This window comes from Pseudomonas pharyngis (assembly GCF_021602345.1).
GTDB classification, from domain to species: Bacteria; Pseudomonadota; Gammaproteobacteria; order Pseudomonadales; family Pseudomonadaceae; genus Aquipseudomonas; species Aquipseudomonas pharyngis.
Genome location: NZ_BQID01000001.1, coordinates 1 through 57,671 on the forward strand (window position 1 = coordinate 1; position 57,671 = coordinate 57,671).

The 57,671-nt window shown below is 60.3% G+C and carries 52 protein-coding genes (1 of these 52 running past the window's edge); 27 read left to right on the forward strand and 25 right to left on the reverse strand.

The genetic code is table 11. The annotated features are described in order from the left end of the window. Positions 1-12: 12 nt before the first annotated feature. Complete coding sequence (gene tyrS / locus L6D74_RS00005; RefSeq protein WP_064599794.1) at positions 13-1,212, reverse strand: tyrosine--tRNA ligase; 1,200 nt, start codon at positions 1,210-1,212, stop codon at positions 13-15. Positions 1,213-1,422: 210 nt separating this feature from the next. Between tyrS and L6D74_RS00010 the strand changes: the two genes are divergently transcribed. Together L6D74_RS00010 and L6D74_RS00015 are read left to right on the forward strand one after the other, a co-directional pair. Beyond that, complete coding sequence (locus L6D74_RS00010) at positions 1,423-2,847, forward strand: peptidoglycan DD-metalloendopeptidase family protein (protein ID WP_236187418.1); 1,425 nt, start codon at positions 1,423-1,425, stop codon at positions 2,845-2,847. Between the two features lie 3 nt (positions 2,848-2,850). Continuing rightward, on the forward strand, positions 2,851-3,942 hold the full coding sequence (locus L6D74_RS00015; RefSeq protein WP_236187419.1) for an anhydro-N-acetylmuramic acid kinase: 1,092 nt from the start codon (positions 2,851-2,853) through the stop codon (positions 3,940-3,942). A 72-nt stretch (positions 3,943-4,014) separates the two neighbouring features. On the opposite strand, the gene erpA is transcribed toward L6D74_RS00015, so the two are convergent. Beyond that, positions 4,015-4,365: an iron-sulfur cluster insertion protein ErpA gene (gene erpA, locus L6D74_RS00020; protein ID WP_003228776.1), complete on the reverse strand. Its 351-nt coding sequence runs from the start codon at positions 4,363-4,365 to the stop codon at positions 4,015-4,017. Between the two features lie 168 nt (positions 4,366-4,533). Next, positions 4,534-5,568: an N-acetyl-gamma-glutamyl-phosphate reductase gene (gene argC / locus L6D74_RS00025; RefSeq protein ID WP_236187420.1), complete on the reverse strand. Its 1,035-nt coding sequence runs from the start codon at positions 5,566-5,568 to the stop codon at positions 4,534-4,536. Between the two features lie 135 nt (positions 5,569-5,703). Between argC and hemJ the strand changes: the two genes are divergently transcribed. The 6 genes from hemJ (at position 5,704) to coq7 (ending at position 10,180) form a co-directional block, all read left to right on the forward strand. After that, positions 5,704-6,132, forward strand: coding sequence for a protoporphyrinogen oxidase HemJ (gene hemJ / locus L6D74_RS00030; protein ID WP_011336184.1), 429 nt, complete (start codon positions 5,704-5,706; stop codon positions 6,130-6,132). Between the two features lie 33 nt (positions 6,133-6,165). Then, entirely contained in the window at positions 6,166-7,134 is a 969-nt protein-coding gene (locus tag L6D74_RS00035; protein WP_236187421.1) for an NAD(P)H-dependent flavin oxidoreductase, read from the forward strand. 70 nt (positions 7,135-7,204) lie between these two features. Next, positions 7,205-8,155: a DUF805 domain-containing protein gene (locus tag L6D74_RS00040; protein WP_236187422.1), complete on the forward strand. Its 951-nt coding sequence runs from the start codon at positions 7,205-7,207 to the stop codon at positions 8,153-8,155. A gap of 61 nt (positions 8,156-8,216) precedes the next feature. After that, positions 8,217-9,005 (forward strand): SDR family NAD(P)-dependent oxidoreductase, encoded by a 789-nt coding sequence (locus tag L6D74_RS00045; RefSeq protein ID WP_064599806.1) that lies wholly within the window; start codon positions 8,217-8,219, stop codon positions 9,003-9,005. Positions 9,006-9,086: 81 nt separating this feature from the next. Next, positions 9,087-9,425 carry a histidine triad nucleotide-binding protein gene (locus L6D74_RS00050; protein ID WP_007956318.1) on the forward strand — a complete coding sequence of 113 codons (339 nt, stop codon included), beginning with the start codon at positions 9,087-9,089 and terminating at the stop codon, positions 9,423-9,425. A 107-nt stretch (positions 9,426-9,532) separates the two neighbouring features. After that, complete coding sequence (gene coq7, locus L6D74_RS00055) at positions 9,533-10,180, forward strand: 2-polyprenyl-3-methyl-6-methoxy-1,4-benzoquinone monooxygenase (protein ID WP_007956317.1); 648 nt, start codon at positions 9,533-9,535, stop codon at positions 10,178-10,180. A 61-nt stretch (positions 10,181-10,241) separates the two neighbouring features. On the opposite strand, the gene speD is transcribed toward coq7, so the two are convergent. Both speD and L6D74_RS00065 read right to left on the reverse strand, forming a co-directional pair. Next, a complete protein-coding gene (gene speD / locus L6D74_RS00060) occupies positions 10,242-11,036 on the reverse strand; it encodes an adenosylmethionine decarboxylase (protein WP_085609101.1) in 795 nt (264 codons plus the stop codon). Between the two features lie 237 nt (positions 11,037-11,273). After that, positions 11,274-11,696, reverse strand: a complete 423-nt coding sequence (locus L6D74_RS00065; protein WP_016772921.1) for an OsmC family protein — start codon at positions 11,694-11,696, stop codon at positions 11,274-11,276. A gap of 236 nt (positions 11,697-11,932) precedes the next feature. Here L6D74_RS00065 and crp point away from each other — a divergent pair, with 236 nt between their 5' ends. Then, positions 11,933-12,577, forward strand: a complete 645-nt coding sequence (gene crp, locus L6D74_RS00070) for a cAMP-activated global transcriptional regulator CRP (RefSeq protein ID WP_011336190.1) — start codon at positions 11,933-11,935, stop codon at positions 12,575-12,577. Between the two features lie 10 nt (positions 12,578-12,587). On the opposite strand, the gene L6D74_RS00075 is transcribed toward crp, so the two are convergent. From L6D74_RS00075 to L6D74_RS00090, 4 genes are all read right to left on the reverse strand, one after another. After that, positions 12,588-13,286, reverse strand: coding sequence for a lipoate--protein ligase family protein (locus L6D74_RS00075; protein WP_236187423.1), 699 nt, complete (start codon positions 13,284-13,286; stop codon positions 12,588-12,590). A 135-nt stretch (positions 13,287-13,421) separates the two neighbouring features. Continuing rightward, positions 13,422-14,258, reverse strand: coding sequence for an indole-3-glycerol phosphate synthase TrpC (gene trpC, locus L6D74_RS00080; protein ID WP_221398202.1), 837 nt, complete (start codon positions 14,256-14,258; stop codon positions 13,422-13,424). Then, entirely contained in the window at positions 14,255-15,304 is a 1,050-nt protein-coding gene (gene trpD, locus L6D74_RS00085; protein WP_236187424.1) for an anthranilate phosphoribosyltransferase, read from the reverse strand. The genes trpC and trpD overlap by 4 nt, the downstream gene beginning before the upstream one ends. 9 nt (positions 15,305-15,313) lie before the next feature. Then, positions 15,314-15,907 carry an aminodeoxychorismate/anthranilate synthase component II gene (locus L6D74_RS00090; RefSeq protein WP_064380372.1) on the reverse strand — a complete coding sequence of 198 codons (594 nt, stop codon included), beginning with the start codon at positions 15,905-15,907 and terminating at the stop codon, positions 15,314-15,316. A gap of 403 nt (positions 15,908-16,310) precedes the next feature. On the opposite strand from L6D74_RS00090, the gene estP reads away from it, so the two are divergent. Then, positions 16,311-18,221 carry an esterase EstP gene (estP, locus tag L6D74_RS00095; RefSeq protein WP_236187425.1) on the forward strand — a complete coding sequence of 637 codons (1,911 nt, stop codon included), beginning with the start codon at positions 16,311-16,313 and terminating at the stop codon, positions 18,219-18,221. Between the two features lie 69 nt (positions 18,222-18,290). Here the strand turns inward: estP and trpE are convergent, their stop codons facing one another. From trpE to L6D74_RS00145, 10 genes are all read right to left on the reverse strand, one after another. Further along, entirely contained in the window at positions 18,291-19,769 is a 1,479-nt protein-coding gene (gene trpE, locus L6D74_RS00100; RefSeq protein WP_007956307.1) for an anthranilate synthase component I, read from the reverse strand. Positions 19,770-19,840: 71 nt separating this feature from the next. Further along, positions 19,841-20,659: a phosphoglycolate phosphatase gene (locus L6D74_RS00105; RefSeq protein WP_236187426.1), complete on the reverse strand. Its 819-nt coding sequence runs from the start codon at positions 20,657-20,659 to the stop codon at positions 19,841-19,843. Next, entirely contained in the window at positions 20,656-21,330 is a 675-nt protein-coding gene (rpe, locus tag L6D74_RS00110) for a ribulose-phosphate 3-epimerase (protein WP_007918813.1), read from the reverse strand. The genes L6D74_RS00105 and rpe overlap by 4 nt, the downstream gene beginning before the upstream one ends. A gap of 114 nt (positions 21,331-21,444) precedes the next feature. Then, positions 21,445-22,593: an iron-containing alcohol dehydrogenase gene (locus L6D74_RS00115; RefSeq protein WP_085646877.1), complete on the reverse strand. Its 1,149-nt coding sequence runs from the start codon at positions 22,591-22,593 to the stop codon at positions 21,445-21,447. A 346-nt stretch (positions 22,594-22,939) separates the two neighbouring features. Further along, complete coding sequence (locus L6D74_RS00120) at positions 22,940-23,764, reverse strand: ABC transporter permease (protein ID WP_011336198.1); 825 nt, start codon at positions 23,762-23,764, stop codon at positions 22,940-22,942. 12 nt (positions 23,765-23,776) lie between these two features. Continuing rightward, entirely contained in the window at positions 23,777-25,024 is a 1,248-nt protein-coding gene (locus L6D74_RS00125) for an ABC transporter permease (protein WP_007959935.1), read from the reverse strand. Between the two features lie 165 nt (positions 25,025-25,189). After that, positions 25,190-26,233, reverse strand: coding sequence for an ABC transporter substrate-binding protein (locus L6D74_RS00130; protein WP_236187427.1), 1,044 nt, complete (start codon positions 26,231-26,233; stop codon positions 25,190-25,192). Positions 26,234-26,281: 48 nt separating this feature from the next. Beyond that, on the reverse strand, positions 26,282-27,406 hold the full coding sequence (locus tag L6D74_RS00135; RefSeq protein ID WP_221616026.1) for an ABC transporter ATP-binding protein: 1,125 nt from the start codon (positions 27,404-27,406) through the stop codon (positions 26,282-26,284). A 218-nt stretch (positions 27,407-27,624) separates the two neighbouring features. Continuing rightward, positions 27,625-28,254, reverse strand: coding sequence for a response regulator (locus tag L6D74_RS00140; protein WP_085612925.1), 630 nt, complete (start codon positions 28,252-28,254; stop codon positions 27,625-27,627). A gap of 85 nt (positions 28,255-28,339) precedes the next feature. Continuing rightward, entirely contained in the window at positions 28,340-30,736 is a 2,397-nt protein-coding gene (locus L6D74_RS00145; RefSeq protein ID WP_236187428.1) for a PAS domain-containing sensor histidine kinase, read from the reverse strand. Positions 30,737-30,809: 73 nt separating this feature from the next. Here L6D74_RS00145 and L6D74_RS00150 point away from each other — a divergent pair, with 73 nt between their 5' ends. Then, positions 30,810-31,799, forward strand: coding sequence for an alpha/beta hydrolase family protein (locus tag L6D74_RS00150; RefSeq protein ID WP_064599824.1), 990 nt, complete (start codon positions 30,810-30,812; stop codon positions 31,797-31,799). A gap of 48 nt (positions 31,800-31,847) precedes the next feature. On the opposite strand, the gene L6D74_RS00155 is transcribed toward L6D74_RS00150, so the two are convergent. From L6D74_RS00155 to L6D74_RS00165, 3 genes are read right to left on the reverse strand one after another with little or no spacing between them, the layout of a single operon-like run. Next, positions 31,848-32,615, reverse strand: a complete 768-nt coding sequence (locus L6D74_RS00155) for a TerB family tellurite resistance protein (protein WP_064599825.1) — start codon at positions 32,613-32,615, stop codon at positions 31,848-31,850. Between the two features lies 1 nt (position 32,616). Further along, the gene (gene murU, locus L6D74_RS00160) at positions 32,617-33,288 is read right to left on the reverse strand and encodes an N-acetylmuramate alpha-1-phosphate uridylyltransferase MurU (RefSeq protein ID WP_236187429.1); all 672 of its coding nucleotides are present in this window, start codon (positions 33,286-33,288) and stop codon (positions 32,617-32,619) included. Then, positions 33,285-34,304 carry an aminoglycoside phosphotransferase family protein gene (locus L6D74_RS00165; protein WP_064599829.1) on the reverse strand — a complete coding sequence of 340 codons (1,020 nt, stop codon included), beginning with the start codon at positions 34,302-34,304 and terminating at the stop codon, positions 33,285-33,287. The genes murU and L6D74_RS00165 overlap by 4 nt, the downstream gene beginning before the upstream one ends. Before the next feature lie 130 nt (positions 34,305-34,434). On the opposite strand from L6D74_RS00165, the gene L6D74_RS00170 reads away from it, so the two are divergent. The 11 genes from L6D74_RS00170 (at position 34,435) to L6D74_RS00220 (ending at position 48,509) form a co-directional block, all read left to right on the forward strand. Next, entirely contained in the window at positions 34,435-37,209 is a 2,775-nt protein-coding gene (locus L6D74_RS00170; protein ID WP_236187430.1) for an LPS-assembly protein LptD, read from the forward strand. Continuing rightward, positions 37,190-38,506: a peptidylprolyl isomerase SurA gene (surA, locus tag L6D74_RS00175; protein ID WP_143491785.1), complete on the forward strand. Its 1,317-nt coding sequence runs from the start codon at positions 37,190-37,192 to the stop codon at positions 38,504-38,506. Before L6D74_RS00170 ends, surA begins: the two co-directional genes overlap by 20 nt. Continuing rightward, on the forward strand, positions 38,503-39,492 hold the full coding sequence (gene pdxA, locus L6D74_RS00180) for a 4-hydroxythreonine-4-phosphate dehydrogenase PdxA (RefSeq protein ID WP_236187431.1): 990 nt from the start codon (positions 38,503-38,505) through the stop codon (positions 39,490-39,492). The genes surA and pdxA overlap by 4 nt, the downstream gene beginning before the upstream one ends. Beyond that, positions 39,489-40,307: a 16S rRNA (adenine(1518)-N(6)/adenine(1519)-N(6))-dimethyltransferase RsmA gene (rsmA, locus tag L6D74_RS00185; protein WP_236187432.1), complete on the forward strand. Its 819-nt coding sequence runs from the start codon at positions 39,489-39,491 to the stop codon at positions 40,305-40,307. Before pdxA ends, rsmA begins: the two co-directional genes overlap by 4 nt. A 114-nt stretch (positions 40,308-40,421) precedes the next feature. Next, positions 40,422-40,802, forward strand: coding sequence for a Co2+/Mg2+ efflux protein ApaG (gene apaG, locus L6D74_RS00190; RefSeq protein WP_039768081.1), 381 nt, complete (start codon positions 40,422-40,424; stop codon positions 40,800-40,802). Further along, the gene (locus L6D74_RS00195; protein ID WP_064599837.1) at positions 40,802-41,683 is read left to right on the forward strand and encodes a symmetrical bis(5'-nucleosyl)-tetraphosphatase; all 882 of its coding nucleotides are present in this window, start codon (positions 40,802-40,804) and stop codon (positions 41,681-41,683) included. The genes apaG and L6D74_RS00195 overlap by 1 nt, the downstream gene beginning before the upstream one ends. Before the next feature lie 33 nt (positions 41,684-41,716). Beyond that, complete coding sequence (gene glpE, locus L6D74_RS00200) at positions 41,717-42,046, forward strand: thiosulfate sulfurtransferase GlpE (protein ID WP_007959911.1); 330 nt, start codon at positions 41,717-41,719, stop codon at positions 42,044-42,046. Between the two features lie 297 nt (positions 42,047-42,343). Then, positions 42,344-44,266, forward strand: coding sequence for a PrkA family serine protein kinase (locus L6D74_RS00205; protein ID WP_064599839.1), 1,923 nt, complete (start codon positions 42,344-42,346; stop codon positions 44,264-44,266). A gap of 119 nt (positions 44,267-44,385) precedes the next feature. Beyond that, on the forward strand, positions 44,386-45,657 hold the full coding sequence (locus L6D74_RS00210) for a YeaH/YhbH family protein (protein ID WP_064599841.1): 1,272 nt from the start codon (positions 44,386-44,388) through the stop codon (positions 45,655-45,657). Next, entirely contained in the window at positions 45,654-47,216 is a 1,563-nt protein-coding gene (locus L6D74_RS00215; RefSeq protein ID WP_064599843.1) for a SpoVR family protein, read from the forward strand. Before L6D74_RS00210 ends, L6D74_RS00215 begins: the two co-directional genes overlap by 4 nt. 63 nt (positions 47,217-47,279) lie before the next feature. Continuing rightward, positions 47,280-48,509 carry a multifunctional CCA addition/repair protein gene (locus L6D74_RS00220; protein WP_064599845.1) on the forward strand — a complete coding sequence of 410 codons (1,230 nt, stop codon included), beginning with the start codon at positions 47,280-47,282 and terminating at the stop codon, positions 48,507-48,509. A 39-nt stretch (positions 48,510-48,548) separates the two neighbouring features. Here the strand turns inward: L6D74_RS00220 and folK are convergent, their stop codons facing one another. Together folK and folB are read right to left on the reverse strand one after the other, a co-directional pair. After that, complete coding sequence (gene folK, locus L6D74_RS00225) at positions 48,549-49,067, reverse strand: 2-amino-4-hydroxy-6-hydroxymethyldihydropteridine diphosphokinase (RefSeq protein WP_064599847.1); 519 nt, start codon at positions 49,065-49,067, stop codon at positions 48,549-48,551. Continuing rightward, the gene (folB, locus tag L6D74_RS00230; RefSeq protein WP_085612937.1) at positions 49,058-49,414 is read right to left on the reverse strand and encodes a dihydroneopterin aldolase; all 357 of its coding nucleotides are present in this window, start codon (positions 49,412-49,414) and stop codon (positions 49,058-49,060) included. Before folB ends, folK begins: the two co-directional genes overlap by 10 nt. A gap of 74 nt (positions 49,415-49,488) precedes the next feature. Here folB and plsY point away from each other — a divergent pair, with 74 nt between their 5' ends. Beyond that, complete coding sequence (plsY, locus tag L6D74_RS00235; protein ID WP_236187433.1) at positions 49,489-50,058, forward strand: glycerol-3-phosphate 1-O-acyltransferase PlsY; 570 nt, start codon at positions 49,489-49,491, stop codon at positions 50,056-50,058. A gap of 23 nt (positions 50,059-50,081) precedes the next feature. On the opposite strand, the gene tsaD is transcribed toward plsY, so the two are convergent. Further along, on the reverse strand, positions 50,082-51,107 hold the full coding sequence (gene tsaD, locus L6D74_RS00240) for a tRNA (adenosine(37)-N6)-threonylcarbamoyltransferase complex transferase subunit TsaD (protein WP_221398211.1): 1,026 nt from the start codon (positions 51,105-51,107) through the stop codon (positions 50,082-50,084). Positions 51,108-51,306: 199 nt separating this feature from the next. Between tsaD and rpsU the strand changes: the two genes are divergently transcribed. From rpsU to L6D74_RS00260, 4 genes are all read left to right on the forward strand, one after another. After that, positions 51,307-51,522: a 30S ribosomal protein S21 gene (rpsU, locus tag L6D74_RS00245; protein ID WP_002551877.1), complete on the forward strand. Its 216-nt coding sequence runs from the start codon at positions 51,307-51,309 to the stop codon at positions 51,520-51,522. Positions 51,523-52,002: 480 nt separating this feature from the next. Continuing rightward, on the forward strand, positions 52,003-53,970 hold the full coding sequence (gene dnaG / locus L6D74_RS00250) for a DNA primase (protein ID WP_085612938.1): 1,968 nt from the start codon (positions 52,003-52,005) through the stop codon (positions 53,968-53,970). 67 nt (positions 53,971-54,037) lie between these two features. After that, positions 54,038-55,885 (forward strand): RNA polymerase sigma factor RpoD, encoded by a 1,848-nt coding sequence (rpoD, locus tag L6D74_RS00255; protein WP_039768067.1) that lies wholly within the window; start codon positions 54,038-54,040, stop codon positions 55,883-55,885. A gap of 126 nt (positions 55,886-56,011) precedes the next feature. Continuing rightward, a protein-coding gene (locus L6D74_RS00260) for a bifunctional diguanylate cyclase/phosphodiesterase (RefSeq protein WP_236187434.1) crosses the window boundary here: on the forward strand, positions 56,012-57,671 show its beginning. It continues 2,087 nt past the right edge of the window; 1,660 of the gene's 3,747 nt are visible here — the first part of the coding sequence; the start codon lies at positions 56,012-56,014; its stop codon lies beyond the right edge, outside the window.

Sequence of the window (57,671 nt, forward strand, 5' to 3'; positions counted from 1 at the left end):
CTTATTTCAACTTTACTCAGATTTAAGCGTAATCCGTGCAAAAGCCTTCTTGCCCGCCTGGCAAACGTGGGTTGCGCCCAGTACATATATAAAGGAACGATCAACCACCTCACCATCTACACGCACACCACCGGAAGCCAACAGATCACGAGCAGCCGCAGAGTTCTTCACCAGTCCTGCCTTATTAAGGACAGCAGCAATCGGCATATCCTCGGCAGCAGTCAGTTCGACCTCTGGGAGATCATCCGGCAACTCACCATCCTTCATACGGTTACCCGCACCACGGTGAGCATTGGCCGCAGCCTCTTCACCATGGAAGCGCGCAACAATCTCTTCGGCCAGCTTGATCTTGATATCACGCGGGTTGGCACCCGTTTCAACATCAGCACGGAAAGCATTGATCTCATCCATCGAACGGAAGCTGAGCAACTCGAAGTAGCGCCACATCAACGCATCAGGAATCGAGACCAGCTTACTGTACATGACGCCCGGCGCTTCCTGGATACCAACGTAGTTGCCCAGCGACTTGGACATCTTCTTCACGCCATCCAGACCTTCAAGCAACGGCATCGTCAGGATGCACTGCGCTTCCTGGCCATAACCCCGCTGCAGCTCACGCCCCATCAGCAGGTTGAACTTCTGATCGGTACCACCCAGCTCAACGTCAGCGCGCAAAGCAACCGAGTCATAACCCTGCACCAGCGGATAGAGGAATTCGTGAATGGCAATCGGCTGATTGGTGGTGTAGCGCTTGTCGAAGTCATCACGCTCGAGCATACGAGCAACGGTGTACTGCGAAGTCAGACGAATAAAGTCCGCAGGCCCCATCTGATCCATCCAGGTAGAGTTGAACGCGACTTCGGTTTTCGCCGGATCAAGAATCTTGAACACCTGAGTCTTGTAGGTCTCGGCGTTTTCCAGAACCTGCTCACGAGTCAATGGAGGGCGAGTGGCGCTCTTGCCGCTCGGATCACCGATCATTCCGGTGAAATCACCAATAAGGAAGATCACCTGATGCCCCAACTCCTGGAACTGGCGCAGCTTATTAATAAGCACAGTGTGACCAAGGTGCAGGTCCGGCGCAGTTGGATCGAAGCCGGCCTTGATTCGCAGCGGCTGGCCACGCTTGAGCTTTTCGATCAGCTCGGACTCGACCAACAGTTCTTCCGCACCACGTTTAATCAGCGCTAGCTGCTCTTCAACCGACTTCATAACAGACCCGCAAGGCTCAGATTCAAAGGGAACCAACCATACAAGATCGCGCACCAAATACAAGTTTTGCCCGGCACACGGACACCAATCCACGGACAGGGCGTCCGCAGACTTGCTTCAGAGATGATTTGGTTATATTTTATACAGTTATTTCATCTTCATCATGTCATTCATCTTTTCCAATTCATCTTTTTCAAAGTCAAATTACTTATGACCACTGAACCGTCTAAAGCGCCACCGCTTTACCCGAAGACCCACCTGCTCGCCGCAAGTGGTATCGCCGCCCTTCTCAGCCTGGCGCTCCTGGTGTTTCCATCCAGTGATGTTGAAGCCAAAAAGACAACGCTGAGCCTTGAACTGGAAAGTCCTGCTGAACAACTGACACAAGATCAAGACGCTGCCGACGCAGCTCAAGCCACAAATGAGTCCGTAGCCTCCCCTTTCGCGCAGATCGAAAACAGCGCCGAAGAGACGCAGGAAACCGCTCAGTCTGCACCAGCGCCGACACCGGTAGCTGAAGAAAAAAAGGCCCCAAATCACAGGGAAGTGATCGTCTCCAAGGGCGATACGCTTTCTACACTGTTCGAGAAAGTCGGCCTCCCGGCCGCGGCCGTCCATGAAGTGCTGGCCAGTGATAAACAAGCCAAGCAGTTCAGTCAGCTCAAACACGGCCAGAAACTCGAATTCGAATTGAATCCACAAGGTCAGCTGACCAACCTGCACAGCAAGATCAGCAACGTTGAAACCATCACCCTGACCAAGAATGACAAGGGTTATGTGTTCAACCGCGTTACCGCCAAACCGACTGTTCGCACCGCTTATGTACACGGTGTGATCAACAGCTCGCTGTCGCAGTCCGCCGCCCGCGCAGGCCTGTCCCACAGCCTGACCATGGACATGGCCAGTGTCTTTGGCTACGACGTCGACTTCGCCCAGGATATCCGCCAGGGTGACGAGTTCGATGTGATCTATGAACAGAAAGTGGTCAACGGCAAAGCCGTTGGCAACGGTCCGATCCTGTCCGCCCGCTTCACCAACCGCGGCAAGACTTACACTGCCGTGCGTTACACCAACAAGCAGGGCAACAGCAGCTACTACACCGCAGATGGCAACAGCATGCGCAAGGCGTTCATCCGTACACCGGTGGACTTCGCCCGCATCAGCTCTAAATTTTCCATGGGCCGCAAACACCCGATCCTCAACAAGATCCGTGCCCACAAAGGCGTCGACTACGCCGCCCCGCGCGGTACGCCGATCAAGGCTGCCGGCGACGGCAAAGTGCTGCTGGCCGGCCGTCGCGGCGGTTACGGCAACACCGTGATCATCCAGCACGGCAACACTTACCGTACGCTGTATGGACACATGCAGGGCTTCGCCAAGGGCGTGAAGACCGGCGGCACAGTTAAACAGGGCCAGGTGATCGGTTACATCGGCACCACCGGCCTGTCCACCGGACCGCACCTGCACTATGAGTTCCAGGTCAACGGTGTCCACGTCGATCCATTGGGCCAGAAGCTGCCGATGGCCGACCCGATCGCCAAATCCGAACGCGCTCGCTTCCTGGCGCAGAGCCAGCCACTGATGGCTCGTATGGATCAGGAAAAAGCCACCATGCTGGCTTCGAGCAAACGTTAACCCATGGCTCTGTATATCGGCGTGATGTCCGGCACCAGTCTCGACGGGCTGGACATCGCCCTGATCGAGCAATCCTCGGCGATCAATCTGGTCGCCACGCACTACATCCCCATGCCTGACACCCTGCGCGCCGAACTGCTTGGCTTGTGCGCCAGCGGCCCTGACGAAATCGCCCGCTCGGCGATTGCCCAGCAGAATTGGGTGAAGCTCGCCGCGCAAGGGATCCATACCCTCCTCGAACAGCAACAGCTCAAGCCTGAAGCCATTCGCGCGATCGGCAGCCACGGCCAGACCATTCGCCATGAACCGGCGCGCGGTTTCACCGTACAGATCGGTAACCCCGCCCTGCTCACTGAACTGACCGGCATCACCGTCGTCAGCGACTTCCGTAGCCGCGATGTAGCCGCCGGTGGCCAGGGGGCCCCGCTGGTTCCGGCCTTTCATGAAGCGTTGTTCGAAGAGCTTACCGGCAACCGCGCGGTCCTGAATGTCGGCGGCTTCAGCAATCTCAGTCTGATCGAGCCGAACAAGCCTGTAGCCGGTTTCGACTGTGGGCCGGGGAATGTGCTGATGGATGCCTGGATTCATCAGCGCCAGGGCGAGAACTACGACCGCAACGGGCAATGGGCAGCCAGCGGCAAGGTTGAGCCCACCCTGCTGAAAGCCCTGCTCAGCGATCCGTTTTTCGTGACGCAAGGCCCGAAGAGCACTGGTCGCGAAGTCTTCAACCTGCCCTGGCTGGAGCAACACCTTTCGCGCCTGCCAGTGTTCCCGGCGGAGAACGTGCAAGCGACGCTGCTGGAGCTCACCGCACTGACTATTGTCGACTCACTGCAAAGCGCTCAGTCCGACACTCGGGAACTGCTGGTCTGCGGCGGTGGCGCTCACAACGCCACACTGATGAATCGTCTGGCCGGGTTGCTGCCGAACGCCAAGGTCGCCAGCACGTCGACTCATGGCGTTGATCCGGACTGGGTCGAGGCCATGGCCTTCGCCTGGCTGGCTCACTGCTGTCTGGAAGGCATCGCCGCCAATCGCCCGAGCGTCACCGGCGCCAAAGGCCTGCGTGTACTCGGCGCCATCTACCCCAACTGACAAATTGCAGATAACAAAACGCCGCAGAACCGTGAGGCTCTGCGGCGTTTTATTGTGTTCGGTGAAACGCGATCAGATCGAGAACGAGGAGCCGCAACCACAAGTGGTGGTGGCATTCGGGTTCTTGATCACGAAACGCGAACCTTCCAGACCTTCCTGATAATCCACCTCGGCACCTGCCAGGTACTGGAAGCTCATCGGATCAACCACCAGACTGACGCCTTCGCGCTCGACGATGGTGTCGTCCTCGGCCACATCCTCATCGAAGGTGAAGCCGTACTGAAACCCTGAACAACCGCCGCCCGTAACGAATACGCGCAGCTTCAAGCGATCATTCCCCTCTTCATCGACCAGGCTCTTCACCTTGTGCGCGGCACCTTGAGTGAATTGCAAAGCCGTGGGGGTGAAGGATTCGACGCTCATGCTGACAATCTCCCGGCGTTACGCCGCCATAATGCGTGATGACGCGCATTATCCGCTTGTCCTAGAAAATCGGTCAACTATTGTTACGGTATATCAATAAAGCTGATCAACCGACCAGAATGCAAAAAGGCCCGTCAGACGGGCCTTTTTACCAAGCAAGATCGGTCGTTACGGCAGCATGCCAGCGTGGGACAGGCCCAGACGCTCATCCAGCCCGAACAGGATGTTCATGTTCTGCACGGCCTGACCCGACGCGCCCTTGACCAGATTGTCGATCACCGAAAGCACCACCACCAGATCACCATCCTGTGGACGGTGAACCGCGATTCGGCAGACGTTGGCGCCACGCACGCTGCGGGTTTCCGGATGGCTGCCAGCCGGCATCATGTCGACGAACGGCTCATTGGCATAACGTTTCTCGAACAGCGCCTGCAGATCCACCGAGCGGTCCACCACAGTCGCGTAGAGCGTGGAGTGAATGCCACGGATCATCGGCGTCAGGTGCGGCACAAAAGTCAGACCGACATCCTTGCCCGCCGCACGACGCAGCCCCTGGCGAATTTCCGGCAGATGACGGTGACCTTTCACCGCATAGGCCTTCATGCTTTCCGACGTCTCGGAGTACAGCGAGCCTACGGCAGCGCCACGACCGGCACCGCTGACACCGGATTTGCAGTCGGCGATCAGGTGCGAAGCATCGGCAATGCCCGCCTCAAGCAACGGCAGGAAACCCAGCTGCGTCGCGGTCGGATAGCAACCCGGCACCGCGATCAGGCGTGCTTTCTTGATTTGCTCACGATTGACTTCCGGCAAGCCGTAAACCGCCTCGTCCAGCAGCTCCGGCGCGCCGTGCGGCTGGCCATACCACTTGGCCCATTCATCGGCGTCCTGCAGACGGAAATCAGCCGACAGGTCGATGACCTTGGTGCCGGCCGCCAGCAGTTCGCCAGCCAGTGCGTGGGCAACGCCGTGGGGAGTGGCGAAGAACACCACGTCGCAAGCGCCCAGGGTCTTGATGTCCGGCACGCTGAATGCCAGACCGTCGTAGTGACCGCGCAGGTTCGGGTACATCTCAGCCACGGCCAGACCGGCCTCGGATCGGGAAGTGATCACCACCACTTCTGCCTGCGGATGCTGTGCCAACAGACGCAGCAGTTCGACACCGGTGTAACCCGTGCCGCCGACGATACCGACCTTGACCATAAACCTGCCCTCAACGAACCCACTGGAAAGCCGTCGATAATAGGGGCCGCGCGCCCCTGCGACAACCGCCAAGGTGACGTGCGGACGCTCAAGCCTCTACTATCCGGCCTACCGTGAATCAGGGAATAACCAAAAATGCTCTATCTGTGGATCAAAGCGCTACATATCGTCAGCATCGTGTGCTGGTTTGCCGGGCTGTTCTATCTTCCGCGACTGTTCGTTTATCACGCGCAAAGTGAAGACACGATCAGCAAGGAACGCTTCAGCATCATGGAGCGCAAGCTGTATCGCGGCATCATGGGCCCGGCGATGATCGCCGCGCTGATCTTCGGCGGCTGGCTGATCTACCTGAACCCGAGCATCTTCAGCAGCGGTGGCTGGATCCACGCCAAACTGACCCTGGTCGTGCTGCTGATCGGTTACCACCACATGTGCGGCGCGCAGGTAAAACGTTTTGCCCGTGGCGAGAACACCCGCAGCCATGTCTTTTATCGCTGGTTCAATGAAGTGCCGGTTCTGCTATTGCTGGCTATCGTAATTCTGGTCGTGGTCAAGCCGTTCTAACTTCAACAAATACAACTTTCCGGGGTACTTCCGATGTCGCTGCCCGCTCTGCTCGAACAACGTCTGCGTCTGCCCGTAGTGGCAGCACCGATGTTTCTGATCTCCAATCCTGAACTGGTGCTGGCGTGCTGCCGTAACGGCGTGGTCGGCAGCTTTCCGGCGCTGAATCAACGCGAAAGCAGCGGATTCAAGGCCTGGCTGGAGCAGATCGAAGCGGGACTGGCGACACTGGAGAACCCGGCGCCTTATGCCGTGAATCTGATTGTTCACAAGAGCAATCCACGTCTGGAGGCGGACCTGAACATCTGCGTCGAACACAAAGTCCCCATCGTCATCACCAGTCTTGGTGCCGTGAAGGAACTGGTAGACGCCGTGCACAGCTACGGCGGTCTGGTCTTCCACGACGTGACGACCCGCCGCCATGCCGAGAAAGCCGCCGAGGCCGGTGTCGATGGCTTGATCGCCGTCGCGGCCGGTGCCGGTGGGCACGCCGGGACCTGGAGCCCGTTCTCGCTGATCTCCGAGATCCGCGAGTTCTTCGAAAAGACCCTGTTGCTTGCAGGATGTTTGAACCATGGGCATGAGATTCTCGCCGCACAACTGCTCGGCGCGGATCTGGCCTACTTCGGCACGCGATTTATCGGCACCACTGAAAGTCATGCGCCTGACGCCTACAAGCAGATGCTGCTGACTGCCAAAGCCGCCGACATCATTCATACTCCTGCCGTGTCCGGTGTTCCGGCCAGTTTCATGCGTCAAAGCCTGGAGGCCGCCGGTTTCGACATGGCAGCCCTGCAGGGCAAGGGTGAAGTGAACTTCGGCGACAAACTCAAGCCGATCAATGACGAAGCCAAGGCCTGGAAAACCGTGTGGTCGGCAGGTCAAGGCGTCGGGCAGATCGACGATCTGCCAAGCGTGGATCAACTGGTGGCGCGTCTTGATGCGGAATATCGCCAAGCCCTGGAGCACGCAGCGCAACTGCCGAAACGCTGGCCGCGCTGAATGAAACCTGGCCGGTCGCTGTCTGACTGGCCTTAGACTCAATTTATCTCGCGACAAGGATGCCTCGGCCATGAGCGAACCCCGTTACAAGATCGTTTTCGACGGCGCGCTCCAGCCCGGCGTCGATGTCACCACGGCCAAGCTCAACCTGGCCGATCTGTTCAAAAGCGATGTTGCCGCCATCGAGCGTCTGTTCAATGGCCGCACCGTCGCACTCAAGCGTGATCTGTCCCACAGCGATGCGCAGACTTATCTGCAAGCGCTGGGCAAGACCGGGATCGATGCCCGGATCGAAGCGGAAACGCCCATCGAGCTGAATCTGTCGGATGTCCACGAGCAAAGCGCCGCCGTCGCGGAGCCTGACTCGCCTTATGCGCCCCCTCGCGCCGCCGTCGGTGAAAGCCTGCCGGCATTCGCGCCTCTCAAGCCGCTCAGCGTCGAAGGCCGGATCGGCCGCTTGCGTTACCTTGCATGGTCGATGGTGTTGAGCCTGGTCGCCCTGCCAATCGTCAGCGTGTTCGCGCTGATCGGTCTGGGCCTGGTGAGCGCCGACTCGACGACCGGCCTGATCATCGGCGGTCTTCTCGCCTTCTTCCTGTTTCTGGCCTTCGCGATCGTCGGCATCCTGTTCAGCATTCAGCGCTTGCACGATATCGGCTGGTCGGGATGGCTCTGGCTGCTGACCCTTGTTCCGTTCGTGGGCAGCTTCTTCCCGCTGGTGATCATGGTCGTGCCGGGCAATACCGGCGCCAACCGCTATGGCCCACCACCTCCGCCGAACAGTACGGCAGTCAAAGTGCTGTGCTCTTTGTGGATCGTGTTTATCGGGCTGTTTTTCATGGGCGGCTTGCTGGGTGGGATTACCGCCATCCAGCAGGAATACGAAAGCAGTCTTGAAAGCAGCTATGAGAGCGGTTCGGTGACCACCGATGAAATCGATGTCGAAGTCGAGCCGGCCGCGAATTCGGCAGACGATGCAGCCGAAGCCGCCCTCGCCCCTGTAGACTCTGCGAAAGAATGAACAACGCTCCCCGCCGTGACACCTGCGTCGACGGCGCGGCGCTGTTGCGATGGAGATTTGCATGACCCGTTACGCTCTGATCACCGGCGCCTCCAGTGGCATCGGCCTGGCGATGGCCGAAGCCCTGGCGCGCCGTGGCCGCAGCCTGATTCTGGTGGCCCGCCAGCGTGATCAGCTGGAAAGCATTGCGATTGAACTGACCCAACGCTTCGGCGTGGAGGTGCTGTTCCGCGCCTGCGACCTCGGTGAGCCGCTGCGCCTGTCCGGTTTCCTGCTGGAGCTGGAAGAAGGCGATCGGCAGATCGATCTGCTGGTCAATTGCGCCGGCATCGGTACTTGCGGCCCGTTTCTGGCCCAGGACTGGATGACCGAACAGGACCTGATCGAAGTGAACATCCTCGCCCTCACCCGCCTCTGCCATGCCATCGGCAACAGCATGGCGTTGCAGGGCGGCGGACAGATTCTCAATGTCGCGTCGGTGGCGGCCTTCAACCCCGGGCCCTGGATGAGCACCTACTACGCCAGCAAGGCGTATGTTCTGCACTTCTCGGAAGCACTGCGGGTGGAATTGAAGAAGTGTGCGGTCAAAGTGTCGGTGCTCTGCCCCGGTCCGACCCGCACCGCGTTCTTTCGCACCGCGCAACTGAACAACGACAAACTCAACGCCAGCAAATTGCTGATGAGCCCCGAGGAGGTCGCGCTGTATACCGTGCGCGCCCTGGAGAAAAACCGCGCAATCATCATTCCCGGACGCCGAAACCGCTGGTTCGCCTTTCTGCCACGGCTCGGTTCGCGCTGGCTCAATCGCACGATTATCGGCATGGTCAACAAGGCTTACTGCCCGCGCTGAAAAGTCCTACGGCAAAACACTGGGCGGCCTTATCACCCTATGAGTACACTCAGGCCAGCCCAAACAACGGAGAAAACAGCTGTGGATACTCTGTTCACCAAAATCATCAACCGGGAAATCCCGGCGAAGATCATTTACGAGGACGACCAGGTTCTGGCGTTCCACGATATCGCCCCACAGGCACCGGTGCATTTTCTGGTGATCCCGAAGAAACCGGTGCGCACCCTCAATGACCTGACCGAAGACGACAAGGCACTGGCCGGGCATATCCTGTTCACCGCCCAGCGTCTGGCGCTGGAGCTGGGCTGCGAGGAAGGCTTCCGGGTGGTGATGAACTGCAATGAAATGGGCGGGCAGACGGTCTACCACATTCACATGCACGTTCTCGGTCAACGCCAGATGAACTGGCCGCCGGGCTGATTGAACCCAGAGATCGGTGGGAGCGCCCCGCTCCCACATGACCCAGCGCAAACCTTCCCCGGCCGATTCGGTTAAACTGGCCGCCGAGATTCTTCCCGGAGGTCAGCATGACTACCCAACGTCACTACTCGCCCATTGATCGTCTTCTGCTGCAAGCCGATGCCGCGATGCGTACCTTGCTGCCCTTCAGCGGCCAGCCGTACCGTCCGTCGCCAGCGATCGTGCAGCCCGATGTGCAGATGAGCGATGAAGACACCCGCCACGTCGCCGGTCTGATGCGCATCAACCACACCGGCGAAGTCTGCGCCCAGGCGCTGTATCAGGGCCAGGCGCTGACCGCCAAGCTGCCGCAGGTGCGCGAGGCCATGGAGCATGCGGCTGAAGAAGAGATCGATCATCTGGTCTGGTGCGAACAGCGCATTCACCAGTTGGGCAGCCACACCAGCGTGCTCAATCCGCTGTTCTACGGCATGTCGTTCGGGATCGGCGCAGTCGCCGGGCTGATCAGCGACAAGGTCAGCCTCGGATTTGTCGCCGCCACCGAGCATCAAGTCTGCAAGCATCTGAACGAGCATCTGGAGCAACTGCCGGCCGAGGACGAAAAATCCCGGGCGATTCTGGAACAGATGCGCATAGATGAAGAACATCACGCGGAAAGCGCACTGGAGGCCGGCGGCTTCCGCTTCCCGGCGCCGGTGAAGTTCGGCATGAGCCTGCTGGCCAAAGTGATGACCAAGAGCACTTACCGGATCTGAAAAACGCCCGTAAAAAAGGCGACTGCCGCAAAGCAGTCGCCTTTTTTTGTGCCCGGATTTCTTAGCTCGGCATATTGCGCGCGTAGAAGATTTCCAGCATTTCGTGTTTCACACGCTCGGTCACCTGAGCGCGTTGCTCGGAAGACAGGTTGCTGGTGGCATCGCCGAACAGGTAGTTGTCCAGTTCGAAGTTCTTCAGCAGCATTTTGGTGTGGAACAGGTTTTCCTGGTACACGTTCACGTCGGTCATCTGGTACGCGTCGCGAGTGTCATCGGAAAGGTAGTTCTGGATCGAGTTGATCTCGTGGTCGATGAAGTGCTTGTTGCCTTCAACGTCACGGGTGAAGCCGCGCACACGGTAATCCACGGTCACGATGTCCGAATCGAACTGGTGAATGAGGAAGTTGAGCGCTTTGAGCGGTGAAATGACACCACAGGTCGACACATCGATGTCCACACGGAAGGTCGCGATACCGGCATCCGGATGGATTTCCGGGTAGGTGTGCACCGTGATGTGGCTCTTGTCGAGGTGGGCCAGGATGATTTCGGGCAATGGGCCCGGGGACTCTTCGATCTGGCTTTCGGTGGGGGTCACCGGCTCTTCCGAGATCAGAATCGTGACGCTGGCACCCTGAGGCTCATAGTTCTGACTCGCAATGTTCAGAATGTTGGCACCAATGATTTCGACAACTTCCGTGAGGATCTGCGTCAGGCGTTCGGCGTTGTACTCTTGATTGATGTACTCGACGTAAGCCTGCTGGTCTTGCGGGGTTTCCGCGTAGCAGATGTCATAGATGTTGAAGCTCAAGGTCTTTGTCAGGTTATTGAACCCGTGGAGCTTGAGTTTGCTTTTCACCGTTAAAAACTCTCTATGTATGCGGCACGGCCGCGTGATCAAGCATGCCCGTCAAGTGCGAACAACGCACCTGCGTAGGACGGTTAACACCTCTTCGCGATGGCGATTTTGGTTATCTGTTCAGGCGGATGACCCGTCGATTGACTGATCACGGCCCTGAAAAAAGTGGCGCATTATGCAGACGTCAGCGGGGGATCGCCAGAGTCTGCACTGCTTTTATGATAGTTGAATGTCGGCTCAGCCGAGTTCAACGATTTCGTAGTCGTGGGTGATCGCTACGCCAGCCGCGCCGAGCATGATCGAGGCCGAGCAATACTTCTCCGCAGACAGTTCGATGGCGCGTTTGACCTGGGCTTCTTTCAAACCCCGACCCTTGACCACGAAGTGCATGTGGATCTTGGTAAACACTTTCGGATCTTCGGTCGCGCGTTCGGCATCCAGAAAGGCTTCGCAGCTTTCAACGGCCTGACGGGACTTCTTCAAAATGCTGACCACGTCGAAATTGCTGCAACCGCCGACACCCAGCAGGAGCATTTCCATCGGGCGGACACCCAGGTTACGACCACCGGCGTCCGGCGGACCGTCCATGACCACGACATGACCGCTGCCGGATTCGCCGAGGAACATGGCTTCGCCAGCCCATTGGATGCGTGCCTTCATCGCCAAGACTCCACTGTAGAAAAAAGGGTCGCCAGCTTAGCACAGGGCCCTGCCCGGACAGCGAGCAGGTTCCTAGGACGAATGCACCTTTAACGTAGGTGATTTCTCGAAATTTCGACGAAGTGTCTGGTAAGCTGGCGCCAATTCACTGGCGCCTTCGCCAGACTGTGTAGCGACCGCCTCAGCGCCTCATATAAAAACCAAATATAACCGTGCAGTCTTTTCGGGATACAACCATGGTTGGTATTACCCCCACACCCAAAATCAAGAACCTCGACAAGCTGCTGATGCATTGCCAGCGCCGCCGTCACGCGGCCAAGAGCAACATCATCTGCGCCGGAGATCGCTCCGACACTCTGTATTTCATCATCCGCGGTTCGGTCACGATCCTGATCGAGGACGACGACGGCCGCGAAATGATCATCGCGTACCTGAATGCCGGGGACTTCTTCGGCGAGCTGGGTCTTTTCGAAGAGGCCGGCCAGGAACAGCAGCGCAGCGCCTGGGTGCGGGCCAAGGTTGAATGCGAAGTCGCGGAAATCAGCTACGCCAAGTTCCGCGAATTGTCGCAACAGGATCCGGACATTCTCTACGTACTCAGCGGACAAATTGCACAACGTCTGCGCAACACCACACGCAAGGTCGGCGACCTGGCGTTCTTCGACGTTACCGGCCGTGTCGCTCGCTGCCTGCTGGAGCTGTGCAAGCAACCGGACGCCATGACTCACCCGGACGGCATGCAGATCAAGGTGACCCGTCAGGAAATCGGCCGGATCGTCGGGTGTTCGCGAGAGATGGTCGGTCGCGTGCTCAAGGATCTTGAAGAACGCAACCTGGTCGATGTGAAAGGCAAGACCATGGTGGTCTTCGGCACTCGCTGAGTTCTCAATCTCAGCCGGCGTAGATCTGCGCCAGCATCAAACGAAAGAGTTCATCAAGGCGTGCCAGTGCATGGGGCGCCGGGAATTTTTCGTGCAGAGCGATGTGGCTGGCGGCACGCACCCGCTGCTCCAGGCCACACGCCTCGTTGAATCGGTTGACCGCCGCGACCATCGACTCACGTTCGTCATCCACCAGCATCGCCCCGTGCACCAACCCCACCGGACGCTGACCACCCTGACTCTGGCGCCAGCGCTGAGCGGTGCCGACCATCTTGCGACCGTCGAGATTGACGTTGAAGCGACCGTCGCAAAACGCACCGTCGATTTCACCCAACGACGAAGTGCCGCCCAACTCATCCAGCAACTCACAAATCGGATCACACAGACGCCGGTAACCGGTTTCGATGCGGTTCAGATCGCCTTCGCTGCGAGGCGGTGCATAGACCAGTGCAATATTGATGGTCGACGCCGATTGCGGAACCGGTTCGCCACCGGTTTCACGCAGCAACACCGGCCAGCCGGCAGCAGCGGAGACTTCGCAGGCGTGATCGAATCCGGAGAGACGATTCAAACGGCGCGGCATGACCAAAGCGCGATCGCTGGGCTGCCAGAACAGCAAGCCAAATTCGGCATCGCCAGCGCAGACCGAGGCCAGCAGATCCTGTTCGGCTTGCAGGCCGGCTTCGATGGTCAGGGAAACTGGAGTCATAAAGAAGTCCGTTAGACGATCAGTCTGTGGTGAATCTTATGGCCTCTTCGCGAGCAAGCCCGCTCCCAGATCAGGAATGCATTTCTCCTGTGGGAGCGGGCTTGCCCGCGAATGAGTCGACTCGGTCTGAATGAATCAGTCGAGGGTCGAACCGCTCACCGGAACGCCGCGTTCAGGGAAGAACAGACGCTGCAGTTCAATGCCCGGGCTTTCGGCGCGCATGAACGCTTCGCCGACCAGAAACGCATAGACATCGCTGATCTCCATCAACTCGACATCGGCACGATTGAGGATGCCGCTCTCAGTGATGACCAGGCGATCACGCGGAATGCGCGGCAGCAAGTCGAGGGTGGTTTCCAGACTCACGTCAAAGGTGTGCAGATTGCGGTTGTTGACTCCGACCAGCGGCGTGTCGAGGGTTTTCAACGCGCGTTCCAGCTCATCGCCGTCGTGCACTTCTACCAGCACATCGAGGCCGACATCTTTGGCCACCGACGCCAGTTCGGCCATTTTCACGTCATCCAGCGCGGAGACGATCAACAACACGCAATCGGCGCCCAAGGCACGGGCTTCGACGATCTGGTACGGATCGATCATGAAATCCTTGCGGATCACCGGCAGTGAGCACGCCGCGCGGGCCTGTTGCAGGTAGGTATCGGCGCCCTGGAAGTAGTCGATATCGGTCAGCACCGACAGGCAGGTCGCCCCGCCCTTCTCGTAGCTTTTGGCGATCTCGGCGGGAACGAAGTTCTCGCGGATCACGCCTTTGCTCGGCGACGCCTTCTTGATTTCGGCGATCACTGCCGGTTGTTTCTTCTTGGCCTGCGCCAGCAATGCCTGGGCAAAACCACGGGGGGCATCGGCCGCCTTGGCCAGACTTTCCAGCTCGCTCAGGCTCACACGAGCGCTACGCTCGGCGACTTCCTGAACCTTGCGGGCCAGAATGTTTTCCAGAACCGTCGGTACACTCATCCCTCATTCTCCACTTTGAATACCGCGGTAAAGGCACCCAACTCCTCGAGTTTTTCCCGAGCAAGACCGGTGTGCAGAGCGTCGTGGGCCAGTGCCACGCCCTCTTTCAGACTTTTCGCCAGGTCGGCGGCGTACAGCGCCGCACCGGCATTGAGCACGATCATTTCGGCAGCCTTCTGGCCGTTCTCGGTCTTGCGCTTGCCCAGTGCATCGCGGATCAGCGCCAGCGACGCTTCCGGGCCTTCGACCGACAGGCCATGCAGGCTCTGGCTCTTCATGCCCAGATCTTCCGGCTCGACCCAATACTCGGAGATCTGATCGTCTTTCAGCTCGGCGACAAAGGTCGGCGCCGCCAGGCTGAATTCATCCAGACCGTCCTTCGAATGCACCACCAGCACGTGCTTGCTGCCCAGACGCTGCAAGACTTCAGCCAACGGCCGGCACAGCGCCGGGGTGAACACGCCCACCACCTGATGTTTCACACCGGCCGGATTCGTAAGCGGGCCGAGCATGTTGAACAGGGTGCGCAGACCGAGATCGCGGCGCGGGCCGGCGGCGTACTTCATGGCTTTGTGGTGAGTCTGGGCAAACATAAAACCGATGCCGACGTTATCGATGCAGCGCGCCACCTGAACCGGGGTCAGGTTGAGGTAGATGCCGGCGGCTTCCAGCAGGTCGGCACTGCCGCTCTTGCCCGACACTGCACGGTTACCGTGCTTGGCCACGGTGCAACCGGCCGCAGCGACCACAAAGGAAGACGCGGTCGACACGTTGAAAATGTTTGCCCCGTCACCGCCGGTGCCGACCACATCGACCACGCCGTCGAGGGTCTTGAGTTCGACCTTGTCCGCCAGTTCGCGCATCACCGACACGGCGCCGACGATTTCGTCGATGCTCTCGCTCTTCATGCGCATGGCCATCATGAACGCGCCGATCTGCGCGTCCGTGCATTGGCCGGTCATGATTTCGCGCATCACGTCGCGCATTTCATCGGTGCTGAGGTCAAGGTGATCGACGATACGGCTCAGGGCTGTCTTGATATTCATGGGAAGTCCTTAGCGCGTGCCGCCGGTTTGTTTGAGGAAGTTGGCGAACAGTTCATGGCCCTGTTCGGTGAGGATCGATTCCGGGTGGAACTGTACGCCCTCGATGTTCAGGGTCTTGTGACGCAGGCCCATGATTTCGTCGACCGAACCGTCATCGAGCTGGGTCCACGCCGTCAGCTCCAGGCAATCGGGCAACGTTTCGTGTTTAACGATCAGGGAATGATAGCGGGTGACGGTCAGCGGCCGGTTCAGCCCGGCAAACACGCCCTTGTCCTCGTGGAATACCGGGCTAGTCTTACCGTGCATCACCTGCCGGGCGCGGACGACATCGCCGCCAAAAGCCTGGCCGATGGACTGGTGACCGAGGCAGACGCCGAGGATCGGCAGTTTGCCGGCGAAGTGCTTGATGGCTTCGATGGAGATGCCGGCTTCGGTCGGTGTGCACGGGCCCGGGGAAACCACGATCCGCTCAGGGTTGAGCGCTTCGATTTCGGCGATGGTCAGTTCGTCGTTGCGCACCACCTTGACCTCGGCACCCAGCTCGCCGAGGTATTGCACAACGTTGTAAGTAAAGGAGTCGTAGTTGTCGATCATCAGCAACATGGCGTTTCGAACCTCTTGAATTCTGACTTGAAGACAGCCTTCGGATGACTTGCCAGGGCGCTGCACACGTTCAGACGCGCAGGTCGCGTCGGCACAGCGGCATTTCAAACGGGCAAGGAAGGCAAAGCGATACAGATCCGGCGGGGCCGGCAGAATAGATTCAGGCGCGCCAACGCCAGCGGGCGTGTGCCTTGATGACTTGATCCAGAAGTTTGCTGGTGATCAACACGGGGAAGGTCTCGTTCATACGTTTCGGCACAGTAACTTAGCTGGGCGGAGCGTGCAATATGGCCGGGGCCGTGGGGGATAAAACAATGGGAGGGTTGACGACCGATGGCAAATCGCCGGAAGTTTTTGGTACTGTCGTTTCGTTCACTACAACAATAAATAAACGGACTTGCTCATGATCAAACAGACGTTGTTTGTACCGCTCGCCGGATGCCTGCTCGCGATGGCCTGCGCCCAGGCGAACGCCGCACCCAATCCTTATTCGAATTTCGTGGTCTTCGGTGACAGCCTGAGCGATGCCGGGACTTTCACTGACAGCGGCGGCCCGGCCGGCGCCACGCAGCGCTACACCAACCGCACCGGCCCGGTCTATCTGGACGGCAGCGGTGAACTCCGCTCGCTGAACTCGACGCAACTGCTCGGTGGCCGACTTGGCTTCACACCGGATCAAACCGCCTCCTCGTCCTCAGCGGTACGTGCCGGCCAAGGCCAGCCGGACGGTAACAACTGGGCCGTGGGCGGCTATCGTACCGACCAGATTCTCGACTCGATCACCAGCCAGTCCGCCACTGGTGAACGTACCCGCGCCGGTTATCTGCCGTCGAACGGTTTCCGCGCCGACCCGAATGCCCTGTATTACCTGACCGGGGGTGGCAACGATTTCCTCCAGGGCCGCGTCACCAGTCTTCCTCAGGCGAATGCCGCTGCCGATCGACTGGTCGACAGCGTACGCACACTGCAAGGCGCCGGCGCCCGTTACATCATGGTCTGGCTGTTGCCGGACATCGGCCTGACGCCAGCCATCAACGGTTCGCCGCTGCAAGCGTTCACTTCGCAACTCAGCGCCCAGTTCAACACCGAACTGGTCAGCCAGTTGCAGAGCGTCAATGCCAACGTCATCCCGCTGAACGTCCCGGTTCTGCTCAAAGAGGCATTCGCCAATCCGGCGCAGTTCGGCCTGGCAACTGACCAGAATCTGGTCGGCACCTGCTTCAGCGGCAACAGCTGCACGGAGAACGCGCGGTACGGGATCAACAGCGCCACCCCGGATCCGACCAAGCTGATCTACAACGACGCCGTTCACCCAACAGAAGCCGGGCAGCGCCTGATCGCCGATTACGCTTACTCACTGCTGGCCGCGCCATGGGAAGCGACCCTGTTGCCGCAAATGGCCCAAGGCACCCTGCGCTCGCATCAGGATGAGCTGCGCAACCAGTGGCTGGCAGATTGGGAAAACTGGCAGGCCGTTGGCCAATGGCGGGCGATTGTCGCCGGCGGCGGCCAGCATCAGGACTTCGACAGCCAACGCAGCGGCGCCAGCGCCGACGGCAACGGTTACAACCTGAACATCGGCGGCAGCTACCGCCTCAACGACGCCTGGCGCGTGGGCGTGGCGGCCGGTTTCTACAATCAGAAACTCGAGGCCGGCGACAACGATTCGGACTACAAGCTGAACACTTATCTGGGCACCGCATTCGCCCAGTACCAGCAGAACCGCTGGTGGGGTGACGCCGCCGTGACCGCCGGGCATCTGGATTACGACAGCCTCAAACGCAAATTCCAACTGGGGGTCAACGAACGCGGCGAGAAAGGCGATACCGACGGCTATGTCCTGGCCTTCAGCGGACGCGTGGGCTACGACATTGCGCCAGAAGCAAGCAGCCCATGGCACCTGTCGCCATTCGTCAGTGCCGACTTTGCCAAGGTTGAAGTCGATGGCTATTCGGAAAACGGCGCCGACTCCACGGCACTGACGTTCGATGACCAGTCGCGCATTTCCCGGCGTCTCGGCCTCGGGATCCAGGGCAAGTACCAGATCACCTCGCAGACCCAGGTGTTCGGCGAACTGGCCCATGAGCGCGAGTACAACGACGACACCCAGCATGTGACGATGAACCTCAATAGCCTGCCGAACAACCGCTATACCCTGGCCGGCTATGCCCCTCAAACCAACCTCAACCGCCTGAACCTCGGCGTGAGCCACAACCTCACCAAGGATCTGGCATTGCGCGCCAGCTACGACATCCGCAAGGATGACGACTTCACCCAGCAAGGGATCAACGTCGGCGTAGCGCTCGACTTCTGATTCGCAGGCCATAAAAAAACGCGGCGCCCTCACAGGCGCCGCGTTTTTTTTGGCTGAATCAGCAATCACTCAGTCCGGGGTTTGCTCGGCCAGTGCAACAGCGCGGAACATCGCCCGGCGCTTGTTGATGGTTTCTTCCCATTCCAGCGCCGGCACCGAGTCGGCGACGATGCCGCCACCGGCCTGCACGTGCAGTTCGCCGTTCTTGATCACTGCGGTACGGATCGCAATCGCGGTGTCCATGTTGCCGTTCCAGGCGAAGTACCCGACCGCGCCGCCATACACGCCACGCTTGACCGGCTCCAGCTCGTCGATAATTTCCATCGCACGGATCTTCGGCGCGCCGGACAAGGTGCCCGCCGGCAGGATCGCCCGCAGCGCGTCCATCGCCGTCAGCCCGGCCTTCAACTGACCGGTGACGTTAGACACGATGTGCATTACGTTGGAATAACGCTCGATGACCATCTTCTCGGTGAGCTTCACCGAGCCGATTTCCGATACGCGCCCGGTGTCGTTGCGACCGAGGTCGATCAGCATCAGGTGCTCGGCGATTTCCTTGTCGTCGGACAGCAGGTCTTCTTCCAGCGCCACGTCCGCCTCTTCGGTGGCGCCGCGAGGACGGGTGCCGGCAATCGGGCGTACAGTGATCAGGTTGTCTTCGACCCGTACCAGCACTTCCGGCGAACTGCCGACGACGTGGAAATCGCCGAAGTTGAAGAAGTACATGTACGGCGTCGGGTTGAAGCAACGCAGTGCGCGGTACAGATCGATCGGCGCTGCCTTGAAGTCGATCGACATGCGCTGGGACGGCACCACCTGCATGCAGTCACCGGCGAGGATGTATTCCTTGATGGTGTCGACGGCTTTTTCGTAGTCGTCCTGGGTGAAACTGGAGCGGAACACCGGCTCGGCCGCCTGCTGCTTGCTGAAATCCAGGCCACGGCGCGGGGTGATCGGCTGACGCAGTTTTTCCAGCAGTTGCTGCAATTGCGCCTGGCCTTGCTCGTAGGCATCGGCCTGCGCCGGGTCGGCCAGCACGATCGCGTGCATCTTGCCGGCGAGGTTGTCGAACACCACCACCGCATCGGAGACCATCAGCAGAATGTCCGGCACGCCCAGCGGATCCGGGTTCGGGCATTTGCCGAGGCGCTTCTCTACATAACGCACGCAGTCGTAACCGAAGTAACCCACCAGACCGCCGTTGAAGCGCGGCAGACCGGCAATGGTCGGCACGTTGTAGCGGGCCTTGAAGGTTTCGACGAAGGCAAGCGGGTCTTCGACATCGTGGCTTTCGGTCTCGACGCCATCGACGGTGATACTCACGTGATGATCGTGAACCCGCAGCACGGTGCGGCACGGCAGGCCGATGATCGAGTAACGGCCCCATTTCTCGCCGCCCTGCACCGATTCGAGCAGGTAGGAGTTGGGCTGGTCGGCCAGTTTCAGGTAGATCGACAGCGGGGTGTCGAAGTCGGCCAGGGTTTCGCAGGCCAGCGGAATGCGGTTGTAGCCGTCAGCGGCCAGACGCAGGAATTCTTCGCGGATCATAGGGTGCCTCGTGGTGTGAGGGGCAAATCAGTCAGGTGTGCAAACGCGCCGGCAGGCCGGCCAGGAACAAGTCAGGCGCGCCAACGCCAGCGGGCCAGGGCCTTGATGACTTTCATCCAGAGTTTGCGGGTGACCACCACGATGGCGTTTCCAGAAGGGGATTGAGAAGCGTCGGGCAACGTTATCTCAGCGGCCGTATCCAGGCAACCGGGAATTAGCTTGCGCAGATCGTCGATCACCAGCGCCGGGGATTCCTCGGCAATCGGCCGGCCATGGTTGTAGCCATAACTGAGCCCAACGCATTTGACCCCCGCCGCTTTCGCCGCCAGCACGTCGCTGCGCGAATCGCCGACGAACAGCGATTGCGAGGCCGGAATGCCGGACATCTTCATGACGAAGAACAGCGCCGCCGGGTCAGGCTTCTTCTGCGGCAGGGTATCGCCGCCGATGATCCACTTGAAGTAGCGGCCGATCTTCATCTGATCCAGCAGCGGTGCAACGAAGCGCTCCGGCTTGTTGGTGATCAGCGCCATGGCCACGCCCTGCTTGTGCAGCCATTTCAGGGTGTCGCGCACGCCGGGATAGACCACGGTCAGCTCATGGCTGGCGCCGTAGGCCTCCATGAAAACCTCCAGCGCATGCTCGGCTTCGACGTCATCCACGGAGGAATGATCGATACCGCCGGCCAATGCGCGGCGCACCAGCACCGGCGCACCGTTGCCGACCCACTCGCGTACCGACTCGATACCGGCAGGCTTGCGCCCGAGCGAGAGCAGCATGTTATCCACAGCCGCCGCCAGGTCGGGTACCGAATCGATCAGCGTGCCATCCAGATCGAACATCACCAACCGCGGCAGTTGCCCCGGTAACAGCTGCTCAAAACCGCTCATGGGCGAGCCAGCGCCAATTCGGAACGCATCTTGTCGATGACTTCCTGATAGTTCGGCGCATTGAAGATCGCCGAGCCGGCCACGAAGGTGTCGGCGCCAGCGGCAGCGATTTCGCGGATGTTGTTGACGTTGACGCCGCCGTCGATTTCCAGGCGGATGTCACGGCCCGAGGCATCGATGATCGCCCGCGCTTCGCGCAGCTTGTCGAGGGTGCCGGGGATGAATTTCTGCCCGCCGAAGCCCGGGTTGACGCTCATCAGCAAGACCATGTCGACCTTGTCGATCACGTACTTGAGCACGTCCAGCGGGGTCGCCGGGTTGAACACCAGGCCGGATTTGCAGCCGCCTTCACGGATCAGTTGCAGCGAACGATCGACGTGCAGCGTGGCTTCCGGGTGGAAGGTGATGTAGGTGGCGCCGGCTTCGATGAAGTCGCCGACGATGCGATCCACCGGGCTGACCATCAGGTGGGCGTCGATCGGCGCGGTCACGCCGTACTTGCGCAGCGCGGCGCAGACCATCGGGCCGATGGTCAGGTTCGGTACGTAGTGGTTGTCCATGACATCGAAGTGGACGAAGTCGGCACCGGCGGCCAGAACGTTGTCCACTTCCTCGCCCAGGCGGGCGAAATCGGCGGAAAGAATCGACGGAGCAATAACGAAGGGCTGCATGACGCACCTTTTCTGAGCTAAATCACGATGGCGCGCATTGTATACCTCAAGTTTCCGCGCGCGCACCGTGACCGCGATGATTGGGTTGTGCCATGACCGATGACCGGCAGTTTCTCAGTACGCCGCCCGGTAGATCTTCTCGATGTCGGCAGCACTGAGCTTGCGCGGGTTGTTGCGCATCAGGCGCTCGATTCCCGCGGCCTCCACGGCCATGGCCGGGATCGCTTCTTCGGGCACGCCGAAACTGCGCAAGCCCAGCGGGATTTCTACCGCCGCGCACAGTTCGGTCATCGCCGCGACCGCACTGTCGGCGGCCTCGTTGAGACTCAGATGAGCGGTCTTCACCCCCATGGCTTCGGCGATATCCTGCATCCGCTCGACGCAGGCCATCTTGTTCCAGGTCATGACATACGGCAGCAGCAACGCATTGCTGACGCCGTGGGCAATGTTGAAACGCCCGCCCAGCGGATACGCCAGTGCATGCACCGCGCCGACCCCGGCATTGCCGAACGCCATGCCGGCCATCAGGCTGGCGGTGGCCATGTCCTCTCGGGCTTGCAGGTTGGAGGGATTGGCGTAGGCCTTGGGCAAGGACCGGGCGATCAACTTGATCGCGCCGATGGCCAGTGAATCGGTGATCGGCGAGGCATTCAGTGACAAGTAGGATTCGATGGCATGCACCAGCGCATCGACACCGCTGGCGGCCGTCACGCTGCGCGGGCAGGTCAGGGTCATCTGCGGGCTGACCAGCGCCACATCCGGCAACAGGTAGTCGCTGACGATGCCTTTCTTCAGTTGGGCGACCTTGTCCGAAAGGATGGCGACGTTGGTCACTTCAGAACCGGTGCCGGCCGTAGTCGGGATGGCGATCAGCGGCGGGCCTTTGCGCGGCACCTGATCGACGCCGAACAGATCCTCCAGCGCGCCGTGATAACCGGCGTACGCCGCGACGCTCTTGGCGATGTCGATGGCACTGCCGCCACCGAGGCCAATCAGACCGTCATGCCCGCCCTCTCGGTAGACACGCATGCAATCCTCGACGATGGCGATTTCCGGATCGGGCAACACGCGGTCGAAGATTTCATATTCACGCTGGCCGATCTGCGCCAGCGCCAGCTCTACAGTCCCGGACTTGACCAGCGCGGCATCGGTGACGATCAGCGGGTTGTCTATATCCAGCCGCGTTAGCTCGGCCGCCAGTTGCTCGATGGCCCCGGCGCCGGTGATCAGTTTGTGAGCAATCTTGAACGAGGAAAGACTCATCGTGCGCAGCCTCTTATAGATGTGGGAGCTGAGCACAAGCGTAGCTGGGGAATTCGGGTTGTCTGGTATTCAGGGTGTGAATGACGGAGGCAAGATCAAGAGCGCCCTCACCCTAACCCTCCCGAAACGTCGGACCGCCCGTAGGGAGAGGGGACTGACCGTGGTGAGTTTTCGCTATACACCGACCTGAATTACCGAGTCGAACTCAGGTTTTGAAAAGCGTGTAGATCAGCTCCCTTCCTCAAGTCGAACACAGATTCTGAACTGCACGAATATCTGCTCCCTTTCCCCTCGCCCCCTTGGGGGAGAGGGTTGGGGTGAGGGGGTAACGATCTCAAGCCGAACACTAAACCTGAGCAGTACGCAGTTTTTCACTCCGCCCACGCAACCATTCCAGCGTCAGCAACAGAATCACCGAGAAGGCAATCAACAACGTCGCAGCCGCCGCAATCGTCGGGCTCAGGTTCTCGCGAATCCCGCTGAACATCTGCCGTGGCAGCGTCGCCTGCTCGGGACCTGCGAGAAACAGCGTCACCACCACCTCATCGAACGAGGTCGCAAAAGCAAACAGCGCCCCGGAAATTACCCCCGGCGCAATCAGCGGCAAAGTCACCCGGCGGAACGTGGTCAATGGCGAAGCACCAAGACTGGCCGCCGCCCGCACCAGGTTATGGTTGAAACCCTGCAGCGTCGCCGACACCGTGATGATCACGAACGGCACACCGAGCACCGCGTGCACCACAATCAGCGAGAAGAAACTGTTGCCCAGGCCCAGCGGCGCGAAGAACAGGTAACTGGCCACACCGATGATCACCACCGGCACCACCATCGGCGAAATCACCAGCGCCATCACCAGCGGCTTGCCGGGAAAGTCGCCACGGGTCAGGCCGATGGCCGCCAACGTGCCGAACACCATCGCCAGCACGGTCGCGGCCGGGGCGACGATGATGCTGTTCTTCAGCGAGCGCATCCATTCCGCCGAAGCGAAGAAGTCCTGATACCAGTGCAGCGAAAAGCCTTGCAGCGGATACACCAGGAAACTGCCCGAGTTGAACGACAGTGGCACGATCACCAGCACCGGCAGGATCAGGAACAACAGGATCAAGCCGCAGAGGATCCGCAAGCTGTAGAACCACACCCGCTCGACGGGCGACATATAAGGACTCAGCATTTCAAATTCCCCTTAGCTCAGGCGCAGGCGACTGGCGCCTACCAGCCAGCTGTAGATCAGATAAAGCACCACGGTCGCCAGCAGCAACAGCCCGCCGAGTGCGGTGGCCATGCCCCAGTTGATGCTGGTGTTGGTGTAGAACGCGACGAAGTAGCTGACCATCTGATCGTTCGGGCTGCCCAGCAGCGCCGGGGTGATGTAGTAGCCGATGGCGAGGATGAACACCAACAGGCAACCGGCGCCGACACCTGCGTAAGTCTGCGGGAAGTACACCCGCCAGAAACTGGCGAACGGATGGCAGCCGAGGGAAATCGCGGCACGCATGTAAGTCGGCGAGATGCCTTTCATCACGCTGTAGATCGGCAGGATCATGAACGGCAGCAGGATGTGCACCATCGAGATGTAAACCCCGGTGCGGTTAAACACCAGCTCCAGCGGTTTATCGATGATCCCCATCGCCATCAGCGCGCTGTTGATCAATCCGCCGGATTGCAGCAACACGATCCACGCGGCGACTCGCACCAGGATCGAGGTCCAGAACGGCAGCAACACCAGAATCATCAGCAGGTTGCTTTGACGCGACGGCAGGTTGGCCAGCAGGTACGCCAGCGGATAAGCGAGCACCAGGCAGATCACGGTGATGATCAGGCCCATCCAGAAAGTCCGGGCGAAGATGTCGAGGTAGATCGCCTGATCCGGGGTCGCCGGAGCAATTTCGCCGAGGTCGTCGATGCGATGATCCACCGCCGCCAGCAGATAGAACGGGGTGATGCTGCTGGTGTTACGCTTCACCGCTTGCCAGTAGGCCGGATCGCCCCAACGCTCGTCGAGGCCTTCCAGTGCTTCTTTATAAGAGGCCGGTTCGCTGGCGAAGGGCAGCGAGCGGGCGGTTTTGGTCAGCAGGCTGCGATAGCCGGCCAACTCCATGTTCAGGCGCTTGGACAGATCGCCCAGGGTCTGGTTTTTGCGCGCTTCGGCGAGGTCTTCGCTGGCAGCTTTATAGACCGGTTCGGCGGGCAGGCCTCGGCCGTCCCACGCAGCAATCGCGGTTACGGTGCGCGGCATGCCGCCAACCACTTCCGGGTTGCCGACACTTTTATAGAGCAGCGCCACGATCGGCACCAGGAACACCAGCAACAGAAACAGCACCAGCGGCGCGATCAGCGCCTGGGCCTTCCAGCGGTTGACCCGCTCGGCGTGCTTGAGCCGCTGCTTCAAGGTGGGGCTGTTGCCCTCGTTCAGGGGAACGGCGATGGCCATGACGTACTCCGCAAATCTTTGATCGTTACAGAGGCGGCAAGCCACCTCGAACTTTTAATGTGGGAGCGGGCTTGCTCGCGAAGGCGGCGTGTCAGTCGACATCAAGGTGAATGTGCTGACGCTTTCGCGAGCAAGCCCGCTCCCACAGGAGGGCAAGCCCTCTGGTTACTTCGCAGCCCAGGAATTGAAGCGCTGCTCCAGTTGCTCGCCGTTGTCAGCCCAGAAGCTGACGTCGATCTGCACCTGGTTGGCGATGTTTTCCGGGGTGGTCGGCATGTCTTTCAGGATTGCCTTGTCCAGCAATGGCACTGCCTGAGAGTTGGCCGGGCCGTAGGCGATGTTTTCCGAGTAGGTCTTCTGCTGTTGCGGCTGCACCGAAAACGCGATGAATTTCTTCGCCGCTTCGGCACGCTTGGCGTCCAGACCTTTCGGGATGGCCCACGCATCGAAGTCGTAGATACCGCCGTTCCACACCACTTTCAGATTGGATTCTTTCTGCACCGCAGCGATACGACCGTTGTAGGCCGAGCTCATGACCACGTCACCGGAAGCGAGGTATTGCGGCGGCTGGGCGCCGGCTTCCCACCACTGGATGTTCGGTTTCAGCTCATCCAGTTTCTTGAATGCGCGATCCTGACCGCCCTTGCTGGCCAGTTCCTTGTACACGTCTTTCGGCGCAACGCCGTCGGCCATCAGTGCGAATTCGAGGGTGTACTTGGCGCCTTTGCGCAGGCCGCGCTTGCCCGGGAATTTTTTCGTGTCCCAGAAATCCGCCCAGCTGGTCGGTGCGGTTTTCAGCTTGTCGGCGTTGTAGGCCAGCACGGTCGACCACACGAAGAAACCCACGCCACACGGCTGGATCGCGCCTTTGACGTAGTCTTCGGACCTGCCGAACAGCGCAGGATCGAGTTGCTCGAACATGTCTTCGTCGCAGCCACGGGACAGTTCCGGCGATTCAACCTCGACCAGATCCCAGGACACGCTCTTGGTGTCGACCATGGCTTTGACCTTGGCCATCTCACCGTTGTACTCACCAGCGACGATCTTGCCGTTGCCCGCCGCTTCCCACGGTGCGTAGAAGGCTTTGACTTGCGCCGCCTTGTTCGCCCCGCCAAACGACACCACGGTCAGATCCGGCCCAGCGGCCATTGCGCTTGCCGCACCCATCAGGCCCAGGGTCAGGGCTGTGAACTTCAGGGATCTCAACATTTATTGTTCTCTCCACGTGCAGGGTTGGTGTTGGTATTGCGGGGCGTTTCAGTGCGCCTCTAGAAGTGGATCGAGCGCGCGAACGTGCTCGACCTGCCAGCCAAGCGGAACCACGTCGCCGACCGCGAGCGCTGGATCGAGCTCGGCAATCGGTTGTTTCACGAAGAAGTCGGTCTTGCCGCAGACTTCCAGGCGCACCCGGACGTGGTCGCCCAGATAGATGAATTCGGCCACCCGCCCGGAGAAGCGGTTGACGCATTGGTCGCTCGAACCGTTGAGGCTGACGCGCTCGGGGCGGATCGACAGGGTGACCGGTTCGCCGGTCCGGCCGATGTTGACCGCCAGCGCCTCGACCTTTTCCCCGCGCCCCAGCTCGACCACGCAGCGCTCGCCGTTCTGGCTGAGCAGGCGACCGTTGAGGCGGTTGTTCTCGCCGATGAAGTTGGCGACGAAGGTGTTTTTCGGTTCTTCGTAGAGGGTGCGCGGCGGGGCGATCTGCTGGATCTCGCCCTGGTGGAACACGGCCACGCGGTCGGACATGGTCAGGGCTTCGCCCTGGTCGTGGGTCACGTAGACCACAGTCACGCCGAGACGCTGGTGCAGGTGTTTGATTTCCATCTGCATGTGTTCACGCAGTTGCTTGTCGAGGGCGCCGAGGGGTTCGTCCATCAACACCAGTTGCGGCTCGAACACCAGCGCGCGGGCCAAAGCCACACGTTGTTGCTGACCGCCGGACAATTGCGCCGGATAACGCGATGCGAACGCATCAAGCTGGACCATGCTCAGGACTTTCTTGACCTTGTCGCTGACGTCGCTTTTGTTCAGGCCACGCACGGTCAGCGGAAACGCCAGGTTTTCAGCGACGGTCATGTGCGGGAACAGCGCGTAGTTCTGGAACACCATGCCGATGTCGCGTTTGTGCGGCGGCACGTTGTTGATCGCCCGCCCGGCGAGGAGGATTTCACCGGCGGTCGGCGTTTCGAAACCGGCGAGCATCATCAGGCTGGTGGTCTTGCCCGAGCCGGACGGCCCGAGCAAGGTGAGGAATTCGCCCTTGCGAATGTCCAGGTTGAGGTCTTTGACGATCAGGTTCTCGCCGTCGTAGCTCTTCTGCACTCCACGAAAGCTGACCAGCACATCGCTGGCCCCTGCGTTTGATTCGACCTGGCTCATACCCACACCTTTGTTATTGATGACTGCTGTGGGATTAAGCCTAGTGGCTGCTTGCAGTCACGCAAATCGGGGCGCAGGAGAGAATCGCCTCAGCCGGATGGAAGGCCGGGGGTAGGGATTGCCCTACAAGGATGGCGCGTTTTGGCAAACCCGCCGCATGGGTCGGGGCTCAAGCCGTCAGAACCGGCAAAAGTGCCTGTCGCTATTGGATATGCCGCTCAGAGCAGCTTGTGTTCCATCGCGTACTTCACCAGCTCGGCGAGCGAAGTGATGTTGAGTTTCTGCATCAGCCGCGCCTTGTGGGTGCTGATGGTCTTGCTGCTCAGGGCCAGTTGCTGGGCGATGTCGTTGACGTTAGCGCCTTGCGCCAGGCGTTCGAACACCGAGAATTCGCGCTCCGACAGCAACGAGTGCAGTGGTCGCGCATCGGTCAGGCCGACTTCGAAGACCATGCGGTCGGCCAGCTCCGGATCGATGTAACGCCCGCCCGCCGCGACCTTGCGAATGGCCGTCAGCAGCAGCGCCGGATCGCTGTCCTTGGTGGCATAACCGGCGGCGCCGACCTTCAGCGCCCGAGCGGCCATCTGTGCTTCGTCGTGCATCGACAGCACCAGAATCGCCGGCGGATGGTTCAGCGCGCGGATTCGTGGAATCGCTTCGAGCCCGTTGACGCCGGGCATCGAGATGTCCAGCAACACCACTTCGCAGGGCACATTGCGCAGGGCTTCCAGCAATTGCTCGCCGTTGCTCGCCTCCCCCACTACTTGCAGATCCTTAGCCAGGCCGATCAATTGCTTGATGCCTTCGCGAACGATGGTGTGGTCTTCGGCTACCAGTACACGGATCACTTTTCTTCTCCAGATTCAGGCAAACACAAATCCCTGTGGGAGCGGGCTTGCCCGCGAAGGCGTCAGTCCAGACACCGCAAAATCATCAGACCTCATCCACCGGCACCCACACCACCAGACGAGTGCCATCCCCCGGTTCACTTTCAAGCACCAACCGCCCGCCCATGATCAACACCCGCTCGCGCATGCCCACCAGCCCAAAGGACGTCGGCCTGCCGGCAGCGGCGACGAATCCTACGCCATCATCGCTGACCGTCAGACACAATTCGTTGCCTTCCTGCGTCAGCGTCAGTTCCACAGTATGCGCCTGAGCATGGCGCATGACGTTGGTCAACGCCTCCTGAAGAATACGGAACAGGCCGATGGCCTTGGCGTCGCTGAGGGGCGCAAGGTTGTCCGGCACCTGCACCAGACACGGAATCTGCGTGCGCGCCTCGAACCGCCGCGCCTGCCACTCGATGGCCGAGGCGATCCCGGCATCGAGAATCGGCGGGCGCAGCGCCGTCGCCACATCCCGAACCAGCTGGAACAACTGGGCAATCAGGCGCTTCATGCTGTTCAAGCGCTCGTTCAGACCCGGATCAAGTTGCGCGTAGGCCAGTTCGCACATCGACGTCTCCAGTTTCAGCACCGTCAGCATCTGCCCCAGTTCATCGTGAACCTCGCGGGCGATGCGCGCCTTTTCCTCTTCCCGCACGCTTTCCAGGTGCGCCGACAGTTCGCGCAGTTGTTCGCGGGAGGCCGCCAGCTCCAGTTCGATGCGTTTGCTTTCGGTAATGTCCCAGACAATGCCGTCCCAAACATAGGCACCGCCCTCCAGCTGACGGGTGATGGCCTTGATCTCAGCCCAGCGCTGCTCGCCCTGGCGCGTGAGAATCCGGCCCTGCCACGACCAGTCGCTGTCGGTGTCCAGCGCTTGATCCTGGGTCTGGTGATAGCCGGCCCGATCATCCGGATGCACCAGGCTGCGCAGGCCCATGTCGCGATGGGCGATGGCGGCCGGCGCGTAGCCGACCAGACTTTCGCTGCCCTCGCTGATGTAGGCAAAGTCGATCTGCCCGGTTACCGGTGCACGCTCGAGACGGAACACCAGCCCCGGCACATTGGCCGCGATGCCTTGCAACCGCGCCTCACTTTCTTGCAACGCAGCCAGGGCACGACGACGCTCGGTGACATCGGTGAGATAGACCACCAGATACTCGCCATCGCGAAAACGCAGGAAGCTCAGCGACACGTCCGCCGGCAGCACACTGCCATCGGCCCGCACACAGTTGGCTTCAAAACTAAGTGGCCCTTCTTCGCTGGCTCGGGCGCGTTTCCACAGGTTGAGCCAGCGATCCATGTGCAGCCCCGGCTCAAAGTCGATCAACGGCCGGTCGATGATCGCGCCCTGTGGATAACCAAGCATGTTTTCTGCCGCGCGATTGGCGTAGCGCACATGGCTGTCCCAATTGACCCAGAGAATGCCGACGGTGCTCTGATCGATGGAAAACTGGGTCAGGCGCAAGGCCTCTTCGCTGGCGGCGCGCAGGGCGATGTCTTCACGCGCGTCGAGCAGGCGCTGTTCAAGACTGCGCTGCTGGCGGCGCTGCCAGAAGACGATGGCTACGCAACTGAGCAGCAACACCGCGAACAACAGGCTCAGGTTCTGCCAAAAGCCCGGCGACTCGGATAGCCGTGGGTACTTGGGTTGCAGCCATTGGGCATGCAGGCGCTCCAGATCCTTGGCCGGGATTGCGCGCAAGGCACTCTCGACGATCCCGGCCAGTTCCGGCCAGTCGCGACGGGTGCCGATGCGCAGCAGTTGCGGCAGACCGATGTCACCGACCACCACCAGCCCGGCAAACTCCGATTCCGCCGACAGCCGCCCGAGCTGCGCCTCATCGACCACCGCGTAGGACGCCTGCTGACTCAGCAACAGTTGCAGCGCCTGACGCTCCATCGGTACGCCTTGCAGATTCAGGTGCGGATAGTTGCCGCGCAGATAATCGGCGGTGACGCCGGGCATGCGCACGGCGACGCGGGTCTGGCTGTCGAGTTTTTCCAGCTCCACGGTCGCGCTGCTTTTCTGGTCGCTGACCACCAGTTGCGGCACGCGCATGTACGGATCGGAAAACTGCCACAGACGCAGCCCGCCCGGAGTCTGGGTCAGGCCTGGGGCGATGTCGATTTCGCCGTCCCGGGCAGCGGCCTCGAGTTGTGCCAGATCCTGAAAGTTGCGCCAGCTCAGCTCGACATTCAGCGCACGGGCCAAGGCTTTCATCACTTCGACGTTGGCCCCCGACAGCCGCTGCAACCGCCGGTCGTATTGCGCGTACGGCGCCTGCAGCACCAGGCCCACGCGCAATTCATTGTGCTGTGCGAGCCACTGTTGTTCGCTGGCCGACAACCGCGCGAGGTGGCTCGGTGGCGCAGGCGCCGCCCAGCCCATCAAGGGAAACGCCAGACAGCCGATAACCCACAGGCAGCAAAAACGCATCATTGAAGTCTCATACACTGACAAATTCTGACCAACCCATTAGGCTGCCGGGATAACTTCTGGCCTGGAATAACCGATGCCCCCTGTCTATCGCCTGGCAATGCCAGCATTGTGCCTGTCGCTGATCCTGCCTTGTGCGTTTTCCGTCGAAGCCGCGGATCCGGCGCCCGCCCCCGCCGCAGAAAAAGCCGCCGAAGAAAAACCGGTCGAACGCCAGCCACTGCTTGAGCGTAGTCAGGAAGAAGCCGCGGCACTCGAACGCAAGGTTCCAGCCCAGGAACAACAGCAACTGCAAGCGGGCAGCGACACCTTCCTTGCCCTGTGGAAACCGGCCAACACCGCCGAACCCAAAGGCGCGGTGATCCTCATTCCCGGTGCCGGAGAAACCGCTGACTGGCCCCAGGCGATCGGCCCGTTGCGCCGCAAGTTGCCGGACGTCGAGTGGAGCAGCCTGAGTATCACCCTGCCCGATCTGCAAAGCGATGCCATCGCGCCGCGCGTGGTCGAAGCACCCGCCGCAGCGAAAACCGCCGACCCGGGCAGCAAGGATTCGACCACCGCCGAGCCGATCGAACAAGCCGCCGGCGGCGAAGCCGATGTGGCCGACAAGGTCGTTGCCGAATCCACCGAGGAACAGTCCAAGGCCGACGCCGAGCGAATTTTCGCCCGCATCGACGCCGCGCTGGCCTACGCCGAACAACAGAGCGCGCGCAGCATTGTCGTACTTGGTCATGGCACCGGTGCTTACTGGGCGGCGCGCTACATGAGCGAGCGACAAAACTCGCAGGTCGAGAAGCTGGTCCTGGTAGCCGCGCAGACCCCTGCCAAGGCCCAACCGCAACTGGTGGAACTGACGCCGACCCTGAAGCTGCCGACCGCGGACATTTTCTACATGGACAAGGCGCTGGACCGCAACGCGGCACTGGAGCGCATGCAGGCGAGCAAGCGACTGAAGACCTCCGCGTTCAGTCAGGTTGCACTCAAGGCTTTGCCGGACAACAAGGCCGAGCAGGAGCAGTTGTTCCGCCGGGTGCGTGGCTGGTTGAATCCGCAGAGCCCGGACTGACAAAGCGCAGAAAAAAAATCGCAGCCCAACGCTGCGATTTTTTTATGCCTAGCGAAAGTCCCGCCGTTCGCGAATCAACGTGTAGGCATTGTGCAATTCGCGGGTCCTCTCGGTGGCCTCGCGCACCTGCGCCGGCGTGGCCCCCGTCCCGGCCACCTTGTCCGGGTGATGCCGGCTGAGCAGACGCCGATAGGCGCGTTTGATCTGTGCCGGTTCGCTGGTGGCTGAGACGCCGAGCAGGCGCATCGCTTCCTGATAGCTCACCGCCGCGCTGACGATCGGACGCTTGTGTGGCTCGTAGTCCGCCGCCAGCGCCTGGATCTGCTGGGTCGTCCAGCCCAGCCACTTGCCCCACTGCGCCAGCAATTCCCGCTCGCTGACGCCGGCCCGACCATCGGCGAAGACCATTCGCCAGCAGGCGCGCAATACACCTTCAGCCGCGTGAGGTTGAGTGCTCAATCGACGCAGATAACCGCGCAGATTGTCGTTGCCGGACTTGCCCCGATTGAACGCGGCAATCGCCCGGCGCTGCGCCGGCTCGCTCATTTCCAGCGCGCGCATCTCATGCCGCGCCTGCTGGATGTGACCGTCCGTGACCCGCCCGTCGCTCTTGGCCAGACGCCCGAGCAACACGAATAACAGTTCGTCGTTGCGCAGCATCGGCCGACCGCCGAGTTTTTCCCGCAAATGCCCCCAGCTCTGCAAATGCAGGCGCCGATCCAGCGCCTGCCCCAACAAAGCCCCAAGCATGGCCCCCGGAATGCTGGCGATAGCAAAACCCGCTCCGGCTCCAATCAGAGTCCCTGGCCACAACATATCAGCGACTCGCTTCTATCAAGGCTTCGGCTTCGGCCAGACGCTCGTGGGTACCGACATCGACCCAGTGACCTTTCAGTCGCTCGCCGGTCACCTGCCCCTCCGCCATGGCTTTACGCAGCAGCGGCGCCAGTTTGAAGGCACCGTTGCTGCAGCCATCGAACAACTGCGGGTGCAGCACGGCGATGCCGCTGTAGGTCAGGGTCGCCGCGTCGGCCTGGCCATCACGCACCTGGCCGTCGGTCAGGGTGAAGTCGCCTGACGGATGATGGGCCGGGTTGTCCGCCAGCACCAGATGCGCCAGCCCGGTGATCGGCTGATGCAGCACGCTGAAGTCGTAATCCGTCCAGATGTCACCGTTGACCACCAGAAACGCGTCGTCGCCCAACAGCGGCAAGGCGCGGAGAATGCCGCCGCCGGTTTCCAGTGGCTCGCCCTCCGGCGAGTACTGGATCGACACGCCGAACTGCGAACCATCGCCCAGATGATCTTCGATCTGCTGGCCGAGCCAGGCATGGTTGATCACGATCTCATTGAAACCGGCTGCGGCCAGGGCACGCAGGTGATATTCAATCAGCGGCACCCCATCGGCTCGCACCAGCGGTTTGGGGGTGGTCAGGGTCAGCGGGCGCATGCGCTCGCCTTTGCCGGCCGCCAGAATCATTGCCTTCATGCCGTCACTCCACCACGCAGGCTGGCGAGCAGTGCCTGCAGATCCGCCAGCTCGGGACGGCGGGCGACGACCGCTTCTATATAAGAGAAGAAACGCGGCACATCACCGAGGTAACGCGGCTTGCCGTCGCGATGGCAGATACGGGCGAAGATGCCGATGACTTTCAGATGACGCTGCACGCCCATCAGATCGCTGGCGCGCAGAAACTCTTCGAAGTCCGGCTGCACCGGGATGTTCAGTGCTGACGCCTGCTGCCAGTAGCTTTCCAGCCAGCCGCGCACACGCTCTTCTGGCCAGCTGAGGAAGGCGTCCTTGAACAGGCAGGTCACGTCGTAGGTCACCGGGCCATACACCGCGTCCTGGAAATCCAGCACGCCGGGATTCGGCTCGCTGAGCATCAGGTTGCGCGGCATGTAGTCGCGGTGCACCAGCACTTTCGGCTGGGCCAGGGCGCTGTCGATCAGCAGCTCGCTGACCTTTTGCCACTGCTGCTGTTGGGTGGCATCGAACTCGACGCCCAACTCGCGTTTCACGTACCACTCGGGAAACAGTTCCAGCTCGCGGCGCAACAACGCGACGTCATAGCTCGGCAGCGGTGCCACCATCGGCAACTGCTGAAAAGCCAGCAGCGCTTGCAGGGCATCACTGAATAACGCGTCGGCATTTTCGCTGTCGATCACGTCCAGATAGGTCTGGTTGCCCAGGTCATTGAGCAAAAGAAAGCCACGTTCGAGGTCTTCGGCATAAATTTTCGGCACGTTGATACCGGATTTCGCCAGCAAAAAGGCGATATCCACGAACGGTTTGCAGTTTTCCTGGGGCGGCGGCGCATCCATCACGACGAAGCTGCGACCCGCGCCTTCCCAACGGAAATACCGGCGGAAACTCGCGTCGCTGCTGGCCGCGGTCAACGTGGCCGGGGGTACGGCTCCCCAGCCCTGATCTGCAAAAAGGGTTGCCAACTGTTCATCGAGCCAAACTTTCAGGTGTTGCAAGCGTACATCTTGATCAGGCATTGCAAGGGTCTCCGACGGCGCTAGCCGTCAAGCGGGTCATGCTTTATTATCCAGCATCTTTTTCAGACCATCGAGAGGCGTGCGGCCCACACCGCGGGCAGATGGCACGCAGGAAGCCCGGACTAATAAGATGGCATTGAAATCCCCCGCGTTTCGTAAAAAATTTCCGTTGTTGGTAACCGGCAGTCTGCTGGCTATGCAACCTCTGGCCAGTTCATTCGTTGTTGCCGCCGAGCAGTATGACTGCGCCGTCTCGGCAACGGGTGGCTGGGCCTGCTCGCCGAAGACGCCGGCCGCTGCCTTGCCGCCGCGTCCCGTGCATGACGGCAGTGCCGTCAGCGCCGCTGGCGAAGCCCCGGCCCAGAGCGGCTCCACTGCGGAGTCCGGGCCCAAGCCGGTACTGGTTACCGAGTCCAAGGGCCGCGGCCTGAAATCCCGTAGCGAAGACTACAGTCACCTCGACTGGGTTCCGCGCGAGAAGCTCACCGCCGCCCAACTGGCCGAGACCGGTCCTTACTGCTCTGGTTCCTATATCGAACCGATTCGTCCTGGCATGAATGACAAGACGAATAAAAGTGACGCCCCGACCTTCATCGGCGCCAAGGCATCGCGTTATCAGCAGGATTCGCAAGTCGCGAGTCTGGCCGGTGACGTGGTCATGCGTCAGGGAAGCATGCAGGTCGAAGCCGACGAGGCCAACCTGTATCAGGCCGAAAGCCGTGGCGAACTGGCGGGCAACGTGCGCATTCGCGACAACGGCGCGCTGATCGTCGGCGACCACGCCGACGTGCAGCTCGACACCGGTGAAGCCAAGGTCGACAACGCCGAATACGTGATGCACAAGTCGCGCATTCGCGGTAACGCGCTGTACGCCAAGCGTGCCGAAAACGCGATCATCCGTCTGAAGGACGGCACGTACACCACGTGCGAACCGAACAGCAACGCCTGGCAGCTCAAGGGCAACAACATCACCCTGAACCCTGCCACCGGCTTCGGTACCGCGACCAACGTGACGCTGCGGGTCAAGGACATTCCGGTCCTGTACACGCCGTACATCTACTTCCCGATCGACGATCGTCGTCAGTCGGGCTTCCTGCCGCCGACCATCGGTTCCGGCAGCGATACCGGCTTCATGCTGGTCACCCCGTACTACTTCAACCTGGCACCGAACTACGATGCCACGTTGTATCCGCGCTACATGAGCAAGCGTGGCATGCTGGTGGAAGGCGAGTTCCGTTACCTGACCAAGTCGAGCGAAGGCCAGTTCGGTGCGGCGTACCTCAACGACGAGGACGACGAGCGCAAGGGCCAGACCGACTACGAAAAAACCCGCTACATGTACAACTGGCAACACAAGGGTGGTCTCGACTCCCGTGTGTTCACCCAGGTGGACTACACCAAGATCAGCGATCCTTATTACTTCCAGGATCTGCAGACCGACCAGATCGGCGTGAAAAGTGCCGACTACGTGAACCAGCAGGGCTCGGTCACTTATCGTGGCGATAGCTACACCGCCCGCTTGAACGCCCAGGCGTACCAACTGGCAACCGTATCGAACATCACACCGTATGACCGTCTGCCGCAGATCACCTTCAATGGCCAGCTGCCGTATCACCCGGAAGGTCTGAAATTCGATTACGAAACCGAGATCGTGCGGTTTGATCGCGACCTGAAAAACGGCGACTTTGTAAACGAAGACGGCACTGTCTCGCCACGTCTGGATAGCAACGTGGCCGGACTGGCCCGTGCCAACGGTGACCGCCTGAACCTGAAGCCAGGTGTCAGCCTGCCTATGAACTGGACTTACGGGTTCTTGAAGCCGTCGCTCAAGTACCAATACACCCAGTACCAGCTTGATCTGGATCAGCAAGGCAAAAACACCCTGCTGGCCGGCGAAAAATTCAGCAGCAGCCAAAACCGTGGTGTGCCGATCGCCAGTATCGACAGCGGCCTGTACTTCGACCGCAATACTCAATGGTTCGGCAAGAACTACCGTCAGACACTGGAACCGCGCCTTTTTTATCTCTATGTCCCCGAGAAAGACCAGTCGGACATTCCAGTCTTCGACACCAGCGAATACACCTTCAACTATGCATCGCTGTTCCGCGACAACCGCTTCTCCGGCTCCGACCGTGTCGGCGACGAGAACAAACTGTCGCTGGGCGTGACCAATCGCTGGATCGAAGACGACGGATTCGAGCGTCAACGCATCAGCGTTGGCCAGGCTCTGTACTTCAAGGACCGCAAGGTTCAGCTCCCGGGTATTGCGTTCAACGATCGGGATGATGCCAAGTCCGATGTTTCGCCTTACGCACTGGAATACGAATACCGCTGGAACCGCGACTGGCGCACCACGGCCGACTACAACTGGGATCCGGACAGCCGCAGCCCGCGTTCCGGTAGCGCCATGTTCCACTACCAGCCGGAAGATAACCCGAACAAGGTGGTCAACGTCGGCTATCGCTATCGCAACGACCAGGTCCGTTACGACCAGAACACCGGTAAATGGTCGGTGGGTGGTGGAGACTACGGCACCCCGGGCCAGCCTGGCTACGTGAAGGACTACTACAAGATCCAGCAGCATGACTTCTCGGTCATCTGGCCGATCGTTCCACAGTGGAGCGCGATCAGCCGCTGGCAGTACGACTACAACCGCAACCGTACACTGGAAGCCTTCGGTGGTTTCGAGTACGACAACTGCTGCTGGAAACTGCGCCTGATCAACCGTTACTGGGTTTCCTACGACGAATTCAGTCAGGAAGCTCCGCAAAACGAAAAAGGCGACCACGGCGTCTTCCTCCAAATTGTTCTGAAGGGACTCGGCGGCCTCACCGGCGCCAAGGTAGAGAGCTTCCTCGACAAAGGCATCCAAGGTTATCGTCAACGTGAAGACCAAGCTTTCTGATTGTCTGCGCCCGCTGATGCTGGGCGCGCTGTTCCTGGGTACCGCGGCCAACGCCGCGGTGCAGTCCATCGATAAAGTGGTGGCCATCGTCGACAACGACGTGGTCATGCAGAGCCAGCTGGATCAACGCGTCCACGAAGTTCAGCAAACCATCGCCAAGCGCGGCGGCGGTTTGCCGCCTCCGGGCGTACTGGATCAACAGGTGCTCGAGCGCCTGATCGTCGAAAACCTGCAATTGCAGATCGGCGAACGTTCCGGTATCCGCATCACCGATGAAGAGCTGAACCAGGCGGTCGGCACCATTGCCCAGCGCAACAACATGACCCCGGAGCAGTTCCGTATCGCCCTGTCCCGCGATGGCCTGTCCTATGAGGACGCTCGCGAGCAGATCCGTCGTGAAATGATCATCAGCCGTGTACGCCAGCGTCGTGTGGCCGAACGCATTCAGGTCTCGGAACAGGAAGTGAAGAACTTCCTCGCCTCCGATCTGGGCAAGATGCAACTGTCCGAAGAGCTGCATCTGGCCAACATCCTGATTCCGACCCCGGAAAGCGCCAATTCCGAAGCGATTCAGAGTGCTGCTCGCAAGGCAATGGACGTTTACCAGCAGCTCAAGCAAGGTGCCGACTTCGGCCAGATGGCCGTGGCCAACTCCGCCAGTGACAACGCCCTGGAAGGCGGCGATATGGGCTGGCGTAAAGCCGCTCAACTGCCACCACCGTTCGACCGTGAACTTAGCAGCATGACACCGGGTGACATCACTCAACCGGCACGCACTCCAGGTGGTTTCATCATTCTGAAGCTGCTGGAAAAGCGTGGTGGCGAGAGCCAGATGCGCGACGAAGTGCATGTGCGCCACATCCTGGTCAAGCCGAGTCCGGTTCGCGACGAAGCCAAGACCAAGGAACTGGCTCAGTCGCTCTACAACCGCATCGAAGCCGGTGAAGATTTCGCCGAACTGGCCAAGAAGTATTCGGAAGACCCGGGTTCTGCCCTCAACGGCGGCGACCTGAACTGGATCGACCCGAACGCACTGGTACCGGAATTCCGCGCCGTGATGGCCAAGTCCCCGCAGGGTCAGCTGTCCAAGCCGTTCCAGACCCAGTACGGCTGGCACGTTCTGGAAGTCCTTGGCCGTCGCGCCACCGACAGCACCGAACAGGCCCGTGAGCAGCAAGCAATGACCGTACTGCGTAACCGTAAATACGACGAAGAGCTGCAAACCTGGCTGCGTCAGATCCGTGACGAAGCGTACGTAGAGATCAAACTCCCTGGTGCAGACCAGGCAGCGCAGTGAAACCCAAGCGTTTCGCGCTGACACCCGGCGAACCGGCCGGCATCGGTCCCGACCTGTGCCTGCTGCTCGCCTCGCAAGCCCAGCCACACCCCCTGATTGCCATCACCAGCCGCGACCTGCTCCAAGAGCGGGCCGCGCAGCTGGGGCTGGCCGTCAGTCTGCTGGAAGTCGCACCGGGCAATTGGCCGGACGTTCCGGCGCCGGCCAACAACCTGTATGTCTGGGACACCCCGCTCAGCGCCCCGGTGGTCGCCGGGCAACTGGACAAGGCCAACGCCGCATTCGTCCTCGAAACCCTGACCCGCGCCGGCAATGGCTGCATGAGCGGCGACTTCGCCGGGATGATCACCGCCCCGGTTCACAAGGGCGTGATCAACGAATCGGGCATCGCGTTTTCCGGTCACACCGAATTTCTCGCCGACCTGACCCACACCGCCCAAGTGGTAATGATGCTCGCCACCCGCGGTTTGCGCGTGGCGCTGGTCACCACTCACCTGCCCTTGCGCGACATCGCCGATGCGATCACACCGGAGCGGCTGGAACGGGTCACGCGGACTCTGCACGCCGACCTGCAACAAAAATTCGGCATCGCCCAACCGCGCATCCTGGTCTGCGGGCTCAATCCGCACGCCGGTGAAGGCGGACACCTGGGCCATGAAGAAATCGACATCATCGAACCCACATTGGAGCGCCTGCGCGGCGAGGGCATGGACCTTCGTGGCCCGCTGCCTGCCGACACTCTGTTTACCCCCAAATATCTGGAGCACTGCGACGCGGTGCTGGCGATGTACCACGACCAGGGCCTGCCCGTGCTGAAATACAAAGGCTTCGGCGCTGCGGTCAACGTGACCCTGGGCCTGCCGATCATCCGCACATCGGTCGACCACGGCACCGCCCTGGATCTGGCCGGCAGCGGCAGGATCGACACCGGCAGCCTGCAAGTCGCCCTGGAAACCGCCTACCAGATGGCCGAGACCCGTTTATGACCGAGCAATACCAACACAAGGCGCGCAAACGCTTTGGCCAGAACTTCCTGCACGATGCCGGCGTCATCGACCGCATCCTGCGCTCCATCAGTGCCAAGGCCGGCGACCGCATGCTGGAGATCGGGCCGGGCCAGGGCGCATTGACCGCCGGCATCCTCAACTCCGGCGCACAGCTGGACGTGGTGGAGCTGGACAAGGACCTGATCCCGATCCTCAACCAGCAGTTCGCCGGCAAGAGCAACTTCAACCTGCATCAGGGCGATGCGCTGAAGTTCGACTTCAACAGCCTGAACGCTGCGCCGAACAGCCTGCGCGTGGTCGGCAACCTGCCGTACAACATCTCCACGCCGCTGATTTTCCACCTGCTGAACAACGCCGGCATCATTCGCGACATGCACTTCATGCTGCAGAAAGAAGTGGTCGAGCGTCTGGCCGCAGGTCCGGGTGGTGGTGACTGGGGTCGGTTGTCGATCATGGTTCAGTACCATTGCCGCGTAGAACATCTGTTCAACGTGGGGCCGGGCGCATTCAACCCGCCACCGAAAGTCGACTCGGCCATCGTTCGCCTGGTGCCACACGCGGTTCTGCCACACCCGGCCAAGGACCATCGCCTGCTCGAACGCGTGGTTCGCGAAGCTTTCAACCAGCGCCGCAAAACCCTGCGCAACACCCTCAAACAACTGCTCAGCAACGCTGAAATCGAAGCCGCCGGCGTTGATGGCAGTTTGCGTCCCGAGCAACTGGATCTGGCGGCATTCGTACGTCTGGCCGACCAGCTCGCGGTACAGGTCCCGGCACCCCCCGCCGCCGACTGACAGCCGATGAACGCTATCGGGCAGGACGCCACTCTGGTTTACTGCCCGATACTTGCCTAGACTGATTCCCCATCAGCTACGCCTCGCGTTCCGCTTCGTTTAAGGCCCTTTTGCATGTCCGATCCTCGTTATCAGGTCGATGTCAGCGTCGTTACCCACTATCTGGCAGACCAATCGCAACCCGAGCACGACCGCTTCGCCTTCGCCTACACCATCACCGTACAGAATAATGGCGAGCAGCCCGCACGCCTGATGTCGCGTCACTGGGTGATCACTGACGGCGACGGCCATGTCGAAGAAGTCCGCGGCGCCGGTGTCGTCGGCCAGCAACCACTGATCGACTCAGGCAAAAGCCACACCTACAGCAGCGGCACGGTCATGACTACCAAGGTCGGCACCATGCAAGGCACTTACGAAATGGTTGCCAGCGACGGCAAACATTTCGACGCAATCATCAAGCCCTTCCGCCTCGCCGTCCCCGGAGCCCTGCACTGATGGCGACGTATGCCGTGGGGGACCTGCAAGGCTGCCTCGAACCGCTGAAATGCCTGCTCAAGCAGGTTGCGTTCGATCCGGCGATCGATCGGCTGTGGCTGGTCGGCGACCTGGTCAACCGTGGCCCGCAATCGCTGGAAACCCTGCGTTTTCTATATGGCATGCGTGAATCGCTGGTTTGCGTGCTGGGCAATCACGACCTGCACCTGCTGGCGGCCGCTAAAAAGATCGAGCGCCTGAAAAAGTCCGACACCCTGCGCGAGATTATCGAAGCCCCCGACGGCCCGGTGCTGATGGAGTGGTTGCGTCAGCAAAAGCTGATGCACTACGACGAAGTGCGTGATGTCGCCATGGCCCACGCCGGCATCCCGCCGCAATGGTCGCTGCGGCGCGCTCTGAAGTGCGCCGCCGAAGTCGAAACCGCCCTGCGCGACGACAATCTGTTTCCCGCCTACCTCGACGGCATGTATGGCAACGAACCGGCGAAGTGGGACAACGATCTCAAAGGCGTCACCCGCCTGCGAGTCATCACCAACTATTTCACGCGCATGCGCTTCTGCACCGCCGAAGGCAAGCTTGACCTCAAGAGCAAGGAAGGCCTCGACACCGCGCCACCGGGGTATAAGCCCTGGTTCCAGCACAAGGAGCGCAAGACCAAAGGTCTGCGGATCATCTTCGGTCACTGGGCGGCGCTGGAAGGCAATGTCCATGAGCCAGGCATCTGCGCACTGGACACCGGTTGTGTCTGGGGCGGCAGTCTGACCCTGATGAACGTCGACAGCGGCGAACGCCTGTCATGCAAATGCGATGAGCATGGAGGCATTGCCCCAACCGTCGCACCACTTATCCCCGAAACTTCGCCAGTCAGCGTCCCGCGTTAGACTGCGCTATCAGCCGAGCAACAGGAACCCGCCATGAGCGAATTCAAACGTATTCCCCCGGAGCAGGCCCAGGCCCTGCGCGAGCAAGGTGCAGTCGTGGTCGACGTTCGCGACCCGGCGACCTTCGCCGCCCTGCACATCAGCGGCTCGAAGCATCTGGATAATCATTCCCTCCATGCTTTCATCCAGGGCGCCGACCTCGATGCCCCCACCGTCGTGGTCTGCTACCACGGCAACTCGAGCCAGGGCGCTGCGGCGTACCTCGTGAGCCAGGGCTTCTCCGACGTCTACAGCATGGACGGCGGCTTCGAACTGTGGCGTACGACTTTTCCTTCGGAAACCGCGCAAGGCACCTCCGAATAATTTTTTTGTAACGCGCAGGCCCCGGCTCCCGTGGGCCTGCGCCGGCAGACGAACGGTCTTGCCACAACTAATTACGTATCTCGCCTTTACCTCCCGAATTCCCAACTATCCTTAAGCCCAGGCCATCCAAAACAGGGGAGAGCCGGTACACCGGCGCACGGGTCATCGGGAGTGACTTTCAAGGTTGTCGACCGCGAAAGTGTTCTGGGGGGTAAACAATCAGCTGCCACAGCGGCTGCTTGCCAGTATCGACTGAGTGATCCGGCGTCGGCTCCACGTATCGAGCGAGGTGACGTCATGAGTATCTTTAGCCACTTCCAACAACGCTTCGAGTCCACACGCCAGGAAGAATTCTCCCTGCAGGAGTACCTGGAACTGTGCAAAAAGGATCGCAGTGCCTACGTTTCCGCCGCCGAGCGTCTGTTAATGGCCATCGGCGAACCGGAACTGCTCGACACCTCGACCAACTCGAGGCTGTCACGAATCTTTTCCAACAAGGTGATCCGCCGCTATCCGGCCTTTGAAGACTTCCACGGGATGGAAGAATGCATCGACCAGATCGTGTCGTATTTCCGGCATGCGGCCCAGGGTCTGGAAGAGAAGAAACAGATCCTTTACCTGCTCGGCCCCGTCGGCGGTGGTAAATCGTCCCTGGCCGAGAAGCTGAAACAACTGATGGAAAAAGTGCCCTTCTATGCCATCAAGGGCTCGCCGGTATTCGAATCGCCTCTGGGCCTGTTCAACGCCACCGAAGATGGCGCGATCCTCGAGGAAGACTTCGGCATTCCACGGCGCTACCTGAACACCATCATGTCGCCATGGGCCACCAAGCGCCTGGCCGAATTCGGCGGCGACATCAGCCAGTTCCGCGTGGTCAAGTTGTACCCGTCGATCCTCAACCAGATCGCCGTGGCCAAGACCGAACCGGGTGACGAAAACAACCAGGACATCTCCGCACTGGTGGGCAAGGTCGATATCCGCAAACTCGAAGAGTTTCCGCAGAACGACGCCGACGCCTACAGCTACTCAGGTGCGCTGTGCCGGGCCAACCAGGGCCTGATGGAATTCGTCGAGATGTTCAAGGCACCGATCAAGGTGCTGCACCCGTTGCTGACCGCCACCCAGGAAGGCAACTACAACAGTACCGAAGGCCTGGGCGCAATTCCGTTCACCGGGATCCTGCTGGCCCACTCCAACGAGTCGGAGTGGCACACCTTCCGCAACAACAAGAACAACGAAGCCTTCATCGACCGGATCTACATCGTCAAGGTGCCGTACTGCCTGCGGGTCAGCGACGAAGTGAAGATCTACGACAAGCTGCTGTTCAACAGCTCCCTGTCCAAGGCCCATTGCGCGCCGGACACCCTGAAGATGCTGGCGCAGTTCACCGTGCTGTCACGCCTGAAAGAGCCGGAAAACTCCAACATCTACTCCAAGATGCGCGTGTATGACGGCGAAAACCTCAAGGACACCGATCCGAAGGCCAAGTCGATCCAGGAGTACCGCGATGCAGCGGGCGTCGACGAAGGCATGAACGGTCTGTCGACCCGGTTCGCGTTCAAGATCCTGTCCAAGGTCTTCAACTTCGACCCGCACGAAATCGCCGCCAACCCGGTGCACCTGCTCTATGTGCTGGAGCAGCAGATCGAACAGGAACAGTTCCAGGCAGAAACCCGCGAACGCTATCTGCGCTACCTGAAAGAGTACCTGGCACCGCGTTATATCGAATTCATCGGCAAGGAGATCCAGACCGCCTACCTCGAGTCTTACAGCGAGTACGGCCAGAACATCTTCGACCGCTACGTGCTGTATGCGGACTTCTGGATTCAGGATCAGGAATACCGCGATCCGGAAACCGGCGAGATCCTCAACCGCGTCGCCCTCAACGAGGAGCTGGAAAAGATCGAAAAACCGGCCGGCATCAGCAATCCGAAGGATTTCCGCAACGAGATCGTCAACTTCGTGTTGCGCGCCAGGGCCAACAACAACGGCAAGAACCCGACCTGGCTCAGCTACGAAAAACTGCGGGTGGTCATCGAGAAGAAAATGTTCTCGAACACCGAGGACCTGCTGCCAGTCATCAGCTTCAATGCCAAGGCCAGCAAAGAGGATCAACAGAAACATAACGACTTCGTTACACGAATGGTCGAACGCGGCTACACCGACAAACAGGTACGACTGCTCTCCGAGTGGTATCTGCGGGTCCGGAAATCGCAGTAAAGCAGCTGCAAGCTACAAGCTTCGAGCTGCAAGCAAAAAGCGCATGAGCCTGATGCCAGGGCATATGCCTGCACTTGCGGCTCGCAGCTCACTACTTGAAGCTGCCCGGAGGGCCTCCTATGAGCTATGTGATCGACCGACGTCTCAATGGCAAGAACAAGAGCACGGTGAACCGTCAGCGCTTCCTGCGGCGTTACCGTGACCACATCAAGAAGGCTGTCGAAGAGGCGGTCAGCCGGCGTTCCATTACCGATATGGAGCACGGTGAGCAGATCAGCATTCCCGGTCGCGATATCGACGAGCCGGTGCTTCACCATGGTCGCGGCGGCAAGCAGACCGTGGTCCATCCCGGCAACAAGGAGTTCACCGCCGGCGAACATATTGCCCGTCCGCCGGGAGGCGGAGGTGGCCGTGGGCCAGGCAAGGCCGGCAACTCCGGCGAAGGCATGGACGAGTTCGTCTTCCAGATCACCCAGGAAGAATTCCTCGAATTCATGTTCGAGGACCTCGAACTGCCCAACCTGGTCAAGCGCAACCTGACCGGCACCGACACCTTCAAGACGGTACGTGCGGGGATCAGCAACGAGGGCAACCCGTCGCGGATCAACATCATCCGTACCCTGCGTTCGGCTCATGCACGGCGCATTGCGTTGTCGGGCAGCAGCCGCGCCAAATTGCGGGAAGCCAAAGAGGAGTTGGCTCGGCTGAAACGGGAAGAGCCGGACAACTTCGGCGATATCCAGGATCTTGAAGCAGAAATCGAGCGACTCAGTGCGCGTATCCATCGCGTGCCTTTTCTCGATACCTTCGATTTGAAATACAACCTGCTGGTCAAGCAACCCAATCCCAGCTCCAAAGCCGTGATGTTCTGCCTGATGGACGTTTCCGGCTCCATGACCCAGGCGACCAAGGACATCGCCAAGCGCTTCTTCATCCTGTTGTACCTGTTCCTCAAGCGGAACTACGACAAGATCGACGTGGTGTTCATCCGCCACCACACCAGCGCCCGGGAAGTGGACGAAGAAGAGTTTTTCTATTCCCGCGAGACCGGCGGCACCATCGTTTCCAGTGCACTCAAGCTGATGCAGGAGATCATGGCCGAGCGCTACCCGAGCAACGAGTGGAACATTTACGCCGCCCAGGCTTCCGACGGCGACAACTGGAACGACGACTCGCCGATCTGCCGCGACATCCTGATCAACCAGATCATGCCATTCGTGCAGTACTACACTTACGTGGAGATCACCCCGCGCGAACATCAGGCCTTGTGGTACGAGTACGAGCGCATCGCCGAAGCCTTTTCCGACACTTTTGCCCAGCAACAACTGGTCTCGGCCGGGGATATCTATCCGGTCTTCCGTGAACTCTTCCAGCGCAGGTTAGTGACATGACCGCCAAAGAGCAGAAGCGCCAACCCATTTCCACCGGCTCGGAATGGACATTCGAGCTGATCCAGACGTACGACCGTGAAATCGCCCGTATCGCGGCCCGCTATGCCCTGGATACCTATCCCAACCAGATCGAAGTGATCACCGCCGAACAGATGATGGACGCCTATGCGTCGGTCGGCATGCCGCTGGGCTATCACCATTGGTCCTACGGCAAGCACTTCCTCAGCACCGAAAAATCCTACAGTCGCGGACAAATGGGGCTGGCGTACGAGATCGTGATCAACTCGGACCCGTGCATCGCCTACCTGATGGAAGAAAACACCATCTGCATGCAGGCGCTGGTGGTTGCGCATGCCTGCTACGGCCACAACAGCTTCTTCAAGGGCAACTATCTGTTCCGCACCTGGACCGACGCCAGTTCGATCATCGATTACCTGGTGTTCGCCAAGCAGTACATCATGCAGTGCGAAGAGCGCCACGGCATCGATGCCGTGGAGGATCTGCTCGACTCCTGCCATGCCCTGATGAACTACGGCGTCGACCGCTACAAGCGTCCGTATCCGATTTCCGCCGAGGAAGAGCGGCGCCGGCAGAAGGATCGCGAGGAGCACTTGCAGAAACAGATCAACGACCTGTGGCGCACCATCCCCAAAGGCGCGGACAAATATAGCGACAAGGACAACGCACGCTTCCCGGCCGAACCGCAGGAAAACATTCTGTATTTCATCGAGAAACACGCCCCGCTGCTGGAACCCTGGCAGCGCGAGATCGTGCGGATCGTGCGCAAGATCGCCCAGTATTTCTATCCACAACGCCAGACCCAGGTGATGAACGAAGGCTGGGCGACGTTCTGGCACTACACGCTGATGAACGACCTGTACGACGAAGGCCTGGTGACCGACGGCTTCATGATGGAGTTCCTGACGTCCCACACCAGCGTGGTGTTCCAGCCGGGGTTCGACAGCCCGTATTACAACGGCATCAACCCCTATGCCCTGGGCTTTGCGATGTATCGCGACATCCGGCGCATGTGCGAAGAACCTACGGAAGAAGACCGTCGCTGGTTCCCGGACATCGCCGGCAGCGATTGGTTATCGACCATCAAGTTCGCCATGAGCAGCTTCAAGGATGAGAGTTTCATCCTGCAGTACCTGTCCCCGAAGGTGATCCGCGACCTGAAGCTGTTCAGCATCCTCGATGACGACCAGAAGGACGATCTGCTGGTACCGGCGATCCACGACGAGGGTGGTTACCGGATCATTCGCGAAACGCTCGCCGCGCAATACAACCTGGGTAACCGCGAGCCGAACGTGCAGATCTACAGCATCGATCGCCGCGGCGACCGCTCGCTGACCCTGCGCCACCAGCAACACGACCGCAAACCGCTGGGCGATTCCACCGAAGAGGTCCTCAAACACCTGCACCGACTGTGGGGCTTCGACATTCACCTGGAGACCCTGCAGGGCGACCAGATCATGAAGACCCATCATGTTCCGCCCCGCAGCGAGCACAGCGAGGGGGACTACGGTCGACTCGACCTGGCCGTCATTCATCTTTGATCCCGTTCAGGCCTCCGAAAGTCCGGCGCAAGGGTTATCCTGTCGGGCCAACGGAGGTTTTTTATGCAGATTTACAAGGTCGGCGGTGCGGTACGTGATCGCCTGCTGGGCAAACCGGTCACCGATATCGATTGGGTGGTGGTCGGCGCGACCACGGAAGAAATGCTTGCCAAGGGATTTCGCCCGGTCGGCGCGGATTTCCCGGTGTTTCTTCACCCGAAAAGCGGCGAGGAGTACGCCCTTGCCCGCACCGAGCGCAAGAGCGGTCGCGGTTATGGTGGCTTCACCTTTCACGCCAGTCCGGAGGTCACGCTTGAAGAAGACCTGATCCGCCGTGACCTTACGATCAACGCCATGGCCGAAGACGATCAGCAAAACCTGACGGATCCCTATCATGGCCAGCGCGATCTCGAAGAACGGATTCTGCGTCATATTTCCCCGGCGTTTGCCGAAGATCCACTCAGGGTTCTGCGTGTTGCGCGCTTTGCTGCCCGCTACGCAGAGCTCGGTTTCAAGGTGGCGCCCGAGACCCTGGAGCTGATGCGTCAGCTCAGCGAATCGGGCGAACTGGAAGCCCTTACCGCCGAACGCAGCTGGAAAGAGATTTCCCGCGCACTGATGGAAGATCAGCCCCAGGTATTCATTCAGGTACTGCGCGATTGCGGCGCCTTGAAGGTGCTGATGCCAGAAGTCGACGCCTTGTTCGGCGTACCACAGCCGGAAGCCCATCACCCGGAGATCGACAGCGGCATTCACACCCTGAGCGTGCTCGAGCAATCGGGCCTGCACAAGCAACCGCTGACCGTGCGCTGGGCCTGCCTGCTGCACGACCTCGGCAAAGGCCTGACGCCAGAGGCGGAATGGCCACGACATATCGCCCATGAGCACAAAGGCCTGATATTGATCAAAGCGGTCAACGAACGCTTCAAGGCACCGAAGGACTGTCAGGAGTTGGCCTTGCTGGTCGGCCAATATCACACCCACGGGCATCGCGCCCTGGAGTTGAAAGCGTCGACTTTGCTTGAGTTGCTGCAAAGCTTTGACATTTACCGTCGACCACAGCGTTTCGAAGAATTTATCGCCGCGTGCGAGATGGACGCCCGAGGCCGCAAAGGGCTTGAGCAGCGCAGTTATCCACAGGCCGATTACCTGCGCGGTGCGGCCAATGTGGCGCGCAGCGTGGCGGTACAGCCGTTGCTGGAGAAGGGATTCAAGGGCCCGGAACTGGGCGAGGCACTCAAGCGCGAACGGCTCAAGGCGTTGAAGGCTTACAAGGAGTCGGCAGCTTCTTGATATCAGGTGATCCGCCCTCGTGAGGACGGATCAGGCAGTTCAACGCATGCCCAAAGGCGTGAGCTGAGCACCGCGCCACTCAAATCCGACCGGTACAAGCACCTGATCGATCTGAGCCTCGGCCCACAATGTCGCAAAGCTTTTTCCCACACCAGGATGCACCCGATCCGGCGCAATCAAAGACAGCGGCCACAGCACAAAGGCATTTTTCAGGATTTCAGCCCGAGGCAGGACCAGTCCATCGAAGTTGCCCGCCAGATCGCCGTACAGCAGCACGTCGATATCCAGCGGCAAGCCCTTGCGATCCGGCGCATAACGGCCATTGTCCGCTTCAATGAATTTCAAGCGGCGATCCAGTTCGATCAACGGCAGATCCGTAAAAGCCGACACCACGAAGTTGAAGAACGGCCCGCTCTTGATCCCCACCGGCTGGCTTTCGAACACAGGCGAACAGCGGATATCCACCAGAAACGTGGACAAGGCATCCAGACCGGCCTGCAAATGGGTTTCGCGCTCGATATTGCTACCGAGCCCGAGATAGACCTGGGTCAGCGACATCCGCGCTCGATCTCCACACCCACGCCACCCTTGGCGGCCGGTACGGCACCTGGCTTGGTCAGCTTCAGGCGCACCCAGGTGATCTTGAATTCACTCATCAGCGCTTCAACCAGACGTTCGGCGAAAGTCTCGACCAGTTGATACTGGGATTGCTCGGCAAAGGCCTGGATCCGCGTGGACACACTGGCGTAATCGAGCGCCAGAGTCAGGTCGTCACCGGCGGCGGCCGGCCGATTGTCCCAGGCGAAGCTCAGATCAAGACGCAGGCACTGTCGGATGCCGCGCTCCCAGTCGTAGGCACCGATCACGGTGTCGACTTCCAGGCCCTCGATAAACACTCTGTCCAAGCACTTTTCTCCGCTGCACGACAAGGGCGCAATGCGCCGTTAGAATCAGGGCGTCCTCGCCCGGAATAGTTAGCATGTTTTGGTTACTGGCGATCCTCGCCTACCTGCTCGGCTCTCTGTCCTTCGCCATTTTGCTCAGCCGCCTGACCGGAAATCCGGATCCGCGAATGAGTGGCTCGGGTAATGCCGGCGCCACCAACATGCTGCGCCTGGCCGGACGCAAACTCGCGACCCTGACCCTGCTGGGTGATCTGTGCAAAGGCCTGCTGCCGGTGCTGATCGCTTCGGCTGTAGGCCTTTCGCTGCAGGATCAGGCGTGGATCGGCGTCTGCGCCGTGATCGGTCACCTGTTCCCGTTGTACTTCCGTTTTCGCGGCGGCAAGGGCGTCGCTACAGCGGCCGGCATGTTGCTGGGCCTTTATCCACCCGCCGCGCTGTTGGCCGTGTGCGCCTGGCTGCTGACGTTCTATCTGACCCGCACCAGTTCGCTGGCGGCGCTGATCGCCACACCCCTGACTCTGCCACTGCTGGCGTGGCAGGAACCGGCAGCGTTGTTGCCGATGAGCACGCTGACACTGCTGATCGTCTGGCGCCACCGGGGCAATCTACGCGACCTGTTCGCCGGGCGCGAACGGCATTTTTAAATACCGCACGTGAGCGCCGCTCATTACAGCGCCGACAGTTGCTCCATTGGCCAGCGCGCCTGCACGCTGATCGCCAGGCTTTCCTGCTGACCGGCCTGCAAACGCTGGCAGCCGGCAAACGCGATCATCGCGCCGTTATCGGTGCAAAACTCGGGACGGGCATAAAACACATCGCCCTTCATGTCGCCGAGCATTTTCTCCAGCGACACACGCAGGGCCTTGTTGGCACTGACGCCGCCGGCGATCACCAGACGCTTCATGCCGGCCTGCTTCAAGGCCCGTTTGCATTTGATGGTCAAAGTCTCCACCACGGCCTGCTGGAACGCCAGCGCGATGTCGCAACGGGCTTGCTCGCTGTCGTCCCCGGCGCTGACGCATTGCTGCCAGGTGTTGAGAGCGAAGGTCTTCAGGCCGCTGAAGCTGAAATCCAGGCCCGGGCGATCACACATCGGACGCGGGAAGGTGAAACGTCCTGTGACGCCCTTCTCTGCGAGCTTGGCGATTTCCGGTCCGCCCGGATAATTGAGGCCCATCATTTTGGCAGTCTTGTCGAAAGCTTCGCCTGCCGCATCGTCCAGCGTCTCGCCGAGGAGGCTGTATTGGCCGATGCCATCGACCTGAACCAGCTGCGTATGACCACCGGACACCAACAAAGCGACGAACGGGAACTCCGGCGGTTTTGGCTCCAGCATCGGCGCCAGCAGGTGGCCTTCCATATGGTGCACGCCGAGCGCCGGAATGCCCCAGGCAAACGCCAGCGCCTGGGCGCAGGAAGCCCCCACCAGCAGCGCCCCGACCAGGCCGGGACCCGCGGTGTAGGCGATGGCGTCGATCTCGGTCGGTACGCAGTCAGCCTCGGCCAGCACCTGACGAATCAGGGGCAGCATGCGCTTGACGTGATCGCGCGAGGCGAGCTCCGGCACCACGCCGCCATAGACGCGGTGCAGGTCGATCTGGCTGAACAGCGCGTCGGCCAGCAGACCGCGCTCACTGTCGTACAAAGCGACGCCGGTTTCGTCGCAGGAAGTTTCTAATCCCAGTACTAGCATGGGTTTGCGCCTTGTTTAGGCTGAATTCGAAGGCGCGCATAATAGTCGCCGCGTGATGCCCCGACCAGCGGTTTTCGATCAGAGGCTTTGCATTCCGAGCGATGAGGGGTTAACATCCGCAACCCTTAAAAACCGACGTCTTCAAGTGCTCTTTTGCCGCGAGGATGTTGACCCCGGTAATGAATGAAGGTAGCTCTGGATGCCAGCCGTCAAAGTTAAAGAGAACGAACCCTTCGACGTAGCTCTGCGTCGTTTCAAGCGCTCCTGCGAAAAAGCCGGTGTACTGGCTGAAGTTCGTAGCCGCGAATTTTACGAGAAGCCAACTTCTGAGCGTAAGCGCAAGGCAGCTGCTGCTGTTAAGCGTCACGCCAAGAAAGTTCAGCGCGAACAGCGCCGCGCCGTTCGTCTGTACTAATACACAGACGATCGTAGCAAGCTTCTGCCAAGCCCGGCCCTCAGCCGGGCTAATGGCATTTGCGTAAAACGCTTGATGCTTCACCGTCGAAGCCGCAGATGCGACCGAGACAAACCCGCTTCACCGCGTCAGGCCTGGCTCTTTTGCCAGCGGTGCACGTCTTTTCTGACGAGCCTTTCAAGGCTACTGACGAGCACACCCACTGATTCCTCTTTCGACGATCAGCCCAAGGCACCTGCTTGCGTGCCCGCTTCATGAGCTATCCGAGGCCGATTACCAGCCGTCAGCGGATTCAGCGCAACATTTTCGAATAGTCGAAGACTGATGATTACTAACGTCAGTGGATTTTCGGCAGATACACTTCCCGACAGCGATTACGCAAACGACACCGGTCGAGCCGCCCCACGTGCGCGCATCACTCATTGACCCGCATCTGGCCGCCTTTCGCATCGGATCCATTACAGCGCAGACGAGAACGCCATGGCCGGGCTGATTCCCCAGAGCTTCATTGACGACCTTCTGAACCGCACCGACATCGTCGACGTGGTCAGCTCGCGCGTGCAATTGAAGAAGGCCGGCAAAAACTACACCGCCTGCTGCCCGTTCCATAAAGAGAAAACCCCGTCGTTCAGCGTCAGCCCCGACAAACAGTTCTATTACTGTTTCGGCTGCGGCGCCGGCGGCAACGCCCTCGGTTTTCTGATGGATCACGATAACCTGGACTTCCCCCAGGCCGTCGAAGACCTCGCCAAAGCCGCCGGCATGGAAGTCCCACGGGAAGAAGGCGGTCGCACGAACAAACCGCGCCAGCCGACCGACTCGCCACTTTATCCACTGCTCACCGCCGCCGCCGACTTTTATCGACAGGCGCTCAAGAGCCATCCGGCACGCAAGGCGGCAGTGGATTACCTCAAGGGGCGCGGCCTGACCGGCGAAATCGCCCGGGACTTCGGCCTCGGATTCGCCCCACCGGGTTGGGACAACCTGTTCAAACACTTGAGCAGCGACACCTTGCAGCAGAAAGCCATGATCGATGCCGGTCTGCTGATCGAAAACGCCGAAACCGGCAAACGCTACGACCGCTTTCGCGATCGCGTGATGTTCCCGATCCGCGACACCCGTGGACGGATCATCGCTTTCGGTGGACGAGTGCTCGGTGACGACAAGCCGAAATACCTGAACTCGCCGGAAACCCCCGTGTTCCATAAAGGCCAGGAGCTCTACGGCCTCTACGAAGCACGCAAGAACAATCGCAACCTCGACGAAATCATCGTCGTCGAGGGCTATATGGACGTCATCGCCCTGGCCCAGCAAGGCCTGCGCAATGCCGTCGCGACATTGGGCACCGCCACCAGCGAAGAACACCTCAAGCGCCTGTTTCGCGTCGTGCCGAACGTACTGTTTTGCTTTGACGGCGACCAGGCTGGCCGCAATGCCGCCTGGCGCGCACTGGAAGCCACACTGCCCTGCCTGCAGGACGGGCGCCGTGCACGCTTTCTGTTTCTGCCTGAAGGCGAAGACCCGGATACGTTGATTCGCGCCGAGGGCACTGACGCCTTCCGCGCCCGGATCAATCAGCACGCACAGCCGCTGGCGGACTACTTCTTCCAGCAACTGACCGAAGAAGCCGACCCGCGCTCGCTGGAGGGCAAGGCCCACATGGCCACGCTCGCAGCACCGCTGATCGACAAGGTCCCTGGCGCCAACCTGCGCATCCTGATGCGTCAGCGCTTGAGCGAGATCACCGGCCTGAGCAGTGAAAGCGTCAGCCAACTGGCCCAGAGCGCGCCGCAGGAAGCACCGCCGGCCTACGACCCGGGCATCGACTATGACGCCATGCCGGACTACAGCGACTACCATCAGCCGCAGGCACAGGACATGTATGTGCCGCAGCAGGAATGGACGCCGAAGAAACCCGGTGCCGGCGGCAAGAAATGGGACAAGAAACCGTGGGACAAGAATGGCAAGCGTGGCGGCGATCGCGACCAGCCCCGTGCCCCACGCGTGCCGGCCGCCGTCGAACCACCGACCCTGGCCGCCCTGAGAACCTTGCTGCATCACCCGCAACTGGCGGAGAAAGTCGAGGACGCCGGGCACTTCGCGGACGAGACCCAGACCAACGCACAACTGCTGGTGGCACTGCTCGAAGCCGTACAGAAGAATCCCAAGCTAAACTCATTTCAGTTGATCGCGCGATGGCACGGAACCGAACAGGGCCGCTTGCTAAAGGCGCTGGCGGAAAAGGAATGGCTGATTGACGGAGACAACCTTGAACAACAGTTTTTCGACACCATTACTAGCTTGTCAGCCCGCCAACGCGAGCGAAATCTGGAACAACTGCTCAGGAAAGCGCGTCAAAGCGAACTGAGCGCCGAAGAGAAAAATCAACTGCGCGACCTTTTAAGTCGCAATGTTTCCGCATCAAACCCGACCTCAACTGGCGCGTGAGGTCATAGCTCAGGTATAATCCTCGGCTTGTTTTTTGCCCGCCAAGACCTTCAGTGGATAGGGTGTTATGTCCGGAAAAGCGCAACAGCAGTCTCGTATTATTGAGTTGATCAAACTGGGTCGTGAGCAGAAGTATCTGACTTACGCCGAGGTCAACGACCACCTGCCCGAGGATATTTCAGATCCGGAGCAGGTGGAAGACATCATCCGCATGATTAACGACATGGGGATCCCCGTACACGAGAGTGCTCCGGATGCGGACGCCCTTATGCTGGCCGACGCCGATACCGACGAGGCCGCTGCGGAAGAAGCAGCCGCTGCGTTGGCGGCGGTGGAGACCGATATCGGTCGCACCACCGACCCGGTGCGCATGTACATGCGTGAAATGGGTACGGTCGAGCTTCTGACTCGTGAAGGCGAAATCGAAATCGCCAAACGCATCGAGGAAGGCATCCGTGAAGTGATGAGCGCCATCGCGCACTTCCCTGGCACGGTTGACCATATTCTCTCCGAGTACACTCGCGTCACTACCGAGGGCGGTCGCCTGTCCGACGTTCTGAGCGGTTACATCGACCCGGACGACGGCATTGCGCCGCCTGCCGCCGAAGTGCCGCCGCCGATCGACGCGAAAGCGGCGAAAGCCGAAGAATCCGACGACGATGACGACGCCGAAGCTTCCGATGACGAAGAAGAAGCCGAAAGCGGTCCGGATCCGGTCATTGCCGCACAGCGCTTCGGTGCTGTCGCCGATCAGATGGAAATCACCCGCAAGGCCCTGAAAAAGCACGGTCGTCACAACAAGGCGGCAATTGCCGAACTGTTGGCCCTGGCCGAGCTGTTCATGCCGATCAAACTGGTGCCGAAGCAATTCGAAGCCCTGGTCGAGCGCGTTCGCAGTGCCCTGGATCGCCTGCGTCAGCAAGAGCGCGCGATCATGCAACTCTGCGTACGTGATGCACGTATGCCTCGCGCCGACTTCCTGCGCCAGTTCCCGGGCAACGAAGTCGACGAAAGCTGGTCCGACGCCCTGGCCAAAGGCAAGAGCAAGTACGCCGAAGCCATTGCTCGCGTGCAACCGGACATCATCCGTTGCCAGCAGAAGCTGACCGCGCTGGAAACCGAGACCGGTTTGACCATCGCCGAGATCAAGGACATCAACCGTCGCATGTCGATCGGTGAGGCAAAAGCCCGCCGCGCGAAGAAAGAAATGGTTGAAGCAAACTTGCGTCTGGTGATCTCCATCGCCAAGAAGTACACCAACCGTGGCCTGCAATTCCTCGATCTGATCCAGGAAGGCAACATCGGTCTGATGAAAGCGGTGGACAAGTTCGAATACCGTCGTGGTTACAAGTTCTCGACTTATGCCACCTGGTGGATCCGTCAGGCGATCACTCGCTCGATCGCCGACCAGGCCCGCACCATCCGTATTCCGGTGCACATGATCGAGACGATCAACAAGCTCAACCGCATTTCCCGCCAGATGCTGCAGGAAATGGGTCGCGAACCGACTCCGGAAGAGCTGGGTGAACGCATGGAAATGCCTGAGGACAAGATCCGCAAGGTATTGAAGATCGCCAAAGAGCCGATCTCCATGGAAACCCCGATCGGTGATGACGAAGACTCCCATCTGGGCGACTTCATCGAAGACTCGACCATGCAGTCGCCAATCGATGTCGCCACTGTTGAGAGCCTGAAAGAAGCGACCCGCGAAGTGCTGTCCGGCCTTACTGCCCGTGAAGCCAAGGTACTGCGCATGCGTTTCGGTATCGACATGAACACCGACCATACGCTCGAAGAAGTCGGCAAACAGTTTGACGTGACCCGCGAGCGGATCCGTCAGATCGAAGCCAAGGCGCTGCGCAAGCTGCGCCACCCGACGCGAAGCGAGCATCTGCGCTCCTTCCTCGACGAGTGATACCAGAACCCCCGGCCCAGGCCGGGGGTTTTGTTTATATGGCAGATTAAATACTCAGCTCCGCCCTCCCCCGCGCACAGCCCGTCTACACTCGAAACATTCCCCCCGAGCCATAACGAGACCGTTATGCCCAGACTGGCGTCCGTGCTTTTTTTGCTGCCACTGATGATCTGGACCGCAACGGCTGACGCGCTGACTCTGAACGATGAAGAACGTAGCTGGCTGGCGGCTCACCCGGACCTGCGCCTGGGTGTCGATGCATCGTGGCCGCCCTTCGAGTTCCGCGACGACCAGAATCGCTATCAGGGCCTGGCGGCGGACTATATCGATGTGATTCGCCAACGCCTGGCGATCAAACTCACGCCCATTGAGCCGGTGAGCTGGACCGTAGTGCTCGAACAAGCGAAAAACAGCAAGATCGACCTGTTGCCGGGCATCATGTCCACCCCGGAACGCCAGAGCTACCTGTCGTTCACCCGCCCTTATCTTGACTTTCCGATCGTCATCCTCGCCCACGTCGGCGGCCCGCAACCGCGCAAGCTCGAGGAGCTTTACGGCTTGAAAATCGCCGTAGTGGAAAACTACGCGCCCCACGAACTGCTGCGCACCCATCATCCCGACCTGAACCTGGTGGCGATGCCCAATGTCAGCTCTGCGCTGCAGGCCCTGGCCACCGATGAAGTGGACGCCGTGGTCGGCGACCTGGCCTCCAGCGTCTGGAGCCTGCGCCAGCTCAAACTGGATGGTTTGTATGTCAGCGGCGAAACCCCTTATCGCTACCAACTGGCGATGGGCGTCCCTCGGGACAACAAAATGCTGGTGGGGATTCTGGACAAGGTGCTTGCCGATATGTCTCCGGAGGAAATCAGCAGCATTCAGGAACATTGGGTGGGCAACGTCCTCGATCACCGGACATTCTGGTCCGATCTGCTGGTTTACGGTGTACCGGGGCTCTCGCTTCTGGTCATCGTGCTGGCGGTGGTGATCCGCATCAACCGCCGCCTGAGTTCGGAAATCGCCCGGCGTATCGACCTCGAACAGGAACTGCGCAGTAGCGAATACCACTATCGCGGACTGGTGGAGAGTCTTTCGGCCATCGCCTGGGAAGCGCGGATCAGTGACTTCACCTACAGCTATGTTTCGCCCCACGCCGAAGATCTGCTCGGTTATCCGCTGTCTCACTGGCTGATTCCGGGCTTCTGGCGCAACATCATTCACCCGGCGGATCTGACCCGCGCCCAGAGCTTCTGCGATCACGAAGTCTTGGCTGGACGCGACCACAGCCTCGATTACCGGGTGATCACCGCTGACGGCCGCTGCCTGTGGGTGCGCGACATCGTCAGCCTGATCGAACACGGCCACGAACCGGTGATGCGCGGTCTGATGATCGACATCAGTGAAACCAAACGCACTGAAGAGGCGCTGCGCCTGTCGGAACAGAAGTTCGCGTCGGTATTCCAGCAATGCCCGGACATCCTGGTCATTGCACGGCTCTCCGACGGCTGCCTGCTGGAGGTCAACGAAGCCTTTGAGGAGCAGATCGGGCTCAAGGCCGAAGAAGTCATCGGCCAGACCGCCACCGAACTCAACATCTGGGGCATTCCCGGTGTTGGTCCCGGCCTGCTTCAGCGACTGCAGGCCGGCAGCATTCGCAACCTGGAGATGCCCTTTCGCCGCAACAATGGTCAGGTGTTCACCGGGCTGATTTCCGCAGAACCCTTCGAGCTCGATACCACACCGGCACTGGTCGTGGTGGTGCGCGACATCACCCAGCTCAAGGAAACCC

Bases quoted from the DNA above. Each gene is read 5' to 3' on its own strand.
- tyrS (WP_064599794.1), bottom strand. From the start codon at position 1,212: ATGAAGTCGGTTGAAGAGCAGCTAGCGCTGATTAAACGTGGTGCGGAA.
- L6D74_RS00010 (WP_236187418.1), top strand. From the start codon at position 1,423: ATGACCACTGAACCGTCTAAAGCGCCACCGCTTTACCCGAAGACCCAC.
- L6D74_RS00015 (WP_236187419.1), top strand. From the start codon at position 2,851: ATGGCTCTGTATATCGGCGTGATGTCCGGCACCAGTCTCGACGGGCTG.
- erpA (WP_003228776.1), bottom strand. From the start codon at position 4,365: ATGAGCGTCGAATCCTTCACCCCCACGGCTTTGCAATTCACTCAAGGT.
- argC (WP_236187420.1), bottom strand. From the start codon at position 5,568: ATGGTCAAGGTCGGTATCGTCGGCGGCACGGGTTACACCGGTGTCGAA.
- hemJ (WP_011336184.1), top strand. From the start codon at position 5,704: ATGCTCTATCTGTGGATCAAAGCGCTACATATCGTCAGCATCGTGTGC.
- L6D74_RS00035 (WP_236187421.1), top strand. From the start codon at position 6,166: ATGTCGCTGCCCGCTCTGCTCGAACAACGTCTGCGTCTGCCCGTAGTG.
- L6D74_RS00040 (WP_236187422.1), top strand. From the start codon at position 7,205: ATGAGCGAACCCCGTTACAAGATCGTTTTCGACGGCGCGCTCCAGCCC.
- L6D74_RS00045 (WP_064599806.1), top strand. From the start codon at position 8,217: ATGACCCGTTACGCTCTGATCACCGGCGCCTCCAGTGGCATCGGCCTG.
- coq7 (WP_007956317.1), top strand. From the start codon at position 9,533: ATGACTACCCAACGTCACTACTCGCCCATTGATCGTCTTCTGCTGCAA.
- L6D74_RS00065 (WP_016772921.1), bottom strand. From the start codon at position 11,696: ATGAAGGCACGCATCCAATGGGCTGGCGAAGCCATGTTCCTCGGCGAA.
- crp (WP_011336190.1), top strand. From the start codon at position 11,933: ATGGTTGGTATTACCCCCACACCCAAAATCAAGAACCTCGACAAGCTG.
- L6D74_RS00075 (WP_236187423.1), bottom strand. From the start codon at position 13,286: ATGACTCCAGTTTCCCTGACCATCGAAGCCGGCCTGCAAGCCGAACAG.
- trpC (WP_221398202.1), bottom strand. From the start codon at position 14,258: ATGAGTGTACCGACGGTTCTGGAAAACATTCTGGCCCGCAAGGTTCAG.
- trpD (WP_236187424.1), bottom strand. From the start codon at position 15,304: ATGAATATCAAGACAGCCCTGAGCCGTATCGTCGATCACCTTGACCTC.
- L6D74_RS00090 (WP_064380372.1), bottom strand. From the start codon at position 15,907: ATGTTGCTGATGATCGACAACTACGACTCCTTTACTTACAACGTTGTG.
- estP (WP_236187425.1), top strand. From the start codon at position 16,311: ATGATCAAACAGACGTTGTTTGTACCGCTCGCCGGATGCCTGCTCGCG.
- trpE (WP_007956307.1), bottom strand. From the start codon at position 19,769: ATGATCCGCGAAGAATTCCTGCGTCTGGCCGCTGACGGCTACAACCGC.
- L6D74_RS00105 (WP_236187426.1), bottom strand. From the start codon at position 20,659: ATGAGCGGTTTTGAGCAGCTGTTACCGGGGCAACTGCCGCGGTTGGTG.
- rpe (WP_007918813.1), bottom strand. From the start codon at position 21,330: ATGCAGCCCTTCGTTATTGCTCCGTCGATTCTTTCCGCCGATTTCGCC.
- L6D74_RS00115 (WP_085646877.1), bottom strand. From the start codon at position 22,593: ATGAGTCTTTCCTCGTTCAAGATTGCTCACAAACTGATCACCGGCGCC.
- L6D74_RS00120 (WP_011336198.1), bottom strand. From the start codon at position 23,764: ATGCTGAGTCCTTATATGTCGCCCGTCGAGCGGGTGTGGTTCTACAGC.
- L6D74_RS00125 (WP_007959935.1), bottom strand. From the start codon at position 25,024: ATGGCCATCGCCGTTCCCCTGAACGAGGGCAACAGCCCCACCTTGAAG.
- L6D74_RS00130 (WP_236187427.1), bottom strand. From the start codon at position 26,233: ATGTTGAGATCCCTGAAGTTCACAGCCCTGACCCTGGGCCTGATGGGT.
- L6D74_RS00135 (WP_221616026.1), bottom strand. From the start codon at position 27,406: ATGAGCCAGGTCGAATCAAACGCAGGGGCCAGCGATGTGCTGGTCAGC.
- L6D74_RS00145 (WP_236187428.1), bottom strand. From the start codon at position 30,736: ATGATGCGTTTTTGCTGCCTGTGGGTTATCGGCTGTCTGGCGTTTCCC.
- L6D74_RS00150 (WP_064599824.1), top strand. From the start codon at position 30,810: ATGCCCCCTGTCTATCGCCTGGCAATGCCAGCATTGTGCCTGTCGCTG.
- L6D74_RS00155 (WP_064599825.1), bottom strand. From the start codon at position 32,615: ATGTTGTGGCCAGGGACTCTGATTGGAGCCGGAGCGGGTTTTGCTATC.
- murU (WP_236187429.1), bottom strand. From the start codon at position 33,288: ATGAAGGCAATGATTCTGGCGGCCGGCAAAGGCGAGCGCATGCGCCCG.
- L6D74_RS00165 (WP_064599829.1), bottom strand. From the start codon at position 34,304: ATGCCTGATCAAGATGTACGCTTGCAACACCTGAAAGTTTGGCTCGAT.
- L6D74_RS00170 (WP_236187430.1), top strand. From the start codon at position 34,435: ATGGCATTGAAATCCCCCGCGTTTCGTAAAAAATTTCCGTTGTTGGTA.
- rsmA (WP_236187432.1), top strand. From the start codon at position 39,489: ATGACCGAGCAATACCAACACAAGGCGCGCAAACGCTTTGGCCAGAAC.
- apaG (WP_039768081.1), top strand. From the start codon at position 40,422: ATGTCCGATCCTCGTTATCAGGTCGATGTCAGCGTCGTTACCCACTAT.
- L6D74_RS00195 (WP_064599837.1), top strand. From the start codon at position 40,802: ATGGCGACGTATGCCGTGGGGGACCTGCAAGGCTGCCTCGAACCGCTG.
- glpE (WP_007959911.1), top strand. From the start codon at position 41,717: ATGAGCGAATTCAAACGTATTCCCCCGGAGCAGGCCCAGGCCCTGCGC.
- L6D74_RS00205 (WP_064599839.1), top strand. From the start codon at position 42,344: ATGAGTATCTTTAGCCACTTCCAACAACGCTTCGAGTCCACACGCCAG.
- L6D74_RS00210 (WP_064599841.1), top strand. From the start codon at position 44,386: ATGAGCTATGTGATCGACCGACGTCTCAATGGCAAGAACAAGAGCACG.
- L6D74_RS00215 (WP_064599843.1), top strand. From the start codon at position 45,654: ATGACCGCCAAAGAGCAGAAGCGCCAACCCATTTCCACCGGCTCGGAA.
- L6D74_RS00220 (WP_064599845.1), top strand. From the start codon at position 47,280: ATGCAGATTTACAAGGTCGGCGGTGCGGTACGTGATCGCCTGCTGGGC.
- folK (WP_064599847.1), bottom strand. From the start codon at position 49,067: ATGTCGCTGACCCAGGTCTATCTCGGGCTCGGTAGCAATATCGAGCGC.
- plsY (WP_236187433.1), top strand. From the start codon at position 49,489: ATGTTTTGGTTACTGGCGATCCTCGCCTACCTGCTCGGCTCTCTGTCC.
- tsaD (WP_221398211.1), bottom strand. From the start codon at position 51,107: ATGCTAGTACTGGGATTAGAAACTTCCTGCGACGAAACCGGCGTCGCT.
- rpsU (WP_002551877.1), top strand. From the start codon at position 51,307: ATGCCAGCCGTCAAAGTTAAAGAGAACGAACCCTTCGACGTAGCTCTG.
- dnaG (WP_085612938.1), top strand. From the start codon at position 52,003: ATGGCCGGGCTGATTCCCCAGAGCTTCATTGACGACCTTCTGAACCGC.
- rpoD (WP_039768067.1), top strand. From the start codon at position 54,038: ATGTCCGGAAAAGCGCAACAGCAGTCTCGTATTATTGAGTTGATCAAA.